This window comes from Parabacteroides sp. PFB2-10 (assembly GCF_029893085.1).
In the GTDB taxonomy this organism is placed as follows: domain Bacteria; phylum Bacteroidota; class Bacteroidia; order Bacteroidales; family Tannerellaceae; genus QVMG01.
Genome location: NZ_JARXWI010000003.1, coordinates 57,672 through 115,342 on the forward strand (window position 1 = coordinate 57,672; position 57,671 = coordinate 115,342).

Here is a 57,671-nt window from a genome sequence, read left to right on the forward strand (position 1 = left end):
TATCTATTAGGAGCGGCTTTATCTTTATGCCTGGTTTCGGCCTGCTCACAAAAAACAGAGCAAACGCCCCGCTACTGGCAGGGGAAAGAGCGAGAGTTGAGGTATCATCCCGAAGGGGAAGAGTTCGTGATCAACAACGGCACGAAACGCTTCAACCGCGCCATCTATGGCACCAATACAGGATTCCGTTTCGAAACGAGTGATTACCCGGAGTTCGGTCTCTATATGCCGAGGCTGGGCGGTAGCGTCTATATGGCGATCTCCACACCCTCCGAAACGGTATGGGTCAAAGATCTGGCATCGATCGAATCACGTTTCAAATCGGGTCAGCGCACCTATATCATGCGAGATAGTCGCATCCTGGGCGATGGTCTGCTCATCCTCGACGCAGTGGCTCTGTCGGATGCCGACGGCCTGGTGGTGAGATGCCAGACGGAGAACCTGCCGGAGGGGCTGAAAATCCATTGGATCTACGGAGGAGCCAACAACCAGCGCTTCAGCCGCGAGGGTGATCTGGGTGTTGATCCCGAAGACAGCTTCTTTATCAAAGCGGAGAACTGTTTGGGTAATCAATACGAGATGACCGACAATCGATTTACACTCAGCTACGCTACCTCAAACCAGCTAACAGGTCTCTTCCCCACGGGCGCTACCTTGCGCCTGGGCGATGCACGCCTCGTCGACTCTCTGCCGGAGCTATTGCATTCCGAACCCTCCGAGAAACCTGTTATTCTGGCGGAACACATACTCTCTTCCGATCCTATCTATTTCGAATTGCATAACCCCAAAAGCCATGCCGACTTCGCTTATAGCGATCTGGAGCAGGCGTTCAACAACGGAGTAGCCTACCGCACCGAGGTGGCATCGACTATGAAACTGAACACGCCCGACCCCTTTATCAACACCTTGGGCGGTATATTCTCCGGGGCGGAGGATGCGGTGTGGGAAGATCCCGGCTATCTGCACGGAGCGATTGGCTGGCGCGTGCCCCTGACCGGTTGGCGCGCCGCCTACCTGGCCGATCTGATGGGCCGACAGGATCGGGCACGTACCCACTTCAATGGCTATATCAACTCGCAGGTAACCAATCGGCCGGCCACCCTTCCGCACAGCCAGGATCAGGAATTGCATCTCGCCCGACCCGCCAAGATATGGGGCACACCGATGTATAGCAACGGATACATCTGCCGTACGCCCAACACAACAAACACGATGCACCATTACGATATGAACCTGGTCTTTATCGATGAGCTTTTGTGGCACCTTAACTGGACAGGCGACATGACCTATGCCCGGGAGATCTTCCCGGTGCTCCAGCGACACCTGGCGTGGGAAAAGAATGCGTTCGATCCCGACGGCGACAGCCTCTACGACGCCGTCTGCTGCATCTGGGCATCGGACGGATTGCAATACAACGGGGGAAAGGTGACCCACTCGTCGGCCTACAACTACCGAGCCAACCGCATGACTGCCGAGATTGCCCGCAAGATCGGCGAAGATCCAACCCGCTACGAAGAGGAGGCGGCACGCATCCTGGCCGCTATGAACCGGGAACTCTGGATCAGTGAGAAGGGCTGGTGGGCCGAGTTCGTCGATGTGATGGGACATGGGATGCGACATGATAACGCCGGCCTATGGAGTATCTATCACGCCATCGACTCCGAAGTGCATGATCCCTTCCAAGCCTATCAGGCTACCCGCTACGTAGATACGGAGCTACCCCATATCCCGGTGATCGGGAAAGGGTTAAAAGAGACCGACAACTATGTGGTAGCCACCACCAACTGGCAGCCTTACGACTGGTCGATCAATAATGTAGCCTTCGCCGAAAACGCCCATACCGCCCTCTCCTTCTGGCAGGCCGGACGAGGCGACGAGGCCTTTAAGATATTGAAAGGCACCATTCTCGACGCGATGTATCTCGGCTCCGGTCCGGGAAATATCACTCAGGTATCCTTTTACGACGCTGCCCGCGGAGAGATCTACCGCGACTTCTCCGATCCGGTGGCTATGGGTGTGAGAGCCGTAGTGCAGGGTATGTACGGCATTATCCCCGACCTGATAAACAACCGGCTGGTGATCCGTCCCGGATTCCCGGAAGACTGGGACTTTGCCGACATCAAGACGAAGAATATGGCCTACTCGTTTAAACGCACCGGCCACACGGAACAGTACACAATCGAACCCGATCTGCCCCGTGAAAACGTGCAACTGATTATGGAATTGAACGCTCCAACAAACAAAGTCAAACGCATCACGGTAAATGGGCAGGAGGTTTCCTACACGTTGGCGGAAGAGGCTATCTCCATGCCAAAGATACGTTTCGACGCAGGCATAGCGTGCAAATACGATATCATCATCGAATGGGCGGGGGACAAGATCCTGAACTCACCGCTATCGGCCACGATAGCCAACGGAGAAGAGTTGTCATTGAAGCTGCCTTTCGCCGCAGGCGAGATCTATGATCCGCAAGCTGTTCTTTCAAATGAACGTGTAGAAAACGGTCTCTTAAGCGGTCTTGTCAATGCTCAGGAGGGACACCGCACTCTTTTCGTCCGGGTTGCCACCGGAGAGATGAGCTATTGGCGCCCGGTCGACATCAAAGTGGTGAAGAGAGTCGAGCTAATCAATCGACCCGAGGCGGAAACACTGCAGTTTCTATTAGTGAATAATAGCGACAATCCCCTGACGGGTGAGCTTTTCCTGAACCATAAAACGACAGGCCAGTCGGTCAATATCGCTGCTCATGCACAGCAAGCCTACTCGTTTGCGTCGCCGTTAGCCACCCTCGGATCCAATAAGGTGGAGATACGGTCGGCCAAGGCGCTCTATACACTCCAGGCGATCAACTGGCATATCGCCAACCCATCTGGTGCGAACTACCAAAAAGTCGATATGCAGGCTGCATTCAACGACCGGGTACGCGATATCTTTCAGTTTGGCAAATACCTCACACCCCGCCATCCCTATACGACACATCAGGTACCCACCCAGGGTATGGGGCAATGGTGCCATCCGACGCGCCTCTCTTCTATCGACGATACGGGCATACGCCGTATAGCCGCAAGTCAACAAAACAGCTTCACCATGCCCCAAGGCATACCTTTCGCCACGCCCGGCGGTAGCGACGCGCCCAATATCCTGTTTACGACCCTTTGGGACAACTACCCCACCCAGGCCAGCCTGCCTCTTAATGGCAAGGCGTCGAAGGCCTATCTGTTGGTGGCCGGTTCCACTTATCATATGCAGTGTCATGTATTAAACGGTCAGATACGCATCACCTACAAAGACGGCACGCAGGAAACACTCGAATTGAAGCTGCCCGACAACCTATTGCCGCTCGATCAGGACATCTTTATCGATGGATGGGTCTTCAATAGCCCGCAGCCCCGTCCCTGGCGGGTAAGTCTGAAGACGGGCGCAGTCAGCCGCTATCATGCCAGAGATCTCGGCATCGAGATGTCGAACAACCCGTTGTATATCGACGGTGGCCTGGCCACCCTGCTCGATCTGCCGCTCGATCCGGAGAAAGAACTGGAGTCACTCACCATAGAGACAATCGCCAATGAGGTGATTATCGGCTTAATGGGTGTCACCTTACTAAAATAGGAAGCTGGCAAGATCAGGTAATGTAAAATGTGAAGGTTCCCTCCTGTCTGAAGAAATCAGTAACTATTCCCCTCTCTTGTGGGGCAGGGGGAAAGATGGTCTTTCTGAGAAGGTCTCATTTCAAAAATGTTAAAATATCGATTGTAAGCAAAACAGCCTTTTTACTTACAAATCCATACGTTAAAAAGTGTTTCTCCCGGGAGTTTGTCTTCAAAGTCCCCCCTTTTTGCGCGAAAAGTCCCGCCGAAATTACAAATCGTAAATTGGGGGTTTCGTCGAAAATGAGTAAATTAACATCTATTCACATCGAATTCAAGAGCAGACTCATGTACGGAACCGTTTGAAAGTCAGAAAGAGTGGAATGCGTTCGTGAATATGTATGCGGCAAAATCAGTCAATCCATCAGGCGACAGGGTCGTAAATGCAACCATGTTTGGCATAAAGAATCCGGTTCATACCCCGACAACAATTTGGCAACTGGACTGGGAGGGCAATCCGGTGGCTGCTTATGAAACCGGATATCATATCGCCAACTTCACGGTAGATGAAGCGACAAACCATATATATGCTTGTGTTTACAAAGACGATGAACAGGTATTGGCTGTAATTGACTTGAACAACAAATAGGAGTGAAAAGAGAGGGATGGGCTGTTTCTATTGCACAATAGGGCTATAAGGGAAGTCAAGAGAGAAGAATTTGATAATGTATTGATACAAAAAAAGACCGGTTTCTTTACGGAACCGGTCTTTTTGCTCTTCCTCTTGGACTTGAACCAAGGACCCTCTGATTAACAGTCAGATGCTCTAACCAACTGAGCTAAGGAAGAATTTGTTCGCTTTTCGAACCTTTCACTAAAGGCCTTTCTGAAAATGCTCTGCAAAAGTACAAGCTATTTTCGAATTATGCAATATCTTTGTAGAAAAAATATTTCATGAGTATAATTGGATTAGGCAACGCCTTGGTAGACGTATTATTACGCATTGACTCCGACGAAGTGCTTCCACAGGTAGGCATTGAAAAAGGGGCTATGGACATGATCAGCGAAGAGCAGATGATTACTATTCGCAAAACCCAGGAGCGTTTTGAGAAAACCCAGACACCGGGCGGATCGGCCTGTAACAGCATGCGTGCCCTTGCTAACCTGGGCGCTCGCGCAGGGTTTATTGGAAAAATCGGTTCCGACGATACCGGAGCGTATTATGAACAGGCTGTAAACAAGGCGGGGGTATCGTCTTATTTTGTTCATACAGAGGGAATATCGGGAAGCTGCACCGTACTGATCTCGCCCGACGGCGAACGCACAATGGGTACCTTTCTGGGACCGGGCGCCACCATCCATCCGGATGAAATAACAGACGAGATACTTGCTGGTTATGATTACCTTTATATAGAGGGTTACCTGATCGTGAACGAACCGCTGATGCGCTCTATCATGAAACGTGCCCGGCAGTTGGGGCTGAAAGTGGCCTTGGATTTGTCGAATTTCAATATTGTCAATGCCTTCAAAGGTATGTTGGAGGAGTTGATTCCGGCCTATGTGAATATTCTTTTCTCCAACGAAAGCGAAGCAGAGGCTTTCACCGGGCTGCCGCCCGAAGAGGCTATACGGATATTGGCGAAACAGGTTGACATCGCCATCGTAACATTGGGAAAAGAAGGAGCTTTGATTGCCCAAAAAGAGCAGGTAGTCCATGTGGCTGCCGAAGGAGGAAAGCCCCTCGATACGACAGGCGCAGGCGATCATTTCGCTGCCGGAGTCCTGTACGGGCAGACCCGACAGGCCACCCTGGAGCAGTCGGCGCGCATCGGTTCCCTGCTTTCGGGGTATGTGATCGATGTGATCGGTCCTGAAATACCGACCATGCATTGGGATGAAATAAAGTTAAAAGTAAAAGAGATATTGGGTTAAAGCGCCCGGATTCCTTACTTTTACATCTTCGTAAAACGAATTAGAACCGAATGAATATGTTGAAGCAATCAAAAGCACTCGTGGGTGTGCTTGTTCTGTTTATCCTGGGTGGGATTTATACACCCGTAAGTGCGCAAAAAGACAATCGTTTTGAGATAAGTAAGAACCTGGAAATATTCAACGCGTTAGTCAAAGAGACGGAGATGTTCTATGTAGACTCTGTCGACATAGAAAAGACCCTTCGCCGCGGCATAAACGCTATGCTGGGTGGATTAGACCCCTATACGGAGTATATTCCCGAAGAGAATATGGACAATCTGCAACTGATGGCCACCGGAGAATATGGCGGTATGGGTTCGTTGATCCGTCAACGCCCTGAGGGCGAAGGGGTCATTGTGGCGGAACCTTATGAAGGTATGCCGGCTGCCCTGGCAGGATTGCAGGCGGGTGACCGTTTCCTGTTCATTGATTCGGTCGATGTTACCAACGCAAACAATGATGAGGTGAGCAAACTCCTGAAAGGGGTTCCCAATACGAAAATGACTGTGACCATACAGCGTCCCGGTGAAAAGAAACCCCGCAAGATAGATATTGTCCGGAAACAGATCGTTATCAACCAGGTGACCTACTATGGTGTGCAGGCGGGCGACGTGGGGTATATCTACCTGAGCGGATTCACCGACAAAAGCGGACAGGAGGTAAAGGCAGCATTCGAAGACCTGAAGAATAATCACCATATCAAATCCCTCATCCTGGATCTGCGGGACAATGGCGGCGGCGTATTGGAAGCAGCCGTGCAGATTGTCGGCTTATTCGTGCCCAAAGGAAGCGAAGTGATCTCTACGAAAGGCAAGATCAAACAGTGGGATCGCGTTTATCGCACGTCGGTTGAACCGGTCGATACGGTTATACCGTTGACAGTATTGATCAATGAGAACTCGGCCTCTTCGTCGGAAATTGTGGCGGGTGCCATGCAGGATCTGGATCGTGCCGTATTGGTCGGACAGCGTTCGTTTGGAAAAGGATTGGTGCAGTCCACGCGCGATCTTCCGTATGACGGCAAACTGAAAGTAACGATCAGCCGTTATTATATCCCCAGTGGCCGTTGCATCCAGCAATTAGATTACAGCCACCGCCGGGCAGACGGAAGCGTAGCAGCCATTCCTGATAGCCTGACAACCGTGTTCTATACGGCGAACGGACGTGAGGTACGCGACGGAGGTGGCATACGCCCCGACTTTGAAGTAGAAGCGGAGGACGTGCCTACGATGATGTATTACCTGATGAGTGATTATGTCTTGTTTGATTTTGTAACCGACTGGGTGCAGAAGCAGAAGAAAATGGTTCCTATAGAAGAGTTCGAAGTGACCGACGAAGACTTTGAAGCCCTAAAAGCTTATGCCAAAGAAAAGGAATTCAGCTACGACAAACAAAGCACAAAAGCCCTGAAGCAACTGAAAGAAATTGCAGAATTCGAAGGATACCTGAAAGACGACTCCACACTGTTTGATACCCTGGAAGAGAAATTAACACCGGATCTGGAACGCGACTTCGACCGCAACAAAGAAGCGATCAAGAAGCTATTGGCATCGGAAATCGTTGTCCGGTATTATTACCAACGGGGTCGGGTGATGGAAAGTCTGAAAACAGACAAGGTATTAGACAAAGCGATCGAAGTGCTCCACAATCAGGAGCTTTACCAATCGACGCTTCATACGACACCTAATCCTTGAGCGATAATATAAACTGTCTTGTTTATTTGCTTGTTGACCCAGCCCATGGGGTTTCCTTTGTCCGCCCATGGGCTGGGTTGAATCAGGCTTGCAGCCCCCCTTCTATCTTTAGATCATACCCAATTAGATAAAATCCATTCATTCGGACACTTTTGGCATATCATTTGTTATATTTATAACAGAACATCAAAAAAGAGGGATATGACATTACAAGAAATAAACAAGGCGTATGACCGGATTATCGGCTCGCTGGATAATAAAGAACTGAAAAATGCCTTCGTATTTCTGCATGGGATGATTTCCGGTTTGCAGGAATTTAGCTTTCTGGATAAGCTGAACGAACTGCAGGAGACCTATTCGTATATGTTGCGTTATCGCATGGAAGGGTTCAAAGATCCGATGCAGGAACATATCTATCATGGTCTGTTGGCTTCTACTTATAAATTGGCAGACCGGGTGAGACATAAAGGACTGGCTATCGAGTCACCGCTTACGTTCTACAGCCGACAACGCTCATTCCGTTTGGCTCCTCCGGTGTCTTATAGGGAACTTTATGAGATGTTGAAAGGCAGCAGTGAAGTGGTGGGGCAGGAAACGATTTACGAGGCTGCATTGGCACGGTTATACCAGAAAATATGGCTGTCGGACTTCCTGAAAACGGAAGAAAAGGCTGATATCCGTGCTATTTTGTCGGATTTGTCACTTCCTTCCTCTGTGGGTTGTCAGGTGGTGTCTGCTCTTTTTCTGGGATTGCAGATGTCGTTCGATCCGGAAAAAATGGATCTGTTGTTTGACGCCAGCGAATCGGCCGATGAAGAGGTGCGGGTGAGAGGGCTGATTACGCTATTGCTTACATTATATACCTACCGCAAACGGATCGAGATTTATCCCGAAGTGGGCAACCGTCTGGCAGCGCTGGCGGAAGGTAATCCCGGCTTCACTTCGGCTATCCGTACGATCACCCTGCGTTTTATCCTGGCGCGTGAGACCGAAAAAATCACCCGCAAATTGCAGGAGGAGATCATTCCCGAGATGATCAAACTGAGCTCGAAGGTGGGAAACAAAATCAACCTGAAAGATTTTACGTCCGAACCGATGAACGAGGAGATGAATCCCGAATGGGAAGAACTGATGAACGATGGCGAACTGGGAGAGAAGATGCGCGAATTTGGCGAATTGCAACAGGAAGGAGCCGATGTGATGCATTCGACCTTTGTTCATTTAAAGAATTTTCCTTTCTTTCGCGAACTAAATAACTGGTTCCTGCCTTTTATGCCGGAGCATTCTTCATTGCAAAGTTTTATCGGCAACGAGCAAAAAGGGCACGCCATGCTGGATACCCTGGCGATGGCCTCGTTTATGTGTAATTCAGATAAGTATTCGCTCTATTTCAGTATGATGCAGCTTCCCGACCCGCAGCGGCAAATGATGTTCGAACAGTTTGGCGGGCAGGCCTCCGAAATGATCCAGCAGGACAAAGAAGAGATCATCACCAACCGAGGGAAAATAGAGATTGTCACCGGGCAATACATTCAGGATCTCTACCGCTTCTACAAACTATATCCGGGACGAAGGGACTTTGATGATATATTCACCTGGACGCTCGATTTTCATAACCTACCGATCTTACAACCTTATATATCCGATGGAGAGAGTCTGACTGCCATTGCGGAGTATTACCTGCGCAAAGGCTACTACGCCGACGCGTTGGTGATCTATAAACGTCTGACGGAAAGAGATCCTGAAAGCAGTATTTTGTTCCAGAAAACAGGTTATTGTCTGCAAATGATGGGGCAACTCTCGGAAGCGCTTGAGGCCTATTTGCGCGCCGACCTGTTGCATACCGGCAGCAAATGGCTGATCCGCCGTATCGCGGGATGCTATCGTTCGTTGAAGCAGCCCGAAAAGGCGCTCTCCTATTTCCAACGCTGTGAAGCCTTAACGCCCGATGACCTCTCCGTTCAGATGAGTATCGGTCATTGCTACCTGGAGATGCGTCAATACGATGAGGCCTTGAAGTATTATTTCAAAGTGGACTACTTAGATACGAAGGGGCATAAGGCATGGCGGCCAATTGCCTGGTGTTCATTCCTGACCGGACGCTATGATCAGGCACTCAATTACTATAAAAAGATCATGGATGCCCAGCCGATCATGCAGGATTGGCTGAATGCCGGTCATACGGAGTGGGCATTGCAGCATGTCAAGAACGCGTTGGTCTATTATAAAAACGCGATCGGCATGGAGGGAGGCGATTACCATAAATTCCATGAGCAATTTCAGCAGGATATACCCGATTTGCTTATTGCCGGCATCGAGGAGAAAGAAATCCCTTTGATGCTCGATCAACTGAGGTATATGCTGGAAGAAAGCGGCAGTTGATGCCAAATAAGGTTGGTTTTTCATAAAATATCATGAATTTCAACCGAAAGGATGTGTATGTTTCGTTTTTTCTTTATATTTGAAAGCTAATGAATTTATTCTAAGGTTAAATATAAAATTATCATGAAAAGACGAGACTTTCTAGCAGGCACCGCTTTGCTTGGTGCAGGTATTCCACTTGGCGTTGCGCCTTTAGCATTAACTTCTTGTGATGGAAAAACTACTTCCGGTTCAAACGTAAAAGCAAAGACTCCGGAAGAATTAGGCATCTATTCTTTTGTTGACATTGCCCCCGACGGTAAGCCTTTGAAGGCTGCCTTGGTTGGTTGTGGAGACCGTGGAACGGGTGCCGCTACTCAATTCCTGAAATCAGGTCCCAACGTTTCTATTATTGCGTTGGCAGATGTGTTCCCCGACAGAATGGCAGGTTGCCGTAGGGTATTAAAAGAAAGATTCAACAACGAAGTAGCTGATGCTAATTGCTTTTTAGGCTTTGATGCTTATAAGAAGGTATTGGCTATGAGCGAAATCGATGTGGTATTGCTTTGCACGCCGACCCATTTCCGCCCTGTGCAATTCAAGGCTGCCGTAGAAGCCGGTAAGCATATCTTTATGGAAAAACCTTGTGCGGTAGACCCAACGGGTATTCGCACCGTGATTGCTGCTGCTAAAGTAGCCACCTCTAAAGGCCTTACCGTTGTAACAGGTAATCAACGCCGCCATCGTCGCGACTATTGGGAAGCTTATGTACAGGTGCAGAATGGCATTATCGGTGATCTGGTATCAGCTTCTGCTCATTGGGATCAGGGTGCCTGGTGGAACAAACGCAAACGCCCCGAATGGAGCGATATGGAATATTGCATTCGCAACTGGTTCAATATTAAATGGCTGAGTGGTGACCACCTGCTTGACCAAGCGATCCATAATATCGACATCGTTACCTGGTTTATGGGTGAACGTCCTGAAAAAGCAGTTGGCTTTGGTGGACGCGCTCAACGCCTGACGGGTGATATTTTCGACTTCTTCAGTGTCGACTATTACTATGCCAACAACAAACGGATGCTTGCTACTGCCCGTCAGATAGACGGTTGTGAAGGAAATGTTTGCGAACGGGTATATGGTACGAAAGGGGTTGCTCTGTTGAACGACCGCAATAATATTAAAATTGTCGACTACAGCGGAAATATTTTATGGGAATATGATTATGAAGCCAAACCGGTTAAAAACCCGTATGATCAAGAACATGTACATTTGGTAGAATCTATACGTCTGAACAAGAAAATCAATCAGGCGGAAGACTTGGCCTACTCTACGCAAGTAGCTATTCAGGGTCGCGAAGCAGCTTATACCGGTAAAGGAATTACCTGGGATGAGATTATGGCATCCAATCTTTATTATGGACCGGAAACCTATGAAATGGGTGCCCTTCCATTCTATAAAGAGGGCGAAGCGCCTGTTCCGGGGAAAGCGCCTAACGCACCTATGTAGTTGTTTTTGTAACATTCATCTAAATAAATATTTTACTCATGAAAAACCAATCAAAAAAAGTTTCCAGAAGAGACTTCTTAGGCATGTCGGCGTTAGGCTTGGCAGGTCTGACTATTTTGCCCAGCTGGACAATTAATGGTGTCCGGATGGCTCCAAGCGATCGCGTAGTCTTAGGGTTTATTGGCCTTGGACGGCAAAGCATTTCTGACTTCAATAGCTTCAAAAATTGTCCGGGAATACAGGTGGTTGCCGGATGTGATGTAGATTCAATCAAGAGAGATCGCTTCAAGAAAGTAGTGGGCGAATGGCAGAAATCAATCAATATGCCGGAACGTTGCGACCAATATGAATTCTACGAAGAATTGCTCGAACGCAAAGATATCGATGCTATATCCATTGCTACGCCTGACCATTGGCACGCATTGAATGTGATTCATTCCTGTCAGTCAGGAAAAGATGTGTATTGCCAGAAGCCGCTTTCGTATACCATTACGGAAAGTATGGCGATGGTGAAAGCCGTACGCGACAACAACTGCATCCTGCAAGTAGGAAGCCAGCAGCGTTCAAGCAAGGAATTCCAACAAGCCATCGCTTTAGTACGCAGTGGAGCTATCGGAGCGATCAGCAAGATCTATGTGCGTATCGGCGAACCGCCTGCTCCTTTCAATCTGAAAGAAGAGCCGGTTCCTCCTCACATGAACTTCAACCAGTGGCTCGGCCCGTTGAATAGTCCGGTGGTACATTTCAATAGTACGATGTGTCCGCAGATCTCCTATCCGGATTTGAGAGAGAAAGGCGAATGGGCTACTTGGCGTTATTACCGTGAAACAGGTAATGGCTTTACCGGCGACTGGGGTGCGCACCACTTCGATATCGCTCAGGCTGCCATAGGCATGGACGGCTTAGGCCCGGAAGAGTTTATCCCCGCAGGATACAACGGCACGAAATACGCAACATTGAAATATGGTAACGGCATTGTGATGACCGAACAGCCTTTCCGTGAAGACAGTGAACATGCTAAAGGCATACAGTTTATTGGCAGTAAGGGTTGGATCAAGGTGGCCAGAGGTTATATCGAATGTTCGGATTCCTCTTTGTTGAAGAAGTCGGAACAGAAAATCGGCGAAGGTGTATTCGAAATGAGTTCTCCTCACATGCAGGACTTCATCGACAGCGTACGCTCACGGAGAGATCCAATTGCTCCGGTAGAGGTAGGCAGCTCGACAAATATCCTTTGTTGTTTGCTCAATATTGCGTATGAACTGGGACGTCCGGTGAAATGGAATCCGGCTACGCAGCGCTTTATTGACGATAAAGAGGCGGAAGCTCACCGTTTGTATTGGTACGAATACCGGAAACCGTATACGTTACCTTATTGGAAATAATCATTAATTGCAATCATTATGAAGGTAAATAATAATTTTTCATACCTCTTTTTAGGAATAATGACACTCTTACTAAGCTGTTCGGGAGCGACTAAAGCAGTTGCCGAGGGCAATGATAAACCGTTAGAGGTGATGGAAATATCGGCCGATGCCCTGAAAGGCAAAAAGGTACTTTATGTGCATGGTGGTTGGGATGGACACGAACCCATTCAATGCCGCGACATCTTTATCCCCTGGTTGAAAGCGGAAGGCGCCGAAGTATTTGAGTTTGATAACCTCGAATGTTATGAAGACGCTGAGTTGATGGGTAAGGTAGATCTGATTATTCAGCACTGGACCCAGGGTACTATCTCCCGTGGACAGGAAAGAGCGCTGCTCAAAGCTGTGAAAAGTGGAATAGGCCTGGCTGGATGGCATGGCGGAACCGGAGACTCTTTCCGAAATAATATTGAGTATCAGTATATGGTCGGCGGACAATGGGTCGCTCATCCGGGAAATGTGATCCCTTATCGGGTGAACATTATCGACAAGAACGATCCGGTAACCCGTGGATTAAAGGATTTCGATATGAAGTCGGAGCAATACTTTATGCATGTTGACCCCAATGTAAAGGTGATGGTTACCACTACCTTTAGCGGTGATCATAACGAGTGGATCGACGGAGCAGTCATGCCGGTGGTTTGGAAAAAACAATACGGTCAGGGACGTGTATTCTATTCTTCTCTGGGACATGTGGCAAAAGATTTTGATGTGCCCGAAGCTTTGGAGATTATGAAACGCGGTATCCGCTGGGCTGCGGAAAGCAAAGAGAAAGGTCCGGAGCAATGGCTCTCACCTATCTATAAATAAGGAATAGAGATTCTCCTACGATAAACGCGAAGACGCGGAAAACACCAGGTTGTGTTTTCCGCGTCTTTCTTTGTTATTTATTGCCTTATCGCTTACCGATCAGGGAATATAGGTCTCCATCAATTTGGCATGAGGCGAAGGAATAATTGTGACCGACTCCGTTTCTGCCGGGATCAAAGCGGTTTGTCCCTGATGAAGAGTTAACGCATTGCCGTTATTATCTTTCAAAACCACCGTCCCCTCCATACAGATATAGATAAAGAAGGAATCATTGGCGGCCACTTCGCGTTGCATTTGCGTGTCCAAATCCAATAGGTTTGTTACGAAATAGGGGCACTCAGCCAACGGCACTGTTTCGTTGGTCGTGGCTTTGTAGTGCGTCTTTGTGTCCGGATACCAGGTGTAATCGATCGCATCCTTTGCCAAAGCGGTATGCAGTTCGCGTTCATTCCCTGCCACATCTTTCCGGTTATAGTCGTAGATACGGTAGGTGATATTACTGGTCTGTTGGATTTCAGCGATGAAACAACCGGCTCCAATGGCATGTACACGCCCGGCAGGAAGAAAGAACACATCACCGGGAGCTACTGCGTAAGCCTGTAATACATCCATAAGTGTATTGTCTTCCACTCTTTTTACATACTCATCCCGGTCGATTGGTTGCGAGAAACCGGACAAAAGCTTTGCCTCCGGCGCCGCTTTTATGACATACCACATCTCCGTTTTGCCGAATGATTGGTGACGTTCCATTGCCAACGCGTCGTCGGGGTGTACCTGGATCGACAGATCATCACGCGCATCAATAAACTTAATCAATAAGGGAAAAGTATCTCCAAACCGGTCGATCACCTTTTGTCCGCTCAGGCGGGCGCCATACGTGTGAATCAGCTCATCCAAAGACTGGCCTTCCAGCTCACCGTTTGCCACAACGGAGTAATTGTCCTCCACATGGGATATCTCCCAACTTTCGCCTATTCCCTCCTGAACAGGAGTGATCCCCTTAAAACGGCAAATAATAGAGCCGCCCCATATCACAGGTTTCAATATGGGTTTAAAAATAAACGGATAAAGCATATATTGTTATATCATGAATTAATCTTTCTCAATACCATGCCCGAACGTGCCGGAAGATACAGTTTCAGCCACTCTTTCTTCTCTTTGCGGTAGAGCGGGTCGAAGTTTGTCAGGTGATGAATCGTGTCGTCTGTCAGGCCAAAGCCGCCAAAGCGGGGATCATCCGTGTTGAGGATCACCTCGTATTCGCCCTGCGGACAAAGGAATCCGTAACCGGTAAACGATTTGTCCGGGCTGAAATTGAAGACAAACAACAGGTCTTTGCGCATATACGCCAAAGTCTGGTCGCCATCGCTGTCCCATATTTTCTGAATAGGGGTTTCCTGAAAGTCCTTCACACTTCGGATCACCCGGAGCATCTCCTTGTCGAAATCACCCAGGAAGTGGTATTTCAGATTTTGGTCATCGACCAATTCCCACTGGCGGCGTGCATACTTATGCGACCATCCGTTTCCTTCACGCGGGAAATCAATCCATTCCGGATGCCCGAATTCATTACCCATAAAGTTCAGATAACCACCGTTCATTGTGGAGGCGGTGACCAGACGGATCATCTTATGCAGAGCCATGCCGCGGTCGACTGTGAAATTGCTGTCGCCCACCATCATATGCCAGTACATCTCCGAATCGATCAACCGGAAGATGATGGTTTTATCTCCCACCAAAGCCTGGTCGTGGCTCTCCGCGTAGCTGATCGTTTTCTCATCGGCGCGACGATTGGTCGTTTCCCACCAGATCGACGACGGATGCCAGTCTTCATCTTTCTTCTCTTTGATCGTTTTGATCCAGTAATCGGGAATATTCATCGCCATGCGGTAATCAAAACCGTAGCCTCCATCTTCCAGTTTGGCCGCCAGTCCCGGCATACCGCTCACCTCTTCGGCAATCGTAATGGCCTGTGGGTTGACTTCGTGTATCACTTTGTTGGCTAACGTCAGATAGGCAATGGCATCGCCATCCTGATGTCCGTTGTAGTAATCGCCGTAATTCATAAAGGCTTCGCCCAATCCATGACTGTAATAAAGCATAGATGTGACACCGTCGAAGCGGAACCCGTCAAACTTGTATTCCTCCAGCCAGAACTTGCAGTTCGACAATAGGAAATGAAGTACCTCGTTTTTGCCATAATCAAAGACCAGCGAGTCCCATGCCGGATGTTCCCGGCGTGCTCCCGCGTGGAAGTATTGTGTGTAGGAGCCATCGAAACGCCCCAGTCCTTCGACCTCATTCTTCACCGCGTGGCTATGCACGATATCCATAATCACGGCTATCCCCATCTCGTGAGCCTCGTCGATCAGTTGTTTTAATTCTTCCGGTGTGCCGAAACGCGAAGAGGCAGCGAAAAAGCTGCTCACATGATAGCCAAACGATCCGTAGTAGGGATGCTCCTGAATGGCCATGATCTGGATCGCATTGTAGCCATCTTCCTGTATGCGTGGCAACACCTTCCGGCGAAACTCATCGTATGAGCCCACCTTCTCTTCCGAGGTGCCCATGCCAATATGGCATTCGTAGATCAGAAGCGGGGAGGTATCGGGTTTGAATGTTTTTTTCTTAAACTGATAGGGATTTTCCGGCGCCCATACCTGCGCGCTGAATATCTTCGTCTGTTCGTCTTGCACTACGCGGCGAATCCAGGCCGGAATACGTTCGCCCTGACCGCCTTCCCATTCCACCAATAATTTGAACAGGTCGCCATGGTGCAATCGATCGGCATCCAGCCATATCTCCCACGTACCCCCTTCCTGCGGAGTCATTCGGTAGGTCTCTTCTTTTTTCCATCCGTTGAAATCGCCAACGAGGTAGATAGCCGTCGCATTTGGTGCCCATTCACGGAACACCCAGCCGTCAGCCGTTTTATGCAATCCGAAATAAAGATAACCGGAAGCGAATTCCGAAAGAGTTTGTTTACCGTTGTTAGTCAAGGATTTTTCTTTTGCCCCTACATATTTATATCGTCCCTCTATGGCACTTTTATAAGGACTCAGCCAGGGATCGTTTTTGACCAGATTCAATGTATCCATCTTTTCTGTTTCTTGGTTATCCTGCAAATATAACACCAACCGGATGATTTTCTTTCATTCCCGTTCAATAAAAAGTTGTTTCTTTGTTGAAAGAAACAATTATACTGCCAATAACATGAAAGAGAGATTCATAAAACGTATAGTCCTGTTTGTATTCCCTTTGACACTATTTCTGTATGGTGTCCTGTTTACATCATGTACTACTTCCGATATCCATTTTCCTTTGGAGGAGACGCTCACGCCTGAGTTGATGCCCCTGCAAGGGGTAACATCTCCCTTCCGGGTAGAGGTGAAGCCACCTTTTTTAATTATTCAGAATGACTTAAAGCAGCGGGATAGCCTGTTTCATGTGTATGATCTTACGAGTTATGAGCTGAAATATGCTTTCGGCCGGATAGGGGAAGGCCCTGATGAGTTTGTGGGGCCATGGATGTTCTATTCACCCCTTCCGGACCTTCTTATTGAGGATTACGGAAAAGAGCAGGTTTTTCGGTATAGTCTCGACGAGGCAGGCATACCCCAATTAAAGGGTAGTAGGCACCCCCTCTTTGTGTATGGCACCTCGAATGCCGCTTTTATCAACGATTCTTTGTATGTGATGGATGCTATGTTTGCCGCTCCAAGCCTGTATCTGTTGGGTTTCGACGATGCCTCACCAAAGAAATCATGGTCCTATCGGGATCCCAACCTATTGGATTATTTCTCCGATCCCAACGCCGGCAATGTGTATGCCAACGAAAATCGTATCATACTTTGCTATGAATTTAAGAAACAGATAGACTTTTTTGATACAGAGCTCAACCTGTTGCATAGCGTGGTGTTCGACTACGAACCTCCGGCTGATACGACAAACGATGGTACTCCCAAAAAAAGCTATGCCTACGGCTATATAGGTAAACGCTATTTCTATGCCCTCTTTTTTGGCGTTTCCTGGAATGATCACCAGAATGTCTATAACACCTGTGGAACAATCCTTGAGGTGTTTGATATGGATGCCAATCCGGTTGCTCGTTACCACCTCGATGGACGCCGCCCGTCCGGCTTTGCTGTCGATGAAGAAACTTTTACGCTCTATGGTGCGGGAGCCGATGGTGACCCGGAGGACTATCTGTTAATGTATAAACTAAAAGGGCTTCTTTAATAAATCCGTTACCGAATCTTTTACAAAGGCGAAAAACGGTTTTGACATTTCATGGATATGTGAATAAATGTTAAACCACCTATTTTCGACGAAACCCCGAATTTACGATTTGTAATTTCGGCAGGACTTTGCGCGCAAAAAAGCGGGACTTCGGAGACAAACTCCCGGGAGAAACATTTTTTAACGTATGGATTTGTAAGCAAAACGGTCGTTTTACTTACAATCGATATTTTAACATTTCAGTATGAATTGTTCTTAGGGAGCGGTTTTTTTATGTTATTTCTGAAAGTTCGCATATCCTGTTATGGAATGCTTAGAGAATATACTCTTCTAATTATTCCCTGTTTTTCTTGTATCTCTTGTGGTAACTGGAAAGGTTATACAGCCGCTATCTCTTTTAGAGCAACCGAAGCATTGCTGAACTATATGGAAGCACAGTATCTGTTGAGCAAAAATGTCTCTTCCGGGAAAATTCTGGAGTATTGGAGAGCTATCCGTGAAGCTGCTGGTTTTGCAGGAAATGCTGTCGATCCTTTGGTCACTATTGCCGCTACAGATATGACAAAAGAAACATTAGACTGGGGTGCGTATAGTGGAGGGCAACTTCTTAGCGATCCTGCCTTATTTAATATTCGTCGCGAACGTCGTTGCGAATTGATGGGTGAAGGTCGTAGATGGATGGATTTAACACGTTGGCGTTCGCTTGATCAATTAAAAACAAGCCCTTACCATGTGGAAGGCATTCACCTGTGGGGTACTCCTTTTGAAGAGCACTATCAATTTACGGCGAATCAATATAATGGAAGCAACTCTGCTGTTGTTTCAAGTCCTCAGTTGAGTGAATACATTCGCCCTCACGAAGTAAATATGACTTCAGGAAATCTTGTGAGAGACGGATATACCTGGACGATGGCTCATTATTTGCAGCCGCTTCCTATCAAACAATTCTTATTGACTTCGTCTGATCATGAATCAGTAGAATTGTCACCGCTATATCAAAATCCTTATTGGCCTACGGAAGCCAATTTGCCAGCAGAGAAATAAGCAACTCTAAAATCACCTTTCTTAAAAGGCCGTTCCCGCTTGTTGGGGAATGGCCTTTTTTTGCGTATTATATATCCATTTTTCGAAAACCCCTAACTTTGAAACTTTGGCGGGAGAATTTCACCGAAATGCAAAGCCCTCTCCCCTTGCCCTATCTCCTTCAAACATTACATTACCTAATCTCCCCAAATAGGCATTTACCGAATGAACTATAAAAAAGAAGTAATAATATCTGTTGGATTTATCACCTATTTTCTTTTCCTTTGCAGCCGAATAGACAGGGGTGCTTGTGAAAAATTCACAGGCTGAGATTATACCCATAGAACCTGAAGCGGGTAATGCCGTCGTAGGGAAAAGAATGAAGTGCCGGCCGGGCTTCATGGTATATCCTTCCAAAAACAACACTCCTCTTATTCATTTGATTCGTTTCACTTAAAAAAGAGCAGAAAAAAATGAAAAGAGTTTTATCTATGATCGCCGTGGTTGTGCTGGCGAGTTGTATGTCCGGATACGCTATAGATCCGGTTGATTCCTTGAAAATTGCTAAAGATATCTCGCTGGACGAGGTGATGGTCACGGCTACCCGCGCGACCAAAGAGACACCCGTTGCCTATAGCGAACTATCGCAGCAGGAGCTGTCGCGTCGCAACGACGGACAGGGCATTCCTTACCTGATCGCTACCTCACCCTCCGTGATTATGACTTCCGATGCCGGCACAGGCATTGGCTATTCCGGATTCCGTATCCGTGGTACGGATGCAAACCGTATCAATATTACGGTCAACGGGGTGCCGCTGAACGATGCCGAATCGCACGGCGTGTTCTGGGTAAATATGCCCGACTTTGCCTCGTCGGTCGATAATATCCAGATCCAGCGCGGAGCAGGCACCTCGACCAACGGAGCAGCGGCTTTTGGTGCTACGGTGGCCATGCAGACGCAAAAGGCCTCGTTGAAGCCCTACGCCGAGTACTCGCTGTCGGCAGGTTCGTTTGGCACACTCAAGCATACCGTGGAAGGGGGAACGGGGCTATTATATGATCGCTTTGTGATCGACGCCCGCTACTCCGATATCCGCAGCGACGGGTTTATCGACCGGGCCGAGGCCAAGATGAGTTCCTATTTCCTTTCGGTCTCCTACTATGCCGACAACTCCCTGATCCGGTTCCAGACCTTCGGCAGTAGCGAGACGACCTACCAGGCATGGAACGGGGTGCCCTCCGGGATGCTTACTACCGACAGAACATACAATCCTTGCGGAGAATATGAAGAGGATGGGCAAACGAAGTATTACGACAACCAGACGGATAACTACTGGCAGCAGCATTATCACCTGATTGCCAACCACCGGATGGGTGATTATTGGAATATGAATGTCACACTCCACTATACACCGGGCGAGGGCTATTATGAAGACTATAAGGCCGGGGCGAAATTCAGTAGCTACAAACTGCCGACTTTCACCGATTCCGAAGGGAAAGAGGTAAAGAAGAGCGACCTGGTGCGCCGTAAATGGCTGGAAAGTGATTTCTACGGTGGGATATTCGGGATTAATTACCTGAATACCAACCTGCATGCCACCCTGGGTGGCGGGATCAACCGCTTCGTATGCGACCACTTCGGGCGGGTGATATGGATGAAAACCGCTCAGAACCTGCCTCAGCCCGATTATGAATACTACCGCAACCGGGGTGATAAGGTCGACTATAATGTGTATGTGAAAGCGAATTACCGGTTAAATCAGACATTGCACGGCTATCTCGACCTGCAATACCGCGGCATTGATTACGCGATCGACGGGAGCGATGACGTAGCAGGCGACAATGTGCATATCGACAAACACTGGGATTTCTTTAACCCGAAGGTGGGGTTGAACTACCAAAAGGGCGGACATAATGCCTTTGCCTCGTTTGCCATTGCCAACCGGGAGCCCAACCGCGATAACTTCACCGAAGCGGGACCGAACGAACATCCTACGCACGAAACGTTGTATGACTACGAACTGGGTTATAGCTATGCGCATCCACGCTTCAACGTGGGAGTGAACCTCTACTATATGGATTACAACAATCAGTTGATCCTGACCGGAAAGATCAGCGAGATCGGGGAAGCCCTGACCTCAAATATCAAAGACAGCTACCGGGCAGGGATCGAACTCACAGTCGGCGCCAAAATAACCGATTGGCTGAGTTGGAACGGAAATATGACATGGAGCCGGAATAAAATCTATAACTTTACGGAGGTGATGGAAAACTTTAATACAGTGGGTTACGACTGGGTGCCGGTACCGGGACAGGAGGTGATCGAGAATAACCTGGGAACAACGGATATCGCCTTTTCGCCTGCTACGATTGCCAATAGCATATTCGATTTCAATTGGAAGAAATTCTCCGCCAGCTTTACCTCTCAATATGTGGGACGGCAATACCTGGATAACACCTCCGCCAAGAGCCGGTCGGTCGATCCCTATTTTGTGAATAGCCTGCGGGTGGGTTACACCTTTACTCCTTCATTTATGAAAGAGATTGCATTGGACCTGACGATCAATAACCTGTTCAACGAGAAGTATGAAACCAATGGTTGGGTCTATTCGGCTATGGTCGATGGCGAACGCTATACGGAAGACGGATTATTTACTCAGGCGGGAACCCATGCGATGGCGCGTGTAACGTTTAAATTCTAATAATGGAACAAATCCTTGAATACTTTGGGGTCATAACCGGATTGCTTTATCTCCTACTGGAGATAAAGCAGCACCGGGCTATGTGGGTGGTCGGTTTCCTGACCTCGCTCACCTACGTGTTTGTCTTTTTCTTCGCGAAGGTATATGCCGATATGGGGCTGAATATCTATTATGTAGTGATCAGCATCTATGGTTTTATGCAGTGGAGCCGGCAAAAGAATGCCGTGCAGACAGAAGAGAAAAAAGACGAATCGATTGTCTACAAACATATAACGCCCTGGATGTTTATCGGCGTATTGGCGGCTATCGGTATTCTTTTCTTCCTGATATGGTATGTCCTGGCACATTATACCGACTCCCCCATTCCGATAGGCGATGCCTTTACGACGGCAGCCAGCATCGTAGCGACCTGGATGCTGGCGAAATGCATTATCGAACATTGGGGCTTTTGGATCGTGATCAATCTGGTATCCGTTTATTTATACTACCTACGCGACCTCTATCCCACGATGTTTCTTTATCTTTGCTACGCTTTATTGCCCATTATCGGATGGTACACATGGAAAAAGAAAGGAATAAAGGCTGGATGATCGAGTATTCCCCCTGCATTGTGGTGGCCGATGGGTTGTTTCCCTCCCTGGCGTTTCTTCCGGATCTATTGCGCGAAGCAAAGCGGGTGATCGCCTGTGACGGCGCTGTGGTGACGCTGCTGGCACATGGGGTGACGCCGGATGCGATTGTGGGCGATATGGATAGCATTCCGGAAGAGCTGAAAGAGCGCTTTGCCGATCGCATACACACCTATTCGGAACAGGAGACCAACGACCTGACCAAAGCGGTTCACTTTGCCGAGCAGGCAGGAGAGAAAGAGGTGTTAATCGTGGGAGCAACAGGCCTGCGCGAGGATCATACCCTGGGCAATATCTCTCTGTTGGCAGATTACGGTCCCTTATTCGACCGGGTAGAGATATTGACTGATTGGGGATTGTTTACGCCTATCGACCGCACAGCGACATTCGACAGCTATCCCGGACAGCAAGTATCGATCTTCTCCCTTACTCCCGACACGAAGATTACCACAGAAGGCTTGTGCTGGCCTATCCAAGAAAAGGGATTGAGTAGCTGGTGGCAGGGCACATTAAACGAAGCCCTGGCAGATCAGTTTACTATCCGCCTCTCCTCCCCTGGCCGATTCATCGTATACAGATTGTTCCAGTCGTCACAAAATAAAATAAAAACATGAAATACGGATTATTTTGTTTATTACTATTTATAGCTTTTTCCTGTACTTCCCATGGGGATACTATTGCGCTGGTTAATCTGTAAGTGATCGATAGTTTCTATTTTTTTCTGCTTGTTGTCTACTTTTTATTTCCAAATATTTGGCAGCAATAAAAAAAGGCCTATCTTTGCACCGTCTTAAGCGAAAGGCGATTATTCATTTTGATGAAATCAAAAATTCCGGGCGTTTAGCTCAGCTGGTTCAGAGCATCTGCCTTACAAGCAGAGGGTCGGCGGTTCGAATCCGTCAACGCCCACCAACGGAACCCTTTCGAATTCATCATCATACACATCAAGGGCGTTTAGCTCAGCTGGTTCAGAGCATCTGCCTTACAAGCAGAGGGTCGGCGGTTCGAATCCGTCAACGCCCACCACAGCGGTAAAATCCTAATAAGACAGGAGAAGCCAACAAAAGACACAAAGTCTGTTAGTCAGTAGATTAACAGGCTTTTTTTTATTTTCCACAAAGGACACGGATTCAATAGGAAGATTTAGATGCTGTTTTTTGCCAATCCGACTAAATTGGTAAAAAATAGTCGGACGAGAAAATAAAAGTAACTGTAACTTTGTCGCAAAATAAAGAAGTATGTTAGAAGAATTAAATCGAGTGATTGATTATATAGAAGAGCATCTGACCGATGAAATATCACTTGAATCGGTTGCTGACTATGCAAGAGTTTCTGATTTTCATTTCCGAAAAGTGTTTTTTTATCTATCAGGAATGACGCTTAGTGAATACATTAAAAACAGAAGATTGTCGGAAGCCAACAAAGATTTACTGGCAGGGGAACGAGTTATTGATGTGGCTTTCAAGTACGGTTATGAGTCAACAGACGGATTTACCCGCGCATTTAAGAAATGGAGTGGACTTTTACCATCAGATGTAATCAAGAAAAAGACAAGCAAAATCTTCCCTAAATTTTCATTTAAAATAGTTATTACAGGAGGAATCAGTATGGAATTTAGAATCGAAAGCAAACCTGCATTCAACTTCTTTGGAGTGAGTAAACGTATACCAATGCAATTTGAAGGAGTTAATAATGAAATTGTAAAACTTATACAAATTATTACAGAAGAGCAGAGGAATGAAATGCGTGAGATTCAAAACATTGCACCATTTGAAATACTCAATATTTCTTATGATGCTGATGCTAAGTTTATGAAAGAAGAAGGTGATTTAACCCATATGATTGGCGTGATGTCTACTGAGGAAGCGAGTAAGCAATTAGAAAAATTATCCGTAGAAGCAGGTTTGTGGGCAGTATTCCCAAACGAGGGTATATTTCCTTCAACTCTGCAACAGACTTGGGCAAGAATTTACTCAGAATGGCTTCTATCATCCAATTACGAACTGATTGACAACCCCTCGTTCTCTTTTACAAAAATGGATGAGTTGAAAAAAGACTATGCATATAGTGAAATATGGATTCCTATAAAAAGAAAATGAATACGGAGTGATCCGGATTATAAAAGGAAAAGAATTGCGAAAATCAAAAAAAAGGTTTTACTTTACCACTGATACGTTGAAAAAACTGGCTTAGAGAAATCCTATTCTATTATTAGACAGTCAGTCGATTATGAGTAAATTAACCTTAAATGATGTAGAAGTATGAAATTCTATTGGCAATCCCTGTGTTTTGTTAGAAAACAAATGCAGAAATACGTTATGGCAGCAGCTTTGCTGTTCATATCCGTATGCGTTCAGTCGCAACCCCAACGTGGAAACCAGCCCCCGCCCCCTCCCGTTCCAGGCGAAGCTATGTGTACAAACATTTCAGCCTCCTCCTTCCCCCGCCTCTTTCCCGACCGGAGCATTGAATTTCGGATGAGAGCGCCGGAGGCGAACAAGATCACCCTCAGTCTCGGAAAAGATTATGAGATGAAATCGGACGGAAACGGAAACTGGTCGGTACGGACAGAACCACAAGTTCCCGGTTTTCACTATTATTCGGTTAAAGTAGGCGGACTCAGCGCGGCAGATCCGGCCAGCTATTCTTACTTCGGCATGAGCCGTATGGCCAGCGGAGTAGAGGTACCCGAAGATAGTAGTGTCGATTATTACTTCCCCAAAAAAGGAGTACCACAAGGATCCTTGCGTTCACAAAAATTCTATTCGGCTGTTTGCGATCAATGGAGAAGAATGTTTATCTATACGCCTCCGGGCTATGAAGAAAACCTCAACAAGCGTTATCCCGTACTATACCTGCAACATGGCGGCGGAGAAGATGAACGCGGATGGGCTATTCAGGGCATGATGAACTTTATTTTAGACAATTTGATTGCTAAAGGGAAAGCGGTTCCAATGATCGTAGTGATGAACGACGGGTATGCACAATTGGCCGGTGAACCACTTGCCATTCAACAACCCAACCAACGTTCCAATATGAATGCTTTTACCGGTTTTGTGGATATGATGATGAAAGATGTGATTCCGTTTATCGATAGCAACTTTCGCACGATGCCGGATAAAAACAACCGGGCTATGGCTGGACTTTCCTGGGGTTCCAAACAAACTGCGGACGTAACCATGCCCAACCTTGACACCTTTTCTTATATCGGTCTGTTTAGCGGAGGCTTCCTGCGCGAAAACGATGATATTAAAACGGTGTATAACGGTGTTTTAGCCGATCCTGCCCGGTTCGATCAGGAAGTAAAACTATTGTGGCTGGGCGTGGGTTCGGAAGAGGGTCCCGAAGGACTCTTAAAGACACACAACCGCCTGAAAGAACATGGCATAAAGAACAGTGTTTATTACCTGTCGGAAGGAACCGCCCATGAATGGTTGACCTGGAGGAGATGTCTCCATCAGTTTTCGCAACGCTTGTTCAAATAATATCTACACTTAATAAATAAAGAAATATGAAATTCAAGCATTTAACATATTTGTTTTTAGGAATAGCGGTGACTGCCGGATTGTTTGCCTGCGGTAAAAAGGAACCCGTATACACTTTCGTCACCCAGCCTCCAATCACCGAACCGATTTCCGCCTCGACCAATACACGGGGAATCGAATACCCGAAAGTAAATCCCGATCTGAGCGTTACCCTGCGCGTAGCTGCTCCGACAGCCCAAAAAGTGGTGGTCGACATGGGTGGTGCACAATACGAGATGGAGAAAAAAGAAGACGGTTTCTGGTGGACTACTACCCGCCCACAAGACATTGGCTTTCATTATTATGAGATCATTGTTGACGGCGTACGCGTATCCGACCCCTCCAGTGAACAGTTTTTCGGCATGGGACGGATGGCCAGTGGAATCGAAATACCGGAAGTGGGTATCGACTACTATCTCCCGCAACAGGTGCCTCACGGCGATGTCCGCATCAAACATTACTGGTCGGATATCACCCAGAAGTGGAGACGTTGCTATGTGTATACGCCTCCGGGCTACGACAACGACCTGAACAAGAAATACCCGGTTCTGTACCTGCAGCACGGAGCGGGAGAAGATGAGACCGGTTGGAGCACACAAGGGAAAATGGATTACATCCTCGATAATCTGATTGCTCAGCAAAAAGCCGTGCCTATGATTGTTGTCATGGACAACGGAACGGCAGTCGATGCTCGCCCCTCAGAGGGAAATGCACCCCGCGGCGGTGGAAGAGGTATGTTCTCGTTCGACACCTTTGTTGAAGTCATCACAACGGAACTGATTCCGGAAATCGACAAATCGTTCCGGACAAAGGCAGATAGAGAGAACCGCGCTGTAGCCGGTCTATCCATGGGAGGATTCCAGGCGTTTCAGACCGGATTAACGAACCTCGATAAATTCGCTCATATCGGTGGGTTCAGCGGCGCCGGTCGTATTGCCGCCGACACGCCCATAGCGGAAGCCTATGGGGGCGCGTTTGCCAACGCGGAAGAATTCAACAAGAAAGTGAAAGTAGTCTATGCCAGCATTGGTCTGAAAGAATCGGATGCTTTTTATCGTACCGTGAACGATTTCCATAAGCAACTGGAGGAAGCCGGCATCAACCATGTGTATTACGAATCGGAAGGAACCGCCCACGAATGGCTGACCTGGCGCCGATCGTTGCATCAGTTTGCACAATTATTATTCAAATAAAAGAAAAACCATGAAACATTATCGCAGAGAAACCGGAATGAAAAGGATGTTCATTGTCCTATCGCTATTGATTGTTTGCCATACGTTTCTTTTTGCCCAACAGGATCGTGTAAACATCGATTGGGATCCGCAGCGCAACAAAGAAAATCTGGTTCCGCTATCGGCTAAGGTTATTTCACCGGAAGTGCTGGAAGATAAATCGGTTATTTTTCGCCTGCACGGACCGGACGTAAAAGAGGTGTTTGTATCAGGATCCATGTTTGTTGGCGACGAAGCCAGGAAACGGGTTCCGATGACCAAAGGAGAAGACGGTATCTGGAGTGCCCGGATCGAGCCTTTGGATCCGAATATTTATCTATACTATTTTCAGGTCGATGGCGTGAATATGAACGACCCGAACAATACCTTTACGGGGCATGCCAATATGCCTGCTTTCAGCATGTTGTGGGTGCATGGCGACGGACCGGCTTTCTACGATGCCCGGCACGTCCCGCATGGCGCTATCACGCAACATTTCTACTACTCTCCGGTTACGGAAGGCGAACGCTACCTATTGGTTTATACCCCTCCCGGATATGATCCGGCGAAAAAGTATCCAGTATTATACCTCATGGGCGGTTCGGGCGATCTTCCCGAAACCTGGACCATGCACGGACAGGTCAACTTCATTATGGACAACCTGTTGGCTGAAGGGAAAGCCATTCCTATGATTATCGTCATTCCCAACAATCAGGTGGTTCACCGGATGCATCCGCAACACACCGAATTGTCCTTCCCTATCATGGAACGGGAGTACAAAGAGGCAATCATTCCTTTTGTCGAAAAACATTACAGTGTAATCTCCGACCGGCATGCACGAGCTATTTCCGGCCTTTCGATGGGCGGACGGCATACCCAATACGTTGGCTTGCGCAACCTCGATCTTTTTGGCAGCTTTGGTATTCTCAGCGCGGCTATTGCAATCGATGAAACGCCCGTTTTACGTGAACCGGATGTCAATTCCAAGATCGACTACCTGTTCCTGGGTGCAGGAACACACGAAACCAATCCGAGAGCAAGACACCAGGTATTGCATGAAGAGCTGGAAAAACTCGGTGTCAAACACGAATATTATGTCGGAAGCAAGGGTGCCCACGACCTGATCGCCTGGAGACATTTGCTTTACTATCGTTTCCTCCCCAACTTGTGGAGAAATCCCGAAATAAAAATAAAATAAGGCGTTGCCCTTAACGCGCAAAAAAGTCTCCTAAACGATTTGTTTAGGAGACTTTTTTGTCTAAAGGGAGTTTCGGATCACCCCGGAAAGAGATCCGGAGCTTCCGGTATCCCGGTATTATTTCTTCAGGAAACAGGTTTTAAGAACAATTGAGCTTCCGTCTATCTTGCAGTCGACCTCCTCCGGCACCTCTGTCAGGCGGATACTCTTTACTTTAGTACCACGTTTGATCACCATTGAGGAACCTTTCACTTTCAGGTCTTTGATCACAGTCACACTATCGCCATCCATCAGTTCGGCTCCATTGCTGTCGCGGGGAATATTATCTCCCGCTTCCTGCTGCTCCTCTCCCATAAACTCACAACCACAATCAGGGCATATATACATGGTCCCGTCAAAATAGGTATTTTCCGATGCGCAAACCGGACACTTTGGAATACTACTCATATTGTTTGTCTTAATTATTTAAGAGTGCAAAGGTAGTCTTAATTCGGGGGAAATGCAATTCGGATAGAGAGAGCGTGGTTCTAACCCTTTATTTAAAAAGCTTCGAAGCCATACTATGCAGTGACTTGCGCCATACTTGCCATTCGTGGTCACCGGGGAATGTCTCGAAGGTGACGTTCAAGCCCTGTTCTTTGAATATCCCTATCTGTTTACGGGTGGCATTGATACGCATATCCTGTTCGCCTACCGATATGTAGAGTAATTGCAGTTGCTCGTTGAATTTCTTCGAATTGGTCAATAAACCGGGAATCTCTTTTTCGGCATCGAATGCAGGAGCCCCTTGTGTTGAAATACCCCCGAAGATGCCTGAGCTGAAAATACCCACCGAACCAAACAGGGCGGTGTTCTGCAATCCGGTATAGAATGCCTGCCCGCCACCCATCGACAATCCGGCGATGGCACGGTTCTTTTGGTCAGTCAATGCCCGGTAGTTGGCTTCTACGAAAGGAATGATATTCTTTGTCATCTCATCGATAAAAGGCTCCATCCCTTTTCTGTTGTATCCACCTCCACCCCGGCTGACATTGCCGTTGGCGATCACCACAATCATCTTTTCAGCTATCCCTTCGGCAATCAGGTTGTCGAGTATGATGGCTGTTTTTCCCTGAATGGCCCATCCCCGATGGTCTTCGCCTCCACCATGCTGAATGTAGAGAACCGGATATTTCTTGTTCAGGTCTTTGTCGTACCCCGGCGGGGTGTATATATTGATCGGGCGCCAGCTTTCTGTTTGCTTCGAATAGTAATTCGTGGAGCGTATGACACCGTGGGGTACATCCCGTAAGGCGTAGAAGTCGCATCCCGCTTCGGGAATATCGATCGCGCTACTCATCCTCCCGCATCCGTAGAACGATTCGCTGGCCGGATCAGACACGCTGACTCCATCGACAATCAGGAAATAATAATGAAATCCCGGATCCTGCGGATCGGTCGTGCATGTCCAAAACCCATCGGCATCCTTTTGCATATCATATTTCTTCCCCAGATCAAGCTGCACCCGTTGTGCATCGGGCGCTTTCACCCCGAATATCACCCGCAAATCGGGCAGGATTCTCGGATAGGAATTGGCGTTGATATTGGTTTCTGCCGCTATGCCCGGCAACGGATTCTGACTGAAGGCAGCATTGGATAGGGCTACTAAGAGAAACAAAATAAACAACCCGCTTTTTGCGTTGTGTTTCATGATGTTATTCGTTTGATTGTGTTGTAAATATTATAAGAAACAATTTCTCGTTTACAAACTTACATTGTATTTCCGAGTTCAAGGATTGTTTTTCTTTCTAATTGGCGGACTTTTCCATTTTGCTTTGGCTCACGGGGAGATTTCACGGCGCTGCCACATTCGTCCACCAATAAAATCAAATAGTCCTCTATCCCCTTGTGTTCTTTCTCTACATTAGCTTGCGATTTCGTGTGTAGAGGCGAAGTGTCTATTTTGAAGTGCCTACAATTCTTTATTCTTATAAAATAATATGTTATGAAAAAGGTAGTATTTGTTGTTTTGACTTTTATGATGTCAGTCGGTTTGCTCTCTGCGCAGCAAGCCAGAATTAAAATTGATGTGGATCGTACGATCGGTGAAATCGATCCAAACCTCTACGGCAATTTTGTCGAACACTTAGGCCGCTGTGTCTATGGCGGTATCTACGAACCGGGGTCTTCTCTTTCGGACGAAAATGGTTTCCGGAAAGATGTGATGCAGGCGGTAAAGGATCTGAAAGTGCCCCTAACACGTTATCCGGGTGGTAACTTTGTATCCAACTATCATTGGTTAGACGCGGTGGGACCCGAACGAGTACCCCGTATGGATTATGCCTGGCAACGCTTGGAAACCAATAAATTTGGTACGAATGAGTTTGTAACCTGGGCAAAAAAGGTGGGTACGGAACCCTATTTCGCCGTTAACCTCGGCACCGGAACGATCGAAGAGGCTCAGTGGTGGGTGGAATACTGTAATGCCGATGGCGGTTCGTACTATTCGGAACTGCGTAAAAAGCATGGCTATCCGGAACCACACAACATTAAATACTGGGGACTTGGAAACGAAATGGACGGCCCATGGCAGATGGGACATCTGAATGCGGAAGACTATGTGAAGAAAGCCCGCGAAGCTGCGAAGCTTATGAAGATGGTCTCTCCGGATATCAAACTGATCGCTGCCGGCTCATCGCATTATTCGCGCGAAGCCAATCCCGATTATTGGAACCGCACCATCCTGGAAGGACTTGGCGAACAGATCGATTACATCGCCTTGCATATGTATGTAGGCAATCTCAACGATAACTATTACAACTTTATCTCGACCCCAATGGTGATGGACAGCCGCACGCAGGTGGTTCGTGGCATGATTTACGAGCAGGTACAACGAATGAGTCGTCCGAAACCCATCTACATTGCCTGGGACGAATACAATGTATGGTACAGAGCGCGCACCGGCAAAGACGCGGTAGGCGAACGCGCGTTGGAAGAGCATTACAACCTGGAAGATGCCCTCGTAGTAGCCGGTTTCCTGAATGTGTTTGTGCGCAATGCCGATATCGTTAAGATGGCCAATATGGCGCAATTGGTGAATGTGATTGCGCCGATTTTCACCAGCGAACAAGGCATGTTCCTGCAAACGATCTATTATCCGTTGCAGCTCTTTGCTAATCACATGAAAGGCACCTCACTGGATGTATTGGTAGACTGCGAAACCTACAACACCCAACAATTCGACAATGGCATGAACGAACGCTCGTCGCAACAATCCAATGTTCCTTACCTCGATGTGTCGGCCGCGGTCGATGGCGATGAGATAACGATCTGTGTCGTGAACCGTCATAAAGACAAAGCCATTTCAACGGATGTGCTTTGCCAGGAAGGCAGCTTCAATGGCTCTTTTGAAGTGTATGAAGTGAACGGCCCTGATATCAAATCGATGAACGACTTCGGAAAAACGCTTGTTGAAACGAAGAAGAAAAGCGATATCAAAGCGAAAGCCGATAAGTTTACCTATTCTTTCGCCCCGCACTCCTTTACCATGATCAAAGGGAAGGTGAAAAAATAGATCAATCCAACACATGCATATTTGGAAGGTAGGTAATGTAAACGCACCATATCTCCTCAAAATGTTAAAATATCAATTGTAAGCAAAACGGTCGTTTTGCTTACAATTCCATACGTTAAAAAGTGTTTCTCCCGGGAGTTTGTCTCCAAAGTCCCGCTTTTTTGCGCGCAAACTCCCGCTAAAATATCAAATTGATAGTTGGGACTATCAAAAGAAATAGGAGTTTTAACATCTGTTAGCATTTAAAATAACACCCATTCCCCCTCTCTTCCGCCCCCTTCGGAGTCATCAAAGCAGTTTTTCCGGATTTCAGACAAATTTTTCCAGATTCAAGACATCATTCACAAACGCTTTTATCACTTTTGCTCCTGTCGGTGCATTCCCTCTCCGCAGGGCGGGTCACTCAGACACACATAACCACCTAAAACAAAATAATATGAAACAGATTTTTACATGGACCCTGACGGGCCTTTTATTTCTGATCGCCACCACACTGAAGGCGCAGGAAGTGACCACCCTGAGATGGAAGAATCCTAAAGGGTATTTAATTATTTTCGCCACCCCGGGCACGGAGAATGTTACCATTGATTGGGGCAATGAGGAAACGACGAAAGATAGTGGAGACTGGCCAAGAGGTCATGGCATACCCGTTCCCGACAGCTACGAGCAGGACACAGAGTACACCGTCACCATTACCACCGCCCCGGGGACCTCCCTCCTTCACCTGGAATGTTTTAATAAAGGATTATTGGCATTGGATGTTTCCCAAAACAGCAACCTGGAAAGTCTACATTGTTACGATAATCCGGAATTATCCGAATTAGATCTATCGAAGAATACGCTATTGAAGATACTGATATGCTATCGTACAAATATCTCCGAATTGGATCTGTCGGAGAATACACTATTGGAAGGGCTACAGTGCGATTACACAAATATCTCCGAATTGAATCTCTCGAAGCATTCGCTACTGAAAAGCCTGTATTGCGACAACACACACCTGCCTTTTGCCCAGTTACTCCCTATACTGGATTATGATCTATCAGGAACCTTCTCTTACGCCCCCCAATCGATCACCTTAGAGGTTGAACCGGGCGATGAGTTGGATATGGAGGCATTGGGATTGTATATCGACGATGTGCAGACCCTTTACCTGATTGATGAAGAAACCGGTGCCGGAACGGCCTTGGGAGAGACATTCACGGTGCCGGCCGACTGGGAAAGAGGAAGTTCCCATACCCTTTCGATGTGGCTGGCGGGAGGTGTACTGCCGAAGTTTGAAGAGAATCCCCTGATATTAACGCTGGAGGTGAAGGCGGTTCACGACATTACACTGACAAAACAAACGGGAATGAAATATATCAACCTGTCACCGGAAGATAAAAAGGTAGTCGATGGAGACAACTTCACCTTCGAACTCGAACTGGCGCCTCATTACGCACAAAGCAAACCGGTGGTAATGGTGAAACGGGGCAATAAAAAGCCGGAGGCGCTTGATCCGGATGCACCCGGCAGCTACCGCTACACGGTCGAAGAGGTCACAAGCGATGTGGTGATATGGGTCGACGGAATGCACCTGAACCGCTACAATGTGGTGTTAACACCTGCCAAAGGGGTGATCTACAATATGCCGCCCAGGGTGTGGGTGAGCCATTGGGATGATTATTCGTTCCGCATCGACCTGGAAGAGGGCTACGATAATAGCTACGCAGTGGTGATGATCCAACAGGGAAACAACGAACCGGAGCCACTCAAGCCCTATACACCCGGCACCAATCGCTATGTGATTGCCGATATCACCGATCATATCACCATCACTGTCGAAGGGGTATCGCCTGTAAATAATGCCCAATTGAACGGAGAGACGATCCGCCTATGGGTCGACGGAGGCACACTGACGGTAGAAAACAACGGCCCGGCTTCCCATTTGCAGGTATATACCCTTACCGGATCGCTCTACCAGCAAAAGAACCTGTCGGCAGGCACCACCACCGTCCACCTCGCACCGGGCGTTTACTTAGTGCGCATCAACGGGAAAACAACCAAGGTGGTGGCAAGAAACTAAACAAAAGCGGGGATCTTCTCCCTATCTTATAAACAAAAAGCCCGCAGATCGGTTAAGACCTGCGGGCTTTTCGGGTATATAAAGCATTCCTGCCGGAGAAGTTATCCGTTCATGGAGGCAAGGAATTCCATATTGTCGGAGGTGTTCTCCATGTGCTTCTTCACGAATTCCATTGCTTCAAGGGAGTTCATATCCGAGAGATACTTACGAAGGATCCACATACGGTTGACGGTCGCATCGTCTTGCAGCAGGTCGTCGCGACGCGTGCTGGAGGCAATGATATCGACTGCCGGGTAGATACGCTTGTTGGATAGCTTGCGGTCGAGCTGAAGTTCCATATTACCGGTTCCTTTAAACTCTTCGAAGATCACATCGTCCATCTTCGAACCGGTCTCGGTCAATGCTGTTGCCAGGATAGTAAGGCTACCGCCGTTCTCGATATTACGGGCAGCTCCGAAGAAACGTTTGGGTTTCTGCAAGGCATTGGCGTCGACACCTCCGGAGAGCACCTTACCGGATGCCGGCTGCACGGTGTTATAGGCGCGTGCCAAACGGGTAATGGAGTCGAGCAGAATCACTACGTCGTGTCCACATTCCACCATACGCTTTGCTTTGTTCAATACGATATCAGCGATCTTTACATGACGATCGGCCGGTTCGTCGAAGGTTGAAGCGATCACTTCCGCATCAACGCTGCGTGCCATATCGGTCACTTCCTCCGGACGTTCGTCGATCAACAGGATGATCATATAGACTTCCGGATGGTTGGCGGCAATGGCATTGGCAATATCTTTGAGCAACATCGTCTTCCCGGTCTTCGGCTGGGCAACGATCAATCCACGCTGTCCCTTACCGATCGGCGAGAAGAGATCAACCACACGTACGGCCGTCTTATCGTATACCTTCGGTGCACGGCGGGCGGTAAGCATAAACTTTTCGTCCGGGAAGAGCGGGGTCAAGTGGTCGAAAGGCACACGGTCGCGCACCTCTTCGGGCGTACGTCCGTTGATCCGGTCAACCTTTACCAGCGGGAAGTATTTCTCGCCCTCTTTGGGAGGACGGATAGGACCTTCCACCACATCACCGGTGCGCAAGCCAAACAGTTTGATCTGCGATTGTGACACATAGATATCGTCGGGTGAAGTGAGGTAGTTATAGTCAGACGAACGCAGGAAACCATAGCCGTCAGGCATCATTTCCAACACACCTGTACCGGTCAGGATGCCATCGAATTCGTAGGCTTTCTCCTGAGGTTGCTGCTGAGCGTTATTCTTTTGTTGATTGTTATTCTGCCGTGGATTGGGCTTATTGGCACTGTTTTGTTGTTGAACAGGCTGCTTAGCATCCTGTTTCTCTTCTTGTTGCTTCTTAGGCTCTGCTTTGGGTGTCGTGGAAGAGAAGGGAAATATCTGGTCGAGCAGGGATTTTGCATCCGGATGACGGAACACCACCCGCTTATTGTCGTCTTTTTCTTCCGGCTTTTTCGCCTCTTCTGCTACGGGGAGTGCCTCTTTCTTCTCTTCGGGGGGAATAGGCAATTCGCCTTCCGTTTCGGCTACTACAGGGGGTAAAACCTTCTTTACTTCCGGCTGACGCGCTTCCGCTTTGGAAGGGATCACAGTCTTTTGCGCTGCTTCCGGCTCTTTTTCTACGGAAGGCTTCGCTTTAGCCGGCGGTGTATCGTTCTTGAACAGAACCGGTTCCGCATCCGGTTTGCCCGGAATAATAGCGGCGGCTACTTTCTCTTTCTTTTCGATTCGTACCCGTTTCTTCTTTTCCGGTTGGGAAACTTTCTCTTCGGTGGCCGTTGCATCGGCTGTTGGTTGTTCAACAACAGGTTTCGCTACGGCTTTCGGCTGCTCAGCGACTGCTTTCACATCTGCTGGTTCTGCAGCCGTAGTCGCTTTCTTTGGTGCTTTGTTTTTCTTTTCCGGCTGGGAAGTATCTTCTTTCTTCTCCGGCTTAGCCGTTTTGGCTACAGTCTTTTTCTGTGTTTTCTTTTTCGCCAGGCTTTCCGCCTTTTTAGCCTCTTTTTCTTTCTCCTTTTCTACCTGGATGCCGGCCAAAGAGATAGCCTGCTCGTCTAAGATACGATAAATCAGTTCCTCTTTCTTCAAGCTGCTGACTTTCTTGATACCTAACTCTGTAGCAATAGTCTGAAGCTCGGGTAAAAGCTTCTCATTTAGTTCTAAAATGTTATATTTCTGCATAATTTGGGAAGTGAATAACTTTTGGCGTAACATGTGTTTCTATTCCAATGGGAACTACACACGGCGCATGTTTATCTCATTAATTTTATAAATGCGTTGAATAATTATATCTTTCATGAATGTGAAGTTTACTAACGTAACGACTTGTTAGTAATACATCAGCGTGGTAAGATGCTGCAAATGTATAAACTTTCTTTTGAATACCACGCTACTTCATGTAGTTTTTTTTACGATAAGTGCCTGTTTTGTGGACGGTTCTATCCGAAAACGATTATCCGTTCTCTCTCCGACTATCCAAAGGATATTGTCGCCTGAGCATAAGAGCCAGGCATTTTCTTTTTCAAACCGGCTATACTTATGATTGATAAAATAATCGCTCAGTTTCTGTTTGCCCTGCATACCGAAAGGAATAAACCAATCGCCCTTCTGCCATCGTCGCAGTTCCAATGGAAAGCGAATCTTATCGGCATCGAACCAGGCGCAGTTTTTGTCTTTGCCGATCACACTCTCTGATGAATAAACAATCTGACGAAAAGAAAGTTCGATCGGCAGATGTGCCACATCATTTTCAGAGTGGATCAGAAAACTTTCCGGGCTTTTTTCTTCTTCCAGCGGCGTCAACAACAGCGTCATTCTGTCTTTCAATAAACGATGGGTGGAAGAGAAAAATAGTTTTCCCGATTCTTTCTGTAAAGAAGAGAATATATCGCACACCTGCAGGCGATTAAAATGATAGGGTGATAAGAGCTCAAAGAGCATTGTCTCCGGCTCTTCACAGTGCATTAATGAAGGAATTGACAAAAGACCTGGTTCCAGCAACACCTTCTTCTTTGCCTCCTCGATTGCTTTCCGATAGAGCGTTTCCGCCGAAGAAAGATGATCGGCTGTCCGTGCAATCGCCTCCCGCACAGAAGGATTTATTTGTTCCATCAAAGGAAGAATGCGCAGACGGATAAAGTTGCGTGTATAGATATCGGAGGCATTCGTATGGTCGGTCATGTAGGGCTGCTGCTCGCTATCGAGCCAGGAAACGATCTCTTCACGGCTGACACATAAAAGAGGCCTTATCACATAGCCATTCTTAGGACGTATCCCTCCCATACCGCGTATACCGGTTCCCCGCATGAGATTCATCAACAGGGTCTCTACGCTATCGTCGCGATGATGGGCCACAGCAATACAGTCGGCTTCCCATTCCAGGCGTTTCTCCTCGAACCAGCGATAGCGCAACTCACGCGCTGCCATCTCAATCGAGAGAGCGTGTTCTGCCGCATAGTGCGTTGTATCAAAATCAATAGAAGAAAAAGGAATCTGCAGCGTCTCCGCCAAACGGCGCGAAAACGCCTCGTCGCGATCGGACTCTTCGCCACGTAGATGAAAATTGCAATGAACAGCGAAGCAACGATACCCCAGGCACACCAAAATTTTGAGCAGAGCCACCGAGTCGGCTCCGCCGCTAAGTCCAACCACCACCCGGCCTCCTTCAGGCAGAAGCCGGTTGGATTGGATATAGGTGTGAACCGTTTGTAACAAAAAAAATGATTTATTCTACGCCTGCCAGTTCCGGGTCGATCATAATACGACCGCAGTATTCGCAAACGATAATTTTCTTACGTAGTTTGATATCCATCTGCTTCTGGGGCGGGATCTTATTAAAGCAACCACCACAGGCGTCACGTTGGATATAAACAACAGCCAAGCCGTTGCGCGCACCCTTACGGATACGTTTGAAAGCAGTCAGCAAGCGAGGCTCTACCATGGCTTCCAGCTTCTTGGCTTTCTCGCGCAGTTTTTCTTCTTCCTGCTTGGTCTCAGAGATAATCTCTTCCAACTCGCCCCGTTTCTGAACCAAATCGGCACGACGACCATCCAGATTATCCGCCAACTGAGCAATCTCTTCCTGTTTCTGTTTAGCTGATTCACCGTATTCGCGGATCTTCTTTTCGGCAAACTCGATCTCCAATCCCTGGAATTCGATCTCTTTGGTCAGATTATCAAATTCACGGTTGTTACGGACATTGTCCAATTGGGTCTTATATTTTTCAATCAAGGCGGTCGATTCAGCTATTTTATTCTTTTGGTCTACCACCGACTGGTCAAACTCCTTAATATCCGTCTGGTAATTACTTAAACGCGTTTCCAATCCGGCAATTTCATCTTCCAGGTCCTGCACTTCCAACGGCAACTCACCACGAAGTGTTTTAATCTTATCAATTTCAGTCACCATCGTCTGAAGTTGATACAGCGTAGAAAGCTTCTCTTCAACTGTATATTCCTTTTCAGCTGATTGTTTCTCTTTAGCCATGCTATAAATATTTTACTGGGTTTGAATTAACATTCGACAAATGAAGTGCAAAGGTAGGGAATTTTTTGGATATCAAATCAAAAAAGATCTCTTTTGTACAGACCTCCGACTCATAATGTCCGATCACCGCCAGTAAGATTCGATCTTCCACATCGTAAAAGTCGTTGTATTTGGCTTCACCGGTAATGAATATATCAGCTCCGTAAGCAATTGCATCCTTGAGCAGAAAGGCTCCGCTCCCGCCACAGATAGCGACCTCCCGGATCGGCTTATGTATGAGCGATGAATGTTTAACACAGGCTACGTTAAAAATATCCTTTATGCGCCGCAAAAAGAAATATTCATCTTCCTCTTCAGGCAGCTCTCCTACCACACCCGATCCGGCCTGTTGCCAGGTGTTATCCAACGGATAGAAATCGAACACAGGCTCTTCGTAGGGATGTACCGAACGCAAGGCACGCATCACAGCAATCTTTTTGTAAGCCGGCAAAACGGTTTCAATACGTGTTTCATTCTCATAATGCACCTTCCCGATCTCCCCCGCAAAGGGATTAGCCCCTTCCAAAGCGCGATAAGTACCGTCGCCATAGAGATTGAAGCTGGTAGAATCATAGTTACCCACATGACCTGCACCCGCCTGAAACAACGTGTTGCGCACCATATCAGCGTAGGGCGTCGGTACAAAAGTGACCAGCTTCAAGAGGTTTCCTTTCTGCGGACTCAGGATGCGGATATTCTCCAGACCGATCATTTCCGCCAACCGGTAGTTGACCCCACCCTGGGCATTATCCAGGTTGGTATGGGCGGCGTATATCACCAGATCGTGTTTGCAGGCCTTCATCATACAGCGTTCAATATAGGTAGCGCCGCGTAATGACTTAAAAGGTTTAAAGGCAAGCGGATGATGGGAGATAATCAGGTTACACTCCCGTTCGATCGCTTCATCAAGGATCTCCTCCGTGACATCCAAGCAGAGCAAGGCTCCGGTAGCCGCTTGATTCACATCGCCTACCTGCACACCGGCATTATCGAAGTCCTCCTGCAGAGGCAGCGGTGCAAACAGCTCGATTTCACGAAGAATATCCTTAATCTTTATCATTTTTATTTACCTTTCTGTATAATCTTGACAGCCGACACCTTGGCAAAGCAAACACCTTTGACAAGACCCGTGCGGACTTCGCTTCCGGTATTCGCGTCGACCTCGATAGTCACATTATGAATATGGCTCGGCAAAGACGACTTGGTAGAAGCACTTATATTATTGACACGAAGCCAACCTCCTTCCGTGTACGCATGATCCAATATATTGGCATCAAACTTAATCGAAATAGATCCGCCTTCCGCACCGATTGTATATTCCGTCTGTTCCGGCACAATATACGCATCTATCACACTCTCATCATCACACGCAAATAATCCCGTCGTTAAGGCAAGGATCACAAAATAAGCAAATACTCTCTTATACATAAGTTTCATTTTTAAAATATAAAATAGGTTTTCAGGTTAATCAACAAACAAAGGCTATAAATAGTTCGCCTTTGCCTGTCCTAATCGTATCACCTTTTTCTTTTTGTTCTTTATCTTTTATTCTTCCGGCAGTTCCACTTTCAAAAACAATTCGTCGAGCTGAGCCTGGTCGATCGGCGTAGGTGCGTCGAGCATCACGTCGCGTCCGGAATTGTTTTTCGGGAAAGCGATACAGTCACGGATAGAATCCAAACCGGCGAACAACGACACCCAGCGGTCTAACCCGTAAGCCAATCCGCCATGCGGAGGCGCCCCGAACTTAAAGGCATTCATCAGGAAGCCAAATTGTTCTTCGGCCTTCTCGCGGGTAAAGCCCAAAAGCTGGAACATCTTGTTCTGCAACTCGCTATCGTAGATACGGATAGACCCCCCTCCTACTTCCACGCCATTGATGACCATATCGTAAGCATTGGCACGTACGGCAGCAGGATCACTGTCCAACAAAGGAATATCCTCTTTCTTCGGCGAGGTAAACGGATGGTGCATCGCATATAGGCGCTGATCTTCCTCGCTCCATTCAAACAACGGGAAGTCGACGATCCAGAGGCATACAAATTTATTCTTATCGCGCAAGCCTAACTGACCGGCCACTTCGAGGCGAAGCTCACACAATTGTTTGCGTGTCTTCATCACGTCATCGCCCGAAAGGATCAATATCAGGTCGCCCGGCTGAGCGTTGAAGGCTTTTTTCATCTCCTGCAACACCTCCTGCGTATAGAATTTATCCACACTCGACTTCACGCTTCCGTCGGCCTCCACGCGGGCATACACCATGCCCTTGGCACCGATCTGCGGACGCTTCACAAAGTCGGTCAATGCGTCGAGCTGCTTGCGTGTATAGGTTGCAGCACCCGTAGCACAGATACCTCCCACGTATGCGGCATCGTCAAACACCGGGAAACCGTGTCCTTTCAGGATATCCATCAATTCCACAAACTGCATATCAAAGCGCAGGTCAGGCTTATCGCTGCCATACAATCTCATCGCGTCATGCCACGACATACGTTGGAACGGCTCGTTTATCTCCACACCCCGGATCGCCTTGAACAGATGTTTCGACATCCCTTCAAAAAGGGTTAAAACGTCTTCCTGTTCGACAAAGCTCATCTCGCAGTCGATCTGCGTAAATTCAGGTTGACGATCAGCCCGCAGGTCTTCGTCGCGGAAACATTTTACGATCTGGAAATAACGGTCGAACCCGGATACCATCAACAACTGTTTCAGCGTTTGCGGCGATTGCGGCAGGGCATAAAACTGTCCGGGATTCATACGGGAAGGCACGACAAAGTCGCGCGCTCCTTCCGGAGTCGAGTTCACCAATACAGGCGTTTCCACCTCTAAGAAGCCTTGTTCGTCAAGATAACGGCGCACTTCGAAAGCCATCTTGTGACGCAGTTCCAGGTTGGCGCGCACCGTATTGCGGCGCAAATCTAAGTAGCGGTATTTCATGCGGATATCATCCCCCCCATCGGTCTCGTCTTCAATCGTAAAAGGAGGAGTGGCCGCCCGGTTCAACACTGTCAAGGCCGATGCGATCACCTCGATCTCACCGGTCGGTATATGGGCATTCTTGCTCGAGCGCTCGCGCACGGTTCCGGTAGCCTGGATCACATATTCGCGTCCCAGTTTATTGGATTGCTCGCAAAGCGCGGCATCATTCTCCTGATTAAAGACCAACTGGGTTATACCATAGCGGTCACGAATATCGACAAAAGTCATCCCACCCATTTTACGGGTTCGTTGCACCCAACCGGCCAATGTCACTTCCTGTCCTTCATCCGACAGACGAAGCTCTCCACATGTTTTCGTTCTATACATAATAATTTATAGCGTATTGTGTTTCTTATCTTTTGTAAATCCGCCTCCTATAAGGCGCTCTTTCTCTGTATCACCTGCAAAGATAATGCCTACCCGCCAATTATTCTTATTCTTACTCTAAGAAAATACGCCGAATGAAAGTTTTTTACTACTATCTTTGTTTTTCTTAAGTAAACAAAGTTTATTTTATCGGAAAAGATAATGAAAAGATTTCTCACACTTTTTACAATACTTTTTATAGCTTCCGCCGCCACCCTTTCAGGACAAGAGTCGGTGGTCGACAGCCTGGTGGCATTGGGCATCGAATATCATGACGCCGGGCAATACCGAAAAGCGATTCGATTGTATGAAGAGGCGCTGCAGGTCGATCCCGAATCGGAAATTGTTCATTACGAAATTGCCATCTCTTTGGTGGAAGCGAAAGACTATTATACCGCCATCGCCCATTGCGATAAACTGATCGAGCGCGATGATAAATTTGCTCTCCTGGCTTATAACACAAAAGGCTCCTGCCTGAATTACCTGGGGAAAACAGATGAAGCGATCGATAATTACCTGGAAGGTATCGAGAAGTCCGATGAGTTCTATCTTTTATATTACAACCTCGGACTGGCTTATCACACCAAAGGTGATTTTTCTTTGGCAGAAGAGGCTTTTATCCGGACGATCGAGCTCAACCCACAGTACGGGAAAGCCCATCTAAACCTGGCGCGTACGATGACGCAACAAAACCGGCGCGTGGAAAGCCTGCTTTCGCTCTATTATTATCTGCTTATCGAGCCTTTCTCTGAAGATACGGAATGGGCCTATAATAACCTTATTCTTCTGTTGAATCTGAACCGGTTCCCCGGCGGCGTGGAAACGGTAGTCGACGAATCCCTGACGGAACTGGAGGTGGTGGATGCGATCCTTTCCCGCCTGGCTATCCTGAATAAAGAGGAGGAGACTGACGGAAAGACGAAGGTCGACAAATTGATCCGCTCAACCAATGCTTTCTTTGATTCGTTAGGCGATATAAAGAAAAAGAATAATCCGAAAGGTTTCTGGTGGGATTTCTATGTACCTTTTTATGCACATATCTCTTCATGGGATTATGTAAAGGTGTATTGCCATTACATAAGTCGCTATTTTTATGCTGATTCGGCAGACTGGTTGAATCAGAATGGTGCGAAGGTGAATTCTTTCAGTGATTGGTTACGACGCTTATGATACAGGATAAAGAGGCAATCCGTCAGGCAGTTTATGAGATTGTTCGCACCATTCCTTACGGACGTGCAACGAGCTACGGAGCCATTGCCCGAGCCATCGGTTACCCGAACATGTCGCGTCTGGTGGGGAAGATCATGGCCTCCTGCGAGTCGAACACAAACGATATTCCCGCCCACCGGGTAGTCAACAGCCAGGGTATCCTCTCCGGCAAAGAGGCCTTCGGCTCCGCCGGTGAGATGCAGCAGCTTCTGGAAGCGGAAGGAATCGCCGTTGCGAACAAGAACAGAATACAGGCTTGGAAAACCGTGTTCTGGAACCCAATAGAAGAGATAACGCTTTAAGGCCTGCCCAATAACCGGCGTGTGTGGCTTTTCCATTTAGGCGGAAACGGTTTCCGGATATCAGCATCCCATTTCTTTTGGTTTTTTTCGAGGTGGGCAACAGCCATTTGATAGCCTTTGTCGTAGATTGCCTGGGCATGCTTCAGGTCGAAGAGCGAATAATGGGATACCTCATCGGAGGCAATCAGGTAATCACATAATTTTATCTCCTCCACCGTATTGGCACCCACCATATAGTTCATCGTCTGTTCGATAATGTATTTCAGCGATTTGTCGTATTTCATCGTGGTCACCGGACTGATATCTATGCCGATCACCCGCCAGCACTCTTTGCGGATCACCGATACCGGGAAGTTGACAAATACCCCTCCGTCGATATAATGTTTGCCTTCGATCTCCATGGGCGTAAAGACAATCGGAACCGAACAGGAGGCAACGACAGCCGGAATAAGCTCTCCGGAATCAAATATGCGGGGTTTCCCTTTTTCGATGTCGGAAGCAACCACGCGCAGGGGTATTTTCAGATCCTCAAATGTCTTAGCCCGTAGTTTCTTTTTCAAGATGGCCTGTATGCCGGTTGTCTTGAAAAGTCCCTCCTGCGGGAGAGTTGTTGCTATGATATCGGTAAACTTGACCGCCTTGAAAATGGCAAAAGTCTCCTCCGGCGTGTACCCGTCGGCCAGAAACGCACCGGCCAACGACCCAGCACTGGTTCCCGAAAAGATTTCCGGTCGTATTCCCTTTTCGTACAAAGCCTGAAGGGCGCCCAGATGGGCAAACCCACGCGCTCCACCCCCACTCAGGGCAATACCCCATTTGTATTGTTTTTGTTCCCGTTTTGCTGCCATATTCTTATGCGTTGAAATACGTACTGCTAAGTTAAGACAATTTATCATTCTTTATTCCCCGGGGGTTAAAAAAACGCACGTAAGACAATTTGTTGGCCGACCATGCTCAGCCAGTTGGTCGACCATGCTCAGCCAACTGGTCGACCATGCTCGACCAGTTGGTTCACCATGGTCGACCAACAAATTGTCCCGACAAACAATGCCGACAGAAAGAAAAGAAGGGCGAGTAGTTAGCGGTTTTGTCTAATTCTTTTACAAGAATGTCCAATTATTGGACAACCCGCCCAAAGAGGACTATTTCATAAGACTCTATAAACCAAACCATTTCATTGTTTGGCATGCTCTTTGCCTATTAGTTATCAGAAAAATAATTGAACGATGAAAAAGATCTTATTTACATTTATTTTAGCAGTGTTTCTTTCTTCCCTACTGAAAGCGCAAGAGCGACAGTGGACCATGGAAGCCTGTATGCAATATGCCGTAGAATATAGTCCGGCGGTCAAACAAAAAGAGTACCAAGAGGATACCTACAAAGCGGAATATGCCTCCGCGATAGGCAATTTCTTTCCTTCATTAGAAGGATCGGTTGGGGCAGAGTATAATTTTGGTCGTGGGATTGACCCGGAGACCAATATGTACACCAATACGACCTCTTTCTATAATTCGTACCGCCTCAATGCGAATATGCCTCTGTTTAGTGGGGGACAGTTGGTGAATACCTGGCGACTCTCGAAGGTGAACCGTCAGATGGGGATGAATGATATTCAGAAAGCGAAAGATGATCTGGCCTTGAAGGTGATGGTGGCTTTTGTTGATGTGGTCTATTACCAGGGAACCAAGCGATATGCGGGGGAGAAACTGGAAGAGAGCAAAGCGACCCTTTACAAATCTGAACGCATGAACGAACTGGGCTTGAAAAGCAAGGCAGATCTCGCTCTGGTGGAAGCACAGGTGGCGGAAGATGATTATAACCTCACCCGTCAGGAGAATTTATATAATCAGGCGGTGGCCAACCTGAAGGATCTGATGAACTACCCGCAGCAGGATGTATTGGCAGTAGACACGACGGTGGCAACTATCGACTATCTGCTTCCCGCCGAATCGGTTGCCGATATATACACACAAGCCAGCGAAGCGAATCCGACGGCTCTGCAGGCGGAATACCAGGTGCAGGCGGCCAAAATGAATCACCTGATACAGAAAGGGCGTTTCTTTCCGACTATCTCTTTATATGCGGGGGTGAACACCACCTATTTTGAGCAGTTGAACAGCGATCGGGAGACGACACCGTTTAAAGATCAGTTTAAGAACAACCGGGGAGAATGGGTCGGCGTAAGCCTTTCTATTCCGCTGTTCAGCCGTTTGAACCGCCTGACGGATGCCCGTCGTGCAAAGAATAACCTGCGCATTGCCGCCGAACAGCAGACCGAGGTGTTGCGCCAATTGCAGACCGCTATCGAAAAAGCGGTATTGGATCGGGAGGGATATGCCAAAGAGACCTTTCAAATGGAGAAGAAGCAGGCGGCCGATGCCATCGCCTATCAACAAACCCTGCGCAAATACGAAGAGGGTCTGATGAGCCCCATTGACTTACAAACCAGCGCGAACGTACTCCTGATGTCGCGGGCTAATCTATTACAGCGCAAACTGTTATATCTCCTGAAGTGCAAAGAGGTTGATTACTATAAAGGAGTTCCACTAATTGATAATTGATAGTTGATAATGGATAATATTTCCTATCAATTCTCAATTATCAACTATCAATTATCAACTATCAATTATCAATTATAAATTATAAATTGTCAATTAAATATAAAAACCATGGATATAAAATTAGAAAAGAGAAAAGGAATACAGAAGAAGCACATCCCTTATATTGCGGGAGGCGTTGTTTTTCTTCTTTTACTTGGCTGGATTATTTTTGGAGATCATTCTTCGACTTTGCGTGTCGATGCAAGAGGGGTTAGCGTAGGGAATGTGACCCGCGATATGTTCAATGACTTCGTACGTGTAGACGGGCAGGTACAGCCTATCACGGTGGTGCAGCTTAGTCCGCAGGAGGGCGGAATCGTAGAAGAGAAAGTGGTGGAAGAGGGAAGCCAGGTGCGGAAAGGGGATGTGATCGTCCGCTTGTCGAACTCCAGCCTGGAACTGTCGATCCTTACTTCGGAAGCCAATCTGACGGAACAGATGAATATCCTGCGTAATACGCAGATCACCATGCAACAACAAAAACTGGACAACGAAAATACCAAGTTGCAGACCGACTTGGAGATGGCTCGTTCCAAACGTACTTTCCAACAATATGAGAATCTGTATGCCGAGGAATTGATCTCGCGCGAAGAATACCTGAAGGCAAAAGAGGATTTTGAATTTTCAGAACGGAAGAACAAACTGATTACCGAACGTATCCTGCAGGATTCGATCTACCGTTCGTTGCAACTCGATCAGATGGAGGAGAATGTCGAAAGTATGCAGGAGAATATGCGCCTGATTCGCCAGCGGAGGGAGAACCTGAATGTGCGTTCGCAAATCGATGGCGAACTGGGATTATTGAATGTGGTGCTCGGACAGAACATCTCTGCCGGACAGATGATCGGACAGATCAACGATTTGTCGGATTATAAAGTAGAAGCCATGATCGATGAACATTATATCGACCGGGTACGTGCCGAACTGAATGCGACGTTTGAGCGACAAGGGAAAACCTTCGGCCTGACAATCCGCCGTGTATTTCCGGAGGTACGTGAAGGGAAGTTCCGTACAGAGTTTCTGTTTGTCGGCGAACGTCCGGACAATATCCGCAGCGGGCAGACCTATTATATCAACCTGGAGCTGGGACAGCCTACCGAAAGCGTGATCATTCCGAAAGGCACCTTCTTCCAACATACGGGAGGTAGTTGGATATTTGTATTGGATAAAGAGGGCAAAAAGGCACATCGCCGCCAGATACGTATCGGCCGTCAGAATCCGCAGTATTACGAAGTATTGGAAGGATTGGAACCGGGTGAGCGTGTGATCGTTTCCAGCTATGAGAGCTATAAGAACAATGAGGTGTTGATCCTGGAATAAACAAAAAACAAGAAACATGGAAAATCTACTAATCATATTCCGCTCTCTTTTCAAAAAGGGACGTAACAACCTGATAAAGATCTTGTCTCTGGGTGTAGGGTTGGCCGTTGGGCTGGTGTTGATCGCCAAAGTCTATTTCGATCAGTCTTTTGATGATTTCTTCCCTGACAAAGAGCAGATCTATCAGGTGCAGATGAATTTCAAAATAGGCGATGCCGATCCGGATGAATCGAGCCACACAAGTGGTGGGATAGCCATCGGCTTTCGGGAAGACATATTGGAAACGATGTATGCATCGCGCTTTACCGTCTTAAATAGTGGAGAACATTTCTATACCACTGATGGTGAAAAGTATCGTTCCGATATCATCATGGCCGACTCTTGCTGGTTTGATATATTTCCTCGCAAGATGTTGGTTGGCAATCCCCGGGAGGTGCTCGCGCGTCCGATGTATGTGTTGATATCCGATGAGATAGCCGAACGGCTCGGTGGGGCTGCCGTGGCGGTGGGGCAAACGATCTGGATCGATGGGAATAAAGGAAAGAACCTGACTATCGGTGGGGTGTTTGAGCGCTTGCCTTATAATACACACCTGAGCTATGATATGATTATCTCTATGGAATCTATCTCTAAGTTTATGTGGGACGGCACGGAGAACTGGTTGGGTAATGAGCGCTATACGACGTATGTGAAGCTTCGTCCCGGTACTTCGATGGAGCGTGTCGAAGAAGAGATCAATGAGATGAAGAATAAACGTCTGCCGATGGAAGAAATCAAAAAGATGGGCTTGGAATTGAACTACCTGTTAGTGCCCTTGCATGATATCTATTCCGGTAGTAAAGAGGTGAAGCAAATGTCCTGGTTGCTTGGTTTGTTGGCTTTCGCTCTTTTGGCAACGGCGATATTGAACTATGTGTTGATTGTAATCTCCTCTTTGGTGAGCCGGTCGAAAGAGATGGCGGTTCATAAATGCTATGGCGCGTCTGAACCCAATATCCTTAATCGCATGCTGGTGGAGACATGTGTGGATCTGTTTGCCTCTCTCTTGTTGGCCGCTGTGTTGATCTTTGTTTTCCAGGGAAACATAAAGTCATTGTTGAACCAGGAAATCAGCGTGTTGTTTAACGCGCAGAGTCTATGGGTGTTGGCGGGTGTTTGCGTCGTGGTATTCCTTGTCTCCGGACTCTTGCCGGGCTATCTGTTCTCACGCATACCGGTGGCCGCCGCTTTCCGCAATTATAATGAGAACCGTCGTTTCTGGAAGCTGGGACTGTTGTTTGTGGAGTTTATCGCTGCCGGATTCTTTGCGGTGTTGTTGTTGGTGATCGTTCGTCAATATAACTTTATGGTGAATGATGATACGGGATACAGTGCCGATCAGATTGCCTATTGCGAGCTGGCGGGGGTGAATCGTGAATTACGTCAGAAAGCGCTCGATGAGGTTGGCCGTTTGGCCGAAGTGGTCGAAGTGACTTCCGCTTCCTCTTTATTGTTCTATGGGGCGTCGGGTAATAATATCGCTTTGCCGAACAGTGATAACGAGGTGTTCAATGTGGCAGACCTCTATTCGGTAGGGAATAACTATTTTGACATGATGCGGATCCCTATTATCGAAGGACGTCTGTTTCGTGAACACGGAGCCTCCAATGAGGTGATGGTGAGCCGTAGCTTTGCCAATAAGATACTGGCATACGTTGATTGGACCGATGGTGTCATAGGGAAAGAAATCCTGATTAGCGAACATAGCGAAGAGGGTGGAACCTTTACCATTTGCGGCGTATATGAAAACATTCGCATTGGCGCGATCGGCATGGAAGACACACGACCGAGTATTATGTTTAGCGCAACCACCCCAGCCAATTATATGCAGATCAAATTTCATCAGCTGACGGCCGAGAGTATGAAGGCGGTGGAAGATCTGTTGGTTCGTTTGTTGCCCGATAAAGATATTCAGCTCTATTCTTACGAAGCGGAACTGTTGAATCGTTATAGCGACTCCAAGCGTTTTCGCGATCAGGTGTTGATCGGTGGATTGATAACGCTGATTATCTGTCTGATCGGTCTCTTGGGTTACACCAGTGATGAGATGAACCGTCGTCGCAAAGAAACAGCGATCCGCAAGGTAAACGGAGCCACTATCATGGATATCCTTCGCCTGTTTGTTACAGACATATCGCGCATAGCCTTGCCAGCCCTGATCATAGGGGGGATGGGAGCTGCTTTAGTCGCAAGCCGCTGGATGCAACAATTCCCGCAAAAGGCAGATGTGTCTATCCTTACCTATCTTTGCTGTGGCGTGGTCGTGTTCCTGATTATTCTTTGCGCGGTTGCCATAAAGAGCTTCAAAGCCGCTGTCGATAATCCGGCAGAAAGCGTGAAGAGCGAATAGAAGATAGTTGAGCGTTCATAAAAAGAGTAGCCCCGAAAGAATCTCTCTCTCGGGGCTACTCTTTTGTGTGATGGCGATCTCTTTTAGGCTAATAGTAATCCGGCCGCAACCTCTTCAGCAACGGCTTTGCCGCGAAGTGCTTCGACAAGGGCTAAACCGAAGTTGAAAACCAATCCGGGACCACGTCCTGTGATCACATGTCCATCTACTTCAACAGCAGCGTCGCTGACAACGGCTCCGGTCAAGGCCGATTCAAAGCTGGGATAACAGGTGGCGCGACGGCCTTTCAACAGACCTAATCCTCCCAACACAAGGGGAGCGGCGCAAATGGCGGCTACGATTTTCCCTTTTTGATCCTGTGCGACAAGCTGCTCTTTCAATGGTTTGAAGGCATTCAGATTATTGCTTCCGGGCATTCCTCCGGGCAATACCAAGGCATCAGCGGCCGAGAGGTCCGCGTCTTCATATAAGAGATCGGCGACAACACCTAATCCGTGTGCGCCCTCTACCATGATTTCTCCTGTGATCGACACAACAGTTGTTTCAATACCACCGCGTCGTAAGACGTCGATTGTTCCAACGGCTTCCGTCTCTTCGAAGCCGGTTGCTAAGAATACAAAGGCTGTTTTCATAAGTCATGTTGTTTTTATGATGATTCGTTGCGCTTTATCTTAATTGGTAGTTGTAGGTAATCGTTCCGCTTTGGTTGTCTAATCCCTGAATAGCATTGAACTTGGTGCGGCGCGCTGCCTCTATCGCACTCTGGCGTATGGAGGCATTTTCAATCGTTGTGCCTTTGCCAGTACGGGCATCGATCACATTTCCTCGCGAGTCTACCACAATATCAATGACTATCTTCCCTTCCACATTGGCGTTATAGGAAGGTCGTTGCAGACCACCTGCTCCGATGGAACGTCCTTTCAGGTCGAAACTTCCCCAGCCGCCAACGCCTTCGTTGGCTCCCTGGTCGGCATTCCCAAACGGATTTCCCTGGTTGCCTGTTCCCTCTGCAGCATTTCCCTGACTGGTACCTTCCGTACTACCCATGCCGAAAGCACCGGATACACGGTTACTGATTTCCTCTTCCTTTTTGCGTTTCTCTTCAGCCAGGCGTTGGCGTTCGGCCTCTTCCCGACGCTGACGTTCCCGCTCTTCTGCCTCCCGACGCTTGCGCTCCTCTTCCCGTTTGCGCTCTTCTTCCCGTTGGGCATTCAGCGCAATGCTCTCTTCCAGATCCTGCGTGATCAGTTCTTCTTGCTGATTCTGGCTGGGCGTAACGGGGGTTGGAGGAGGAATCACCGGTTCTGTCGGGGTTTCGCCGATATAACGGGGCTCAAAGGTGCCTACAGCGGCATTCAGGTTTCCGAAGTTGACCAAAATGCCTTCGTCTTCTTCCGGAATAACTGTTTTGAGTACCGTAAACCAAAGAATAAGAAACACAATCAGGTGAAACACCAATGTTCCGATCAGGCTATATGTGTCCTCTTTTGTTAGTTTCATATCCTTCTATCGTTGCGGACGAGTGGCCAGCACCATTTTGAAGTTATTTTCATTCGCAATATTCAATATCTTCACGATCTCCCGGTAAGGGACTGTTTCATCGGCATAGAGGGCGACAAACATATCCGGCTCCATCGTCTGGCTCTCCTGCAAAAAGGGTGTTATTTCTTCAAAAGACACTTGCCGTTCGCGTTGCTTACCGGCAGCTACATAGTAATTCAAGTTTGCATCAATGGTTACTCGTGTCAAAGGCTTGGCAGCCGTTTGCTTTTGAGATTGAGGTAGAGTGACTTTGATTGCATTGGGAATAACTACAGTGGAAGTGACCATGAAGAAGATCAACAGCAGGAAGATAACATCTGTCATAGATGCCATACTGAAGTTCGCTTCTGTTTTAGTTCTTCTTTTTAATGCCATAACGCGTTAGTTTGCAGGTTCATTCAATAAATCCAGGAATTCCATGGTGCTGGCTTCCATTTTGTTTACCACGTTATCGACTTGCGATACTAAGTAATTGTAGGCAAACAGAGCAATAATACCTACCACCAGACCACCAACGGTGGTCACCAATGCTTCGTAGATCCCTCCCGAGAGGAGCGTCACGTCGACATTTGTCCCTGCATTGGCCATATCGAAGAAGGCGCGAACCATACCTGTTACCGTACCCAGGAAGCCTAACATCGGAGCACCGGCTGCGGTTGTCGCAATGAGAGGGAACCCTTTTTCGAGCTTAGCCACCTCCAGGTTGCCCACATTCTCGATCGCCACCATCACATCGTTCATCGGGCGTCCCAAGCGGGTGATGCCTTTCTCGATCATGCGTGCCGACGGAGTATCTGTGGTGCGGCAGAGGTTCAACGCGGAGTCTATTTTTCCGTCATGGATATAGTCTTTGATACGGTTCATAAAGCTTTCGTCTACTTTCCCGGCTTTACGGATTACAAGCAGACGTTGAATAAATATATAGATCGCCAATAGGGAGAGTGCTAACAGGACAATCATAATCCAACCTCCCTTAAAGGCCAGGTCTATCACATTTATTTCCGCTTCAGTCGGAACGGCTACGTCCGTAAACTCCGGCAGCTGTTCTGCCGCCTGCTGCCCTAAGGCTTGTAGTGCAAATAACATACTCATTGTTCTGCTTCTTATTTTGATTGTTTTATAATTGCGATTATTTTATGTCGCCCGCTAATTGCTTTCTGTATAGCGTGATCGTCTCTTTTAGTCCGAAGTATAAAGCGTCGCATATCAGGGCATGTCCGATAGACACCTCTTCCAGCCAGGGTATCTGCTGATGGAAGTAGGCCAGATTCTCCAGGTTCAGGTCATGACCGGCATTCAGTCCCATACCTAACTCCCGGACTAATTTAGCGGCATCCACGAATGGCGCCACAGCTTTCTCTCGGTCTTTCGCATATTGCGCGGCATACGGTTCCGTATAAAGCTCTACCCTATCGGTTCCTGTCTTAGCTGCCCATTCCATGTTTTGCAGATCCGTGCCAATAAAGATAGAGGTGCGAATCCCTTTTTCTGTAAACTGATCGACCAGATCGCTCAACAGATCGAAGTTCGTCTTCGCGTCCCAGCCGGCATTCGACGTAATGGCATCCGGAGCGTCCGGCACAAGTGTTACCTGTGTCGGCTTTACTTTTAATACAAGATCGATAAACTCTTTCGTTGGATAGCCTTCAATATTGAATTCGGTTTTAACAACAGGCTTTAAGGCATAGACATCGCTGTAACGGATATGTCGTTCATCAGGACGAGGATGAACCGTGATTCCCTGGGCGCCGAACGCTTCACAGTCGATGGCAACTTTTACAATGTCCGGCATATTCCCGCCACGAGCATTTCTGATCGTAGCCACTTTGTTAATGTTTACACTTAAATTTGTCATTTTTTCAAGTAAAATCCTGTTTCTTTCATTACATTTGTACAAAACATGAAGCACAAACGTAGTGACAAAAGTAGTAGTATTTGCTAAATAAACAGAATAATGTTGTTGAAAGATTTCATAACAAAAGATATTCCCGTGTTAAAAAAGTCTGATAGCGCAGCCTATGCCCTTGCCTTGATGGACGACTGGAAAGTCAGGCAATTGCCGTTACTCGAAGGAAATATCTACCAAACGTTGATTTCTGAAAAGGATCTGTTGACTATATCTGATAGTAAAGAGGAGATAGGAGACCCTGTTTTGTTTGCTCCGGCCATAGAAGAGAACGGGAATATATATACCGCTTTGGCGCTAATGGGGCGCTATGGTTTGTGTGTGTTGCCGGTCGTAAGCAACGAAGGCGTTTACCTGGGGGTGATTACCCGCGATAAATTAGTAGACGCCATGGCCGAATTAAGCGGCGCCCACGTATCGGGCAGTGTGATCACACTGGAATTACTCCCACAGGATTATGTACTTTCGGACATGGCGCGCATCGTGGAGTCCAACAACGCGCATATCATCAACCTCTTATCGACAACCGACCCCAATACCGGCCGTATGCTGATCACGATCAAGATCGACCTGGACGATGCCTCCCCTGTTATCCGCAGTTTCGAACGCTTCAATTATACCATTCTCTATCACTTTATGGAACAAGGTATGGTGGATGATATATTGCAGAAGCGGATGAACGAATTGCTTTACTATATGAATATGTAAAACCCCTCAAACTCCGAAATACCATGATGAAAGTAGGGATCTTTGGTAGTCATTATCTACATGAAAAGCAAAGCCTCATAAAGCGTCTGTTTGAGAAGTTGCGCCAATTGGAAGCAAAAGTCTATGTCGACGAGAGCTTTTTTCTGTTTCTTACCGGAGAAATACGCTTCACCCCTTCCATTGCCGGGCTTTTACCCGAGGAGGGATCGCTGGATCTGGACGTGGCTCTTAGCATCGGTGGCGACGGAACCTTCCTGCATACGGCGGCGCGCATCCATTCACAAAACATCCCTATCCTGGGAATCAACACAGGTCGCCTCGGCTTTCTGGCCGACATCGCGGGAAACGATGTAGAAGATACCCTGGATGAGCTGTTCAAGAATTACTACCGCATTGAAGAACGTACGCTTCTTCAGCTGGTGACCGAGGAAGAGCTTGCTGCCGGCTTCCATTTCGCCCTGAATGAAGTGGCTATCTTAAAGCGCGACACCTCTTCCATGATTACCATTCATGCCACCCTGAATGACGACTTTCTTGCTTCTTACCAGGCGGATGGATTGGTGGTGGCCACCCCGACCGGCTCGACAGCCTACTCCATGAGTGTGAACGGCCCAATTATTGTGCCGCAAAGCAATAGCTTTGTGCTTAGCCCCGTGGCTCCTCATTCCCTGAATATGCGCCCGTTGGTTATACCGGACTCTACGGTGATCGGCCTGACGGTCGAAAGCCGCAGCGACAGTTTTCTCGTCGCCTTAGACGGACGTTCGGAAGTGTTTCCTGCCGGTGCCTCGTTTCGGATTGTCAAAGCGGATTATACCACCAAGATTGTTAAGCGCTACAACCACACTTTCTACCAGACTTTGCGCGAAAAGCTTATGTGGGGAGCCGACTCACGGAACAAATAGTTTTTCTTAAATTAAATAACATGAAACGAAGAGTATTGATTTGTACCGCACTGGTTCTTTCGATGGCTGTGCAGGCTCAATGGAAACCCGTTGGTGATAAGATAAAAACCGATTGGGCTGAAAAGGTAGATCCGCAGAACGTATTGCCTGAGTATCCACGTCCTTTGATAGAGCGCGCGGAGTGGCAAAACCTGAATGGATTATGGGAATATGCCATTCAGACGAAAGGAAAAACAGAACCCGCCTCTTTCGACGGGGAGATATTAGTGCCCTTTGCGGTAGAATCGTCGCTGTCGGGTGTGCAGAAAGAGGTAGGCGAGAAGAATGAACTTTGGTATAAACGTGAATTTACGGTTCCTTCCGGTTGGAAGAATAAAAATATCCTCTTGCATTTCGGCGCTGTCGACTGGATGGCGGATGTCTTTGTAAACGACATCCTGATCGGTTCGCATCAGGGAGGCTTTACGCCGTTTTCATTCGATATCACTCCCTATTTAGGTGGTAAAACAAAACATAAACTGGTGGTTCGCGTATGGGATCCCAGCGATAAAGGCTATCAACCCCGCGGCAAACAGGTGGCAAACCCCAATGGTATCTGGTATACGCCGGTGACGGGTATCTGGCAAACTGTTTGGTTGGAACCGGTAGCGGCCGATCATATCACCTTCATCAAAGCCATCCCCGATATCGACACCAACACCTTGTCGGTTACGGTCGATGCCTCTTCTTGTAATCCGGCTCAGATTATCGAAGTGCAGTTGTTGGAAAAAGGCCGGGTGCTTGCTTCCGCTCGGGGACTTGCCGGAAAAGAATTGCGCCTGGGGGTTGAGAACCCAACCTTGTGGGATACCGAAAACCCTTACCTCTATGACATGAAGGTGTCGCTGATAAAAAATGGAAAAGTGGCGGATCAGGTGAAGTCCTATACCGCTTTCCGTAAGATATCCGTCAAGCCCGACGCGAACGGTATTATGCGTATGCAGTTGAACAATAAGAACCTCTTCCACTATGGTCCGCTCGATCAGGGATGGTGGCCTGATGGCCTTTACACGGCGCCAACCGAGGAAGCCTTACTTTTCGATATCGTGAAAACCAAAGAATGGGGCTTTAATATGATCCGTAAGCATGTGAAGGTGGAACCGGCTCGCTGGTATTATCATTGTGACCGTCTGGGTATGTTGGTTTGGCAGGATATGCCCAGTGGCGATATGGGCAATCAGTGGCAGGCACATGTCTATAACGGCGGAACAGACAAAAAACGTTCGGCTGCATCCGTTGCCAACTTCTACCAGGAATGGAAAGAGATCATGGATCTTTGCATCTCGAACCCCTCTGTCGTGATCTGGGTGCCGTTCAATGAAGCCTGGGGGCAGTTCGATACCGAGAAGGTGGCCGAATGGACAGCCGCTTATGATCCTTCCCGCCTGGTGAATCCGGCAAGCGGTGGTAACCACCGTGCTTGTGGGGATATCCTCGACCTGCATAACTACCCCGGCCCGCGTATGTTCCTTTCCGACCCGATGCGTGTGAATGTGTTGGGCGAATACGGCGGAATCGGTTTGCCTTTGGAGGGACATCTATGGCAGCCCGACCGCAACTGGGGGTATATCCAGTTTAAGAACAGCAGTGAGGTAACGGCGGAATATGTCAAATATGCCCGCGAACTGAAAGAAATGATCCAAAGAGGTTTCTCCGCAGCCGTATATACGCAGACCACCGATGTAGAGATAGAGGTGAATGGCCTGATGACCTACGACCGCAAAGTGATGAAGATCGACGAGGCGCAGGTAAAACGCATCAACCAGGAGGTGATAAAGGCTTTGCCACAATAACGCTTTTTATTGATCATTCTATAATATAAGCCCCGGAAATGCAAACGCTATTTCCGGGGCTTGTTTTTTCTTGATTTGTTTCCATACCCTATCCCCCTGTATGCAAAAACCGAAGTGTTTCCCGCCGGCACTTCGTTCCGGATTGTCATACTGAAGGAAAGACATATATAAATCTTTGGTTTCTTTATTTTGTGTTTCAATCTCCAATTTGCATTTTGTCAAAATCGCGGGAGATTTTTTCCAAAATCCCGGGACTTTGGAGACAAACTCCCGGGAGAAACATTTTTTAACGTATCATTTTGTAAAGTAAAATGGCCTTTTTGCTTACACTTTGCTTTTTCGCATCAACGGGTTAAATTATATACTAAACATAAAAAACAATAAAAACGCTTGTCTATTCCGTGAAAGTGTTTATGTTTGCAAAGACTAACAATATGCATCTTTATGCTGATAAAAGGATATAGAAAACTTTTTAACTGCCTGATGTTTTATCTCTAATCAGGTTTCCTCTCCTTTGCCCCATTTTAACTGCGGGGCTTATATCATTTTCTATTATTCATTCTTTTATTTTAAGTTACCATGCATACGTCTGAAATGGCCGGTATGAATGAACGTATCAGCCGATTACGCAAACAAACATTCGAAACACAACCGTCTCTTTCGATTGAAAGAGCTCTTATAGAAACACGTTTTTACAAAGAAAACGAGGGCAAATACCCCATCCCTGTCTTACGCGCGCTAAACTTTCTCGAAATCTGTAAACAAAAAACGATCTACATTGGTGACGACGAACTGATTGTTGGAGAGCGGGGACCGGCTCCTAAAGCGGTACCTACTTTCCCGGAGCTCACCTGTCACAGTGTGGAAGATCTGCAAATCCTCAACAGCCGTGAACTGCAACGGTACACCATCAGTCAGGAGGATATCGACACCTATGCCCGTGAAGTGATTCCTTACTGGAAAGGACGTACCCAACGGGAACGCATCTTCAACCATGTGCCGGAAGAATGGCGCAAGGCTTACGAGAACGGTATGTTCACGGAGTTTATGGAACAACGGGCACCGGGACACACTTCATTGGATAAGAAGGTGTACCAATATGGCCTGCTCGACCTGAAGGAACGCATTGCTGGCGAACTGAAAAGACTTGATTTCCAAAATGATCCGGAGGCTACCGACCGTCAGGAGGAGTTGACCGCTATGTCAATCTCCTGTGATGCGGCAATTATCTTTGCCGAGCGGCATGCCGACCTGGCTGAACAGATGGCTACTGAGGAGAAGAATCCTCAGCGGGCTGCCGAATTACGGAAAATAGCGGAAGTATGTCGCTGGGTTCCGGCTCATGCGCCCCGCACCTATTGGGAAGCTATCCAGATGTATTGGTTTGTACACCTGGGCACCATTACGGAACTGAACGGATGGGATGCCATGAACCCGGGGCATTTCGATCAGCACCTGGCGCCTTTCTACGAAAAAGAGGTGGCCGAAGGTTCCCTGACCCGCGATGAAGCCAAAGAACTGATGTCGTGCTTCTTTGTCAAGGTGAATAACCATACGGC

43 protein-coding genes, 3 tRNA genes, 1 pseudogene and 1 riboswitch (2 of these 48 cut by a window edge) are annotated in these 57,671 nt (G+C 47.7%); of the genes and pseudogenes, 30 read left to right on the plus strand and 17 right to left on the minus strand.

Annotation, left to right across the window (positions count from 1 at the left end; translation table 11 throughout):
* Both M2137_RS03530 and M2137_RS03535 read left to right on the plus strand, forming a co-directional pair.
* On the plus strand, nt 1–3,609 hold the 3' portion of the coding sequence (locus M2137_RS03530; protein ID WP_280765085.1) for a DUF4450 domain-containing protein. The gene continues 9 nt to the left of window position 1, outside the view; only the last 3,609 of its 3,618 coding nucleotides appear in the window; its start codon lies beyond the left edge, outside the window; it ends in the stop codon at nt 3,607–3,609.
* 375 nt (nt 3,610–3,984) lie between these two features.
* Complete coding sequence (locus M2137_RS03535) at nt 3,985–4,236, plus strand: hypothetical protein (RefSeq protein WP_280765086.1); 252 nt, start codon at nt 3,985–3,987, stop codon at nt 4,234–4,236.
* A 126-nt stretch (nt 4,237–4,362) separates the two neighbouring features.
* Here the strand turns inward: M2137_RS03535 and M2137_RS03540 are convergent.
* A tRNA-Asn gene (locus M2137_RS03540) sits at nt 4,363–4,436 on the minus strand.
* Nucleotides 4,437–4,541: 105 nt separating this feature from the next.
* Between M2137_RS03540 and M2137_RS03545 the strand changes: the two genes are divergently transcribed.
* The 6 genes from M2137_RS03545 (at nt 4,542) to M2137_RS03570 (ending at nt 13,356) form a co-directional block, all read left to right on the plus strand.
* A complete protein-coding gene (locus tag M2137_RS03545) occupies nt 4,542–5,519 on the plus strand; it encodes an adenosine kinase (RefSeq protein WP_280765087.1) in 978 nt (325 codons plus the stop codon).
* Between the two features lie 56 nt (nt 5,520–5,575).
* Nucleotides 5,576–7,252, plus strand: coding sequence for a S41 family peptidase (locus tag M2137_RS03550; protein ID WP_280765088.1), 1,677 nt, complete (start codon nt 5,576–5,578; stop codon nt 7,250–7,252).
* Between the two features lie 201 nt (nt 7,253–7,453).
* Nucleotides 7,454–9,634 (plus strand): tetratricopeptide repeat protein, encoded by a 2,181-nt coding sequence (locus M2137_RS03555; protein WP_280765089.1) that lies wholly within the window; start codon nt 7,454–7,456, stop codon nt 9,632–9,634.
* A 123-nt stretch (nt 9,635–9,757) separates the two neighbouring features.
* The gene (locus M2137_RS03560; protein WP_280765090.1) at nt 9,758–11,122 is read left to right on the plus strand and encodes a Gfo/Idh/MocA family oxidoreductase; all 1,365 of its coding nucleotides are present in this window, start codon (nt 9,758–9,760) and stop codon (nt 11,120–11,122) included.
* A gap of 38 nt (nt 11,123–11,160) precedes the next feature.
* Nucleotides 11,161–12,507, plus strand: coding sequence for a Gfo/Idh/MocA family oxidoreductase (locus M2137_RS03565; protein WP_280765091.1), 1,347 nt, complete (start codon nt 11,161–11,163; stop codon nt 12,505–12,507).
* A gap of 18 nt (nt 12,508–12,525) precedes the next feature.
* Entirely contained in the window at nt 12,526–13,356 is an 831-nt protein-coding gene (locus M2137_RS03570; RefSeq protein ID WP_280765092.1) for a ThuA domain-containing protein, read from the plus strand.
* 99 nt (nt 13,357–13,455) lie between these two features.
* On the opposite strand, the gene M2137_RS03575 is transcribed toward M2137_RS03570, so the two are convergent.
* Both M2137_RS03575 and M2137_RS03580 read right to left on the minus strand, forming a co-directional pair.
* Nucleotides 13,456–14,430, minus strand: coding sequence for a type I phosphomannose isomerase catalytic subunit (locus tag M2137_RS03575; protein ID WP_280765093.1), 975 nt, complete (start codon nt 14,428–14,430; stop codon nt 13,456–13,458).
* Nucleotides 14,431–14,441: 11 nt separating this feature from the next.
* On the minus strand, nt 14,442–16,454 hold the full coding sequence (locus tag M2137_RS03580) for an alpha amylase C-terminal domain-containing protein (RefSeq protein WP_280765094.1): 2,013 nt from the start codon (nt 16,452–16,454) through the stop codon (nt 14,442–14,444).
* A 115-nt stretch (nt 16,455–16,569) separates the two neighbouring features.
* On the opposite strand from M2137_RS03580, the gene M2137_RS03585 reads away from it, so the two are divergent.
* The 11 genes and pseudogenes from M2137_RS03585 to M2137_RS03635 all read left to right on the plus strand — a co-directional run bounded on the left by M2137_RS03585 (nt 16,570) and on the right by M2137_RS03635 (nt 27,882).
* Entirely contained in the window at nt 16,570–17,595 is a 1,026-nt protein-coding gene (locus M2137_RS03585) for a hypothetical protein (RefSeq protein WP_280765095.1), read from the plus strand.
* A 363-nt stretch (nt 17,596–17,958) separates the two neighbouring features.
* Nucleotides 17,959–18,639: pseudogene (locus M2137_RS03590) on the plus strand (RagB/SusD family nutrient uptake outer membrane protein); the annotation flags it as partial.
* Nucleotides 18,640–18,908: 269 nt separating this feature from the next.
* A riboswitch (TPP riboswitch) is annotated at nt 18,909–19,009 on the plus strand.
* An 82-nt stretch (nt 19,010–19,091) separates the two neighbouring features.
* Nucleotides 19,092–21,320 (plus strand): TonB-dependent receptor, encoded by a 2,229-nt coding sequence (locus M2137_RS03595; protein WP_280765096.1) that lies wholly within the window; start codon nt 19,092–19,094, stop codon nt 21,318–21,320.
* Between the two features lie 2 nt (nt 21,321–21,322).
* Nucleotides 21,323–21,910 carry a nicotinamide riboside transporter PnuC gene (pnuC, locus tag M2137_RS03600; protein ID WP_280765097.1) on the plus strand — a complete coding sequence of 196 codons (588 nt, stop codon included), beginning with the start codon at nt 21,323–21,325 and terminating at the stop codon, nt 21,908–21,910.
* On the plus strand, nt 21,907–22,563 hold the full coding sequence (locus tag M2137_RS03605; RefSeq protein WP_280765261.1) for a thiamine diphosphokinase: 657 nt from the start codon (nt 21,907–21,909) through the stop codon (nt 22,561–22,563). Before pnuC ends, M2137_RS03605 begins: the two co-directional genes overlap by 4 nt.
* Before the next feature lie 220 nt (nt 22,564–22,783).
* Nucleotides 22,784–22,861, plus strand: a tRNA-Val gene (locus M2137_RS03610).
* 36 nt (nt 22,862–22,897) lie between these two features.
* Nucleotides 22,898–22,975, plus strand: a tRNA-Val gene (locus M2137_RS03615).
* Nucleotides 22,976–23,187: 212 nt separating this feature from the next.
* The gene (locus M2137_RS03620; protein WP_280765098.1) at nt 23,188–24,048 is read left to right on the plus strand and encodes an AraC family transcriptional regulator; all 861 of its coding nucleotides are present in this window, start codon (nt 23,188–23,190) and stop codon (nt 24,046–24,048) included.
* Nucleotides 24,049–24,252: 204 nt separating this feature from the next.
* Nucleotides 24,253–25,434 (plus strand): alpha/beta hydrolase-fold protein, encoded by a 1,182-nt coding sequence (locus M2137_RS03625; RefSeq protein ID WP_280765099.1) that lies wholly within the window; start codon nt 24,253–24,255, stop codon nt 25,432–25,434.
* A 26-nt stretch (nt 25,435–25,460) separates the two neighbouring features.
* Nucleotides 25,461–26,666 (plus strand): alpha/beta hydrolase-fold protein, encoded by a 1,206-nt coding sequence (locus M2137_RS03630; protein WP_280765100.1) that lies wholly within the window; start codon nt 25,461–25,463, stop codon nt 26,664–26,666.
* A gap of 10 nt (nt 26,667–26,676) precedes the next feature.
* Nucleotides 26,677–27,882: an alpha/beta hydrolase-fold protein gene (locus tag M2137_RS03635; RefSeq protein ID WP_280765101.1), complete on the plus strand. Its 1,206-nt coding sequence runs from the start codon at nt 26,677–26,679 to the stop codon at nt 27,880–27,882.
* A 117-nt stretch (nt 27,883–27,999) separates the two neighbouring features.
* Here M2137_RS03635 and M2137_RS03640 read toward each other — a convergent pair whose 3' ends face one another.
* Entirely contained in the window at nt 28,000–28,329 is a 330-nt protein-coding gene (locus M2137_RS03640; protein WP_280765102.1) for a zinc ribbon domain-containing protein YjdM, read from the minus strand.
* A gap of 88 nt (nt 28,330–28,417) precedes the next feature.
* Nucleotides 28,418–29,572: an alpha/beta hydrolase-fold protein gene (locus M2137_RS03645; protein ID WP_280765103.1), complete on the minus strand. Its 1,155-nt coding sequence runs from the start codon at nt 29,570–29,572 to the stop codon at nt 28,418–28,420.
* A 294-nt stretch (nt 29,573–29,866) separates the two neighbouring features.
* Here M2137_RS03645 and M2137_RS03650 point away from each other — a divergent pair, with 294 nt between their 5' ends.
* Both M2137_RS03650 and M2137_RS03655 read left to right on the plus strand, forming a co-directional pair.
* Nucleotides 29,867–31,435, plus strand: a complete 1,569-nt coding sequence (locus M2137_RS03650) for an alpha-L-arabinofuranosidase C-terminal domain-containing protein (RefSeq protein ID WP_280765104.1) — start codon at nt 29,867–29,869, stop codon at nt 31,433–31,435.
* Between the two features lie 436 nt (nt 31,436–31,871).
* On the plus strand, nt 31,872–33,500 hold the full coding sequence (locus tag M2137_RS03655; protein ID WP_280765105.1) for a T9SS type A sorting domain-containing protein: 1,629 nt from the start codon (nt 31,872–31,874) through the stop codon (nt 33,498–33,500).
* A 101-nt stretch (nt 33,501–33,601) separates the two neighbouring features.
* On the opposite strand, the gene rho is transcribed toward M2137_RS03655, so the two are convergent.
* The 6 genes from rho to aspS all read right to left on the minus strand — a co-directional run bounded on the left by rho (nt 33,602) and on the right by aspS (nt 41,360).
* A complete protein-coding gene (gene rho / locus M2137_RS03660) occupies nt 33,602–35,710 on the minus strand; it encodes a transcription termination factor Rho (protein WP_280765106.1) in 2,109 nt (702 codons plus the stop codon).
* Between the two features lie 213 nt (nt 35,711–35,923).
* Nucleotides 35,924–37,243 carry a tRNA lysidine(34) synthetase TilS gene (gene tilS / locus M2137_RS03665; RefSeq protein ID WP_280765107.1) on the minus strand — a complete coding sequence of 440 codons (1,320 nt, stop codon included), beginning with the start codon at nt 37,241–37,243 and terminating at the stop codon, nt 35,924–35,926.
* Nucleotides 37,244–37,253: 10 nt separating this feature from the next.
* Nucleotides 37,254–38,015, minus strand: coding sequence for a C4-type zinc ribbon domain-containing protein (locus M2137_RS03670; protein ID WP_280765108.1), 762 nt, complete (start codon nt 38,013–38,015; stop codon nt 37,254–37,256).
* A 1-nt stretch (nt 38,016) separates the two neighbouring features.
* Nucleotides 38,017–39,114 (minus strand): Nif3-like dinuclear metal center hexameric protein, encoded by a 1,098-nt coding sequence (locus M2137_RS03675; protein ID WP_280765109.1) that lies wholly within the window; start codon nt 39,112–39,114, stop codon nt 38,017–38,019.
* Between the two features lie 2 nt (nt 39,115–39,116).
* Nucleotides 39,117–39,482 carry a BACON domain-containing protein gene (locus tag M2137_RS03680; protein WP_280765110.1) on the minus strand — a complete coding sequence of 122 codons (366 nt, stop codon included), beginning with the start codon at nt 39,480–39,482 and terminating at the stop codon, nt 39,117–39,119.
* Nucleotides 39,483–39,599: 117 nt separating this feature from the next.
* Nucleotides 39,600–41,360 (minus strand): aspartate--tRNA ligase, encoded by a 1,761-nt coding sequence (gene aspS / locus M2137_RS03685; protein WP_280765111.1) that lies wholly within the window; start codon nt 41,358–41,360, stop codon nt 39,600–39,602.
* A 201-nt stretch (nt 41,361–41,561) separates the two neighbouring features.
* Here aspS and M2137_RS03690 point away from each other — a divergent pair, with 201 nt between their 5' ends.
* Nucleotides 41,562–42,569 (plus strand): tetratricopeptide repeat protein, encoded by a 1,008-nt coding sequence (locus M2137_RS03690; RefSeq protein ID WP_280765112.1) that lies wholly within the window; start codon nt 41,562–41,564, stop codon nt 42,567–42,569.
* Nucleotides 42,566–42,910, plus strand: a complete 345-nt coding sequence (locus tag M2137_RS03695; protein ID WP_280765113.1) for an MGMT family protein — start codon at nt 42,566–42,568, stop codon at nt 42,908–42,910. The genes M2137_RS03690 and M2137_RS03695 overlap by 4 nt, the downstream gene beginning before the upstream one ends.
* Here M2137_RS03695 and M2137_RS03700 read toward each other — a convergent pair.
* Entirely contained in the window at nt 42,907–43,758 is an 852-nt protein-coding gene (locus M2137_RS03700; protein ID WP_280765114.1) for a patatin-like phospholipase family protein, read from the minus strand. The genes M2137_RS03695 and M2137_RS03700 overlap by 4 nt on opposite strands.
* 378 nt (nt 43,759–44,136) lie before the next feature.
* Between M2137_RS03700 and M2137_RS03705 the strand changes: the two genes are divergently transcribed.
* The 3 genes from M2137_RS03705 (at nt 44,137) to M2137_RS03715 (ending at nt 49,219) form a co-directional block, all read left to right on the plus strand.
* Nucleotides 44,137–45,471, plus strand: a complete 1,335-nt coding sequence (locus M2137_RS03705; protein WP_280765115.1) for a TolC family protein — start codon at nt 44,137–44,139, stop codon at nt 45,469–45,471.
* Between the two features lie 108 nt (nt 45,472–45,579).
* The gene (locus tag M2137_RS03710; protein ID WP_280765116.1) at nt 45,580–46,830 is read left to right on the plus strand and encodes an HlyD family efflux transporter periplasmic adaptor subunit; all 1,251 of its coding nucleotides are present in this window, start codon (nt 45,580–45,582) and stop codon (nt 46,828–46,830) included.
* 16 nt (nt 46,831–46,846) lie between these two features.
* Nucleotides 46,847–49,219: an ABC transporter permease gene (locus tag M2137_RS03715; RefSeq protein WP_280765117.1), complete on the plus strand. Its 2,373-nt coding sequence runs from the start codon at nt 46,847–46,849 to the stop codon at nt 49,217–49,219.
* 83 nt (nt 49,220–49,302) lie between these two features.
* Here M2137_RS03715 and M2137_RS03720 read toward each other — a convergent pair whose 3' ends face one another.
* Genes M2137_RS03720 through M2137_RS03740 form a run of 5 tightly spaced genes read right to left on the minus strand, consistent with a single transcriptional unit; the run spans nt 49,303 to nt 52,616 of the window.
* Nucleotides 49,303–49,851: a DJ-1 family glyoxalase III gene (locus M2137_RS03720; RefSeq protein WP_280765118.1), complete on the minus strand. Its 549-nt coding sequence runs from the start codon at nt 49,849–49,851 to the stop codon at nt 49,303–49,305.
* Nucleotides 49,852–49,885: 34 nt separating this feature from the next.
* Nucleotides 49,886–50,719, minus strand: a complete 834-nt coding sequence (locus tag M2137_RS03725) for an energy transducer TonB (RefSeq protein ID WP_280765119.1) — start codon at nt 50,717–50,719, stop codon at nt 49,886–49,888.
* A gap of 6 nt (nt 50,720–50,725) precedes the next feature.
* Entirely contained in the window at nt 50,726–51,136 is a 411-nt protein-coding gene (locus M2137_RS03730; protein WP_280765120.1) for a biopolymer transporter ExbD, read from the minus strand.
* A gap of 6 nt (nt 51,137–51,142) precedes the next feature.
* Entirely contained in the window at nt 51,143–51,853 is a 711-nt protein-coding gene (locus M2137_RS03735; protein WP_280765121.1) for a MotA/TolQ/ExbB proton channel family protein, read from the minus strand.
* A 37-nt stretch (nt 51,854–51,890) separates the two neighbouring features.
* Complete coding sequence (locus M2137_RS03740) at nt 51,891–52,616, minus strand: pyridoxine 5'-phosphate synthase (protein ID WP_280765122.1); 726 nt, start codon at nt 52,614–52,616, stop codon at nt 51,891–51,893.
* A 99-nt stretch (nt 52,617–52,715) separates the two neighbouring features.
* Between M2137_RS03740 and M2137_RS03745 the strand changes: the two genes are divergently transcribed.
* The 4 genes from M2137_RS03745 to hypD all read left to right on the plus strand — a co-directional run.
* A complete protein-coding gene (locus M2137_RS03745; protein WP_348538025.1) occupies nt 52,716–53,375 on the plus strand; it encodes a CBS domain-containing protein in 660 nt (219 codons plus the stop codon).
* 26 nt (nt 53,376–53,401) lie between these two features.
* Nucleotides 53,402–54,280 (plus strand): NAD kinase, encoded by an 879-nt coding sequence (locus M2137_RS03750; RefSeq protein WP_280765262.1) that lies wholly within the window; start codon nt 53,402–53,404, stop codon nt 54,278–54,280.
* 20 nt (nt 54,281–54,300) lie between these two features.
* On the plus strand, nt 54,301–56,112 hold the full coding sequence (locus tag M2137_RS03755) for a sugar-binding domain-containing protein (RefSeq protein WP_280765124.1): 1,812 nt from the start codon (nt 54,301–54,303) through the stop codon (nt 56,110–56,112).
* A 579-nt stretch (nt 56,113–56,691) separates the two neighbouring features.
* Nucleotides 56,692–57,671, plus strand: partial view of a trans-4-hydroxy-L-proline dehydratase gene (hypD, locus tag M2137_RS03760; RefSeq protein WP_280765125.1) — the 5' portion only. The gene runs 1,405 nt beyond the window's last position; the window shows 980 of its 2,385 coding nt (coding positions 1–980); the start codon lies at nt 56,692–56,694; the stop codon falls past the right edge of the window.

Bases quoted from the DNA above. Each gene is read 5' to 3' on its own strand.
- M2137_RS03650 (WP_280765104.1), top strand. From the start codon at position 29,867: ATGAAAAAGGTAGTATTTGTTGTTTTGACTTTTATGATGTCAGTCGGT.
- M2137_RS03555 (WP_280765089.1), top strand. From the start codon at position 7,454: ATGACATTACAAGAAATAAACAAGGCGTATGACCGGATTATCGGCTCG.
- M2137_RS03595 (WP_280765096.1), top strand. From the start codon at position 19,092: ATGAAAAGAGTTTTATCTATGATCGCCGTGGTTGTGCTGGCGAGTTGT.
- M2137_RS03700 (WP_280765114.1), bottom strand. From the start codon at position 43,758: ATGGCAGCAAAACGGGAACAAAAACAATACAAATGGGGTATTGCCCTG.
- M2137_RS03750 (WP_280765262.1), top strand. From the start codon at position 53,402: ATGAAAGTAGGGATCTTTGGTAGTCATTATCTACATGAAAAGCAAAGC.
- M2137_RS03720 (WP_280765118.1), bottom strand. From the start codon at position 49,851: ATGAAAACAGCCTTTGTATTCTTAGCAACCGGCTTCGAAGAGACGGAA.
- M2137_RS03535 (WP_280765086.1), top strand. From the start codon at position 3,985: ATGTATGCGGCAAAATCAGTCAATCCATCAGGCGACAGGGTCGTAAAT.
- M2137_RS03560 (WP_280765090.1), top strand. From the start codon at position 9,758: ATGAAAAGACGAGACTTTCTAGCAGGCACCGCTTTGCTTGGTGCAGGT.
- M2137_RS03690 (WP_280765112.1), top strand. From the start codon at position 41,562: ATGAAAAGATTTCTCACACTTTTTACAATACTTTTTATAGCTTCCGCC.
- M2137_RS03575 (WP_280765093.1), bottom strand. From the start codon at position 14,430: ATGCTTTATCCGTTTATTTTTAAACCCATATTGAAACCTGTGATATGG.
- aspS (WP_280765111.1), bottom strand. From the start codon at position 41,360: ATGTATAGAACGAAAACATGTGGAGAGCTTCGTCTGTCGGATGAAGGA.
- rho (WP_280765106.1), bottom strand. From the start codon at position 35,710: ATGCAGAAATATAACATTTTAGAACTAAATGAGAAGCTTTTACCCGAG.
- M2137_RS03545 (WP_280765087.1), top strand. From the start codon at position 4,542: ATGAGTATAATTGGATTAGGCAACGCCTTGGTAGACGTATTATTACGC.
- M2137_RS03745 (WP_348538025.1), top strand. From the start codon at position 52,716: ATGTTGTTGAAAGATTTCATAACAAAAGATATTCCCGTGTTAAAAAAG.
- M2137_RS03625 (WP_280765099.1), top strand. From the start codon at position 24,253: ATGCAGAAATACGTTATGGCAGCAGCTTTGCTGTTCATATCCGTATGC.
- M2137_RS03635 (WP_280765101.1), top strand. From the start codon at position 26,677: ATGAAACATTATCGCAGAGAAACCGGAATGAAAAGGATGTTCATTGTC.
- M2137_RS03740 (WP_280765122.1), bottom strand. From the start codon at position 52,616: ATGACAAATTTAAGTGTAAACATTAACAAAGTGGCTACGATCAGAAAT.
- M2137_RS03655 (WP_280765105.1), top strand. From the start codon at position 31,872: ATGAAACAGATTTTTACATGGACCCTGACGGGCCTTTTATTTCTGATC.
- M2137_RS03695 (WP_280765113.1), top strand. From the start codon at position 42,566: ATGATACAGGATAAAGAGGCAATCCGTCAGGCAGTTTATGAGATTGTT.
- M2137_RS03725 (WP_280765119.1), bottom strand. From the start codon at position 50,719: ATGAAACTAACAAAAGAGGACACATATAGCCTGATCGGAACATTGGTG.
- M2137_RS03670 (WP_280765108.1), bottom strand. From the start codon at position 38,015: ATGGCTAAAGAGAAACAATCAGCTGAAAAGGAATATACAGTTGAAGAG.
- M2137_RS03730 (WP_280765120.1), bottom strand. From the start codon at position 51,136: ATGGCATTAAAAAGAAGAACTAAAACAGAAGCGAACTTCAGTATGGCA.
- pnuC (WP_280765097.1), top strand. From the start codon at position 21,323: ATGGAACAAATCCTTGAATACTTTGGGGTCATAACCGGATTGCTTTAT.
- M2137_RS03570 (WP_280765092.1), top strand. From the start codon at position 12,526: ATGAAGGTAAATAATAATTTTTCATACCTCTTTTTAGGAATAATGACA.
- M2137_RS03645 (WP_280765103.1), bottom strand. From the start codon at position 29,572: ATGAAACACAACGCAAAAAGCGGGTTGTTTATTTTGTTTCTCTTAGTA.
- M2137_RS03550 (WP_280765088.1), top strand. From the start codon at position 5,576: ATGTTGAAGCAATCAAAAGCACTCGTGGGTGTGCTTGTTCTGTTTATC.
- M2137_RS03710 (WP_280765116.1), top strand. From the start codon at position 45,580: ATGGATATAAAATTAGAAAAGAGAAAAGGAATACAGAAGAAGCACATC.
- M2137_RS03580 (WP_280765094.1), bottom strand. From the start codon at position 16,454: ATGGATACATTGAATCTGGTCAAAAACGATCCCTGGCTGAGTCCTTAT.
- M2137_RS03565 (WP_280765091.1), top strand. From the start codon at position 11,161: ATGAAAAACCAATCAAAAAAAGTTTCCAGAAGAGACTTCTTAGGCATG.
- M2137_RS03585 (WP_280765095.1), top strand. From the start codon at position 16,570: ATGAAAGAGAGATTCATAAAACGTATAGTCCTGTTTGTATTCCCTTTG.
- M2137_RS03680 (WP_280765110.1), bottom strand. From the start codon at position 39,482: ATGTATAAGAGAGTATTTGCTTATTTTGTGATCCTTGCCTTAACGACG.
- M2137_RS03705 (WP_280765115.1), top strand. From the start codon at position 44,137: ATGAAAAAGATCTTATTTACATTTATTTTAGCAGTGTTTCTTTCTTCC.
- M2137_RS03735 (WP_280765121.1), bottom strand. From the start codon at position 51,853: ATGAGTATGTTATTTGCACTACAAGCCTTAGGGCAGCAGGCGGCAGAA.
- M2137_RS03715 (WP_280765117.1), top strand. From the start codon at position 46,847: ATGGAAAATCTACTAATCATATTCCGCTCTCTTTTCAAAAAGGGACGT.
- M2137_RS03640 (WP_280765102.1), bottom strand. From the start codon at position 28,329: ATGAGTAGTATTCCAAAGTGTCCGGTTTGCGCATCGGAAAATACCTAT.
- M2137_RS03620 (WP_280765098.1), top strand. From the start codon at position 23,188: ATGTTAGAAGAATTAAATCGAGTGATTGATTATATAGAAGAGCATCTG.
- M2137_RS03630 (WP_280765100.1), top strand. From the start codon at position 25,461: ATGAAATTCAAGCATTTAACATATTTGTTTTTAGGAATAGCGGTGACT.
- M2137_RS03675 (WP_280765109.1), bottom strand. From the start codon at position 39,114: ATGATAAAGATTAAGGATATTCTTCGTGAAATCGAGCTGTTTGCACCG.
- M2137_RS03605 (WP_280765261.1), top strand. From the start codon at position 21,907: ATGATCGAGTATTCCCCCTGCATTGTGGTGGCCGATGGGTTGTTTCCC.
- M2137_RS03755 (WP_280765124.1), top strand. From the start codon at position 54,301: ATGAAACGAAGAGTATTGATTTGTACCGCACTGGTTCTTTCGATGGCT.